This is a genomic window from Proteus sp. G2674, from assembly GCF_009915195.1.
Classification (GTDB): Bacteria; Pseudomonadota; Gammaproteobacteria; order Enterobacterales; family Enterobacteriaceae; genus Proteus; species Proteus mirabilis.
The window spans coordinates 1-57,671 of sequence record NZ_JAABLS010000027.1 but is presented as its reverse complement, the minus strand read 5'-3'; the positions used below and the strand labels follow the sequence as shown (position 1 = coordinate 57,671).

Here is a 57,671-nt window from a genome sequence, read left to right as displayed (position 1 = left end):
TTGGTATCACATTTCCACAAACCGGTGGTTATCTATATCAGAAAGGCATGATCTTCTCACCAGATGGTATTTGTCGTCCTTTTGATGCAGAGGCAAACGGTACTTTTGCTGGTAATGGGTTTGGTATTGTAGTGTTACGTCGTCTTGAAGATGCCTTAGTGGATGGAAACACAATTATTGCTGTATTACGTGGTAGTGCCATTAATAATGATGGTCATCAAAAAGCGGGATTCACAGCGCCCTCCGTAGCAGGCCAAGTTTCAGTTATTAGAGAAGCAATACAACTGGCCGACATTAAAAATGAAGATATTGAACTTATTGAAGCACACGCCACAGCTACACCATTAGGTGATCCAATTGAGTTTAGTGCATTATGTCAGGTTTTCTCTGATCGCTCTCTTACTGCTTCTAAATGCGCTATTGGCTCAGTTAAAGGCAATATCGGACATCTGGATACAGCAGCAGGTATCACTGGCCTAATTAAAACGATATTAGCGGTAAATAAAGCACTTATTCCTCCATCTATGCATTTTAATCACCCAAATCCTCAATTACAAATAGAAAAAAGCCCGTTCTACATTCCTAAAAGCCCTAAAGTTTGGTCTAGCAGAATACGAACTGCTGGTGTTTCTTCATTTGGTATTGGTGGAACAAACTGTCATATCATTGTGCAATCATTGCCTGACTCATTAGTATCAATTAAACCTGAACCAGAGGTAGACAATAATTTTGAATACTCATTATTGCTTAGTGCCGCCACAAAAGAGAGTCTAAAACAACTTGCTGGTGATTATGCACCATTAATAAAAATTACCCCAGCAAACATTCTGGCTCATAATGCATTACAGCAAAGACAACTCAACTTACCATGGCGCTTATCTATCCCCTTAACAAGTGAAAGTGATATTTCACTGTTAGCTTTCTCTCAAGGAAGTGCAGATTCTTTAATACAATATGGTCATACATCAATAAATAAGAAAATAGCGTGGCTATTTTCTGGTATGGGATCACAATATCCTGCTATGGGTAAAGTGATGTACCAACATTCAACAACATTTGCCGAAACTATCGATCGTTGTGAGCAAGCATGCCTGCAACACTTAACATTTTCGTTAAAAGAAGTCATGTTTGGCCTACATAGCGATAAACTCGTTAATGCCAGTTATATTCAAGCGGCTATTGTCGCCTATGAAATTGCAATGGCAGCACATTGGCGAGCAATCGGTATTTTACCTGAAATAATTGTAGGTCATTCTTGCGGAGAATATGCCGCAGCCGTTATCGCTGGTTTCTATACAATCGAACAAATGATGCCACTTGCTGTATATAGTGGACAATTAATGGAAAGTCATGTTAATGGTGAAATGATTGCTGTATTTGCAAAATATCAAGATATTCAAATCATTGCTAAACGATGTCATGTTGAATTAGCTGCAATTAATGGCCATAACAACTTATCATTCGCGGGGCAACCCGATGATATGCAAAAATTTACTCAAATATTGAAAGCAAAGAATATTCGATTTAGAGAAATGAATAACGTGTGTGCTGCTCATACCTCTTATATTGATAATATTCTTGATCAATTGATGGAATTTACTGAGTCATTATCAGCCTCACAAGGAAAAATAGCCTTAGTCTCAGGCTATACAGGGCAATTAATTTCTCAAAAAGAACTTCAACATCCATCATATTGGGCTCAGCAACTACGCAATACAGTTATGTATCAAGATGCAATACAAACGTTAGTCAATCATGGTGTCACCCATGCTATGGAATTAGGACCAACTTCTGTATTAAGTGATCTTGGTGAACGTGAAGGCATTACTGAGATTAGTTGGATACCAACTGCCAGAATGGGAGTTGATGAAATTCAGATGAAACAACAGGCTGCAACAACCCTATTTATTGCAGGCTATGATTTACCATGGCAGTCACTGTTTAAAACTCAAGGAAGTTATATACCATTACCTCTCTATCCCTTTGAAAAACAATATTATTGGTATGAAAAAAAGGATAGTGAAAAATATCAACCACAAAAAAGCGCATTTGATTTACCTATTAGCCAAGGTCGTGAAACGGCATTAAAAGCGCTTACAACACTCGATCTTCCTCGTTTAAACTCATTTAATTCAACACTTACCACTTTACATAATTATTACGTCGATAAAATGATATGCTCGTGTTTAGGCCATGAGTTGAATACCCCCATGTCTGTAATCGATATTATGCGAGCAGGACGCATTTTACCTCGCTATTATCAATTATTAGTACGTTTATTAGAGGCCTGTGTTGAGGATGGATATTATATTTACCAACAGATAAATCAGCACAACTACTATAAAAAAATAAAATCTATTTCTAGTGATAAATTACCATTATTATTCCATCAATTACAATTAGATAGCGAAGGTCTTCAATCTATTCCTGACACCGTCAAGCGAGCAGGAGAGCAACTCTACGATATGATGACAGGCGTGATTGAACCTGTTTCAGTGATCTTTCCTGAAGGTGCATCTCAAGGTGTTGAAGTTCTCTATCAAGATTTTAGTTTTGGTCGTTATTTTAACCAAATTGCTGCCGCGGTACTTAAAGGATTACTTTCTCACTACCAGCCCACTGTGGCTAAGCCTTTGCGAATTATTGAAGTCGGTGGTGGCACGGGAGGAACCACCTCTTGGCTGCTACCTATTTTATCAACCATACAACATGTTGAATACGAATTTACCGATATTTCACCTATCTTCACCCGACGTGCCGCACAAAAATTTAGTCAATATTCATTTGTTAACTATCGAGAGTTCAATTTACAACAATCCCCTGAAATACAAGGTTTTCAATCTGATTATTATGACATTATTATTGCTGCTAATGTTATTCATGCCACTCAACATATTGGAGATACATTAACTGCTCTTCGTACTTTACTGCGTTCCAATGGTCATTTGCTTATGCGCGAAATAACCAAACAAGCTCGCTTATTTGATTTTGTTTTTGGCCCACTGGTGTTACCCCTCCATGATGAAAAGATCCGTAAAGGAAAACTATTTTTATCACCAGAATTATGGCATCAACAGTGTCGCTTAGCAGGATTTCAACATATTCGCTGGTTACCTGATGCATTACCAGAAACCAAAGATATGTGTGAACATATTATTCTCGCCAGTGTTTCGACAGAAAACGATCACTTTGATCAAGAGTTACCTAGTGACACCAAGATACAACAAAGTTCACACTACCAATGGCAATTAACACCTTGTGTGGAACAAGATCTTATCAAGCCAACATTAATATTTAACCATCAACAAACATTGCCTTCTGAAATCACAGCTATTTTATCCGCTATTGGATGTCTTTCTGAACAGGGTGAAAATCAATTAATCGTTGCCAACCTTGCAGATCCTTTAATTATCGCCGAGCAGATCCGCCAAATATTACTGTCATCGTCTGATGGGTTTGTTGTTATCACGCAACAAGCCTGGGCATTAACTGCCATAGAAACGGTTAATCCAGCACAACGTAGTATTCGAAGTTTATTAAAAACTATTCAAAAAGAATATAGCTCAAGGTTAATTGCCATTGTTGATTTAGGTATAAATGCCTCATGGTCTGAATTAGTTCCTGCTTTTATACAAATAGAACAAGGTAATAATGAAATTATTGTTCGTAACCATTGCTGCTACTTACCACAATTAACCCCACAGCCCTCATCTTCTACGATTATAGCGCAGAACATCATGGTATCCCCGCGCTGGCATATTATTACTGGTGGTTTTGGAGGCTTAGGTCGAATTACAGCAAGTTGGTTAGTAAGGCAAGGTGCTAAACGTATCGCTATTTTGGCACCACGAGCTGATAGCAGCGCATTAGATTGGATGAATAACTTACAGAAATCTAACCAGCTAGAAATAAAATGGCTAACATGTGATTGTCGTGATAACGCTCAATGTCATGCAGCACTCACTCAGCTTGAAAATGAAGGTGGCATTGAGGGGCTTATACACAGTGCAGGTATTTTGGATGATGCACTTATGACACAACTCACCCCTAAGCGTATGTCTGACGTATTTTCTGTTAAAGCGATATCTGCCAAGCAATTTTGTGATGCTTTAGAAAAAACAGATGCCAGTTACCTTATTTTATACTCCTCTGCCGCTGCAACTATAGGCTCTGAAGGACAAGCAGCTCATTCCCTCGCTTGTGGATATTTAGATGGATTAGCTGAATATGCACGTCGCAATATCAAGGGATTAACCGTCATTTCTATCGCTTGGGGGGCATGGCAAAGTGTTGGCTTTGTGGCAGAAAAACAACTCCATGATAAATTACAACACAAAGGTATGAGTACGCTTACTACTGAGGAAGGACTGGCACATTTAGATGCTTGTCTGCTAGATAATACCTCTTGTCGCCTTGCAATGCGCTTAGCGACTCCACCTTTAATGACACAAAAAACGCCTTTATTTCATCAGGCTAATCATAATGATCATTATGATAACCATGAAATTAATCACACTCACCAGCTTTGTGAAACCCCAACTCAAACGGCTCAAACAGAGCCGGTAAGCCCTAACAGGGTTGATTATCGCGTTGGTGATAACTTAGAACAGTGGCTAACAGCATGTATCAAACAACTGTTGCGTCTTGGTGATGAACATATTGATACTCACATTGAACTATTCCAATTAGGACTAGATTCTCTCTCTTTCCTCGATCTCAGTGCGGAAATTAAGAAACAGTTTGCGGTCAATATTGACGCTGAACAATCTTATGATGATATGACTATTGCTGGTTTAGCCTCAGTTATTCGAACCGCAGCACCTGAGAAATTTACTGTGACAGAAGCACTCCATAATCAAGACAACATTTCCCACACAATGGAGTCAGAACGATATGCCCCATTTCCATTAACACCAATTCAACACGCCTATTGGATCGGACGTAAAAACCTCTTTAACTACGGAGGCGTTGCTTGCCATGCAATTTTTGAATGGGATTGTCAACGCCAGATATGGGAGCCAGCCTCACTTGAAAAAGCTTGGAATAAAGTTATTCAGCGTCATGATATGTTGAGAATGATCATAGATGATGATGGACAACAACGTATCTTAAAAGAAGTTCCTTATTTTCATTTTATTCAACATGACCTAACAAATTTAACCCAACAAGAGCAACAAGAGAGCCTAACACAGATAAGGGAAGCCCTTTCTTATCGGGTATTACCGACTGAGTCATGGCCATTATTTGAAGTTGAAATTTCTTGGCTAAATAACGATTGTTACAGATTACATATCAATCTAGATTTACTGCAGTTTGATACCATGAGCTTTAAAATTCTGTTTGATGATCTATTTAACGCCTATTCAGGACAAGAATTAATACCACAAACATTTACCTTCCGCGACTACTGCTTAAAAAATCAAACAAATCGTAACAGTGATGAGTGGAAAATGGCATGGTGTTACTGGCAGGATCTATTATCTGATTTACCTTCTGCCCCATATTTACCGATAAAGAATTCATCCATTACTGAACAACCTCGCTTTACGACTTTCCAACATCATGTTTCTATAGCGCAATGGGACAAATTAAAACAGAGGTGGAAAAAGCATGGTATTACACCATCAGCAGGGCTTTTAACACTTTTTGCTTTAGTTTTAGGTCGCTGGACAAAATACCCAGCCTTTACACTAAACTTAACTTTCTTTAATCGTCAACCATGGCACCCAGATGTTACACAACTTATTGGTGATTTTACCTCTGTACTCCCTATAGATATTTATCTAGATAACGACTGTACATTAAATGAGTCAATGGCAAAAATACAGCGCAGACTTTGGCAACATTTAAGTAAGTCCCAAGTAAATGGTGTAGAGATTTTACGTGAATGGGGACGCTATAAAGGGGATAGTAGCCAATCTCTGTTACCTATTGTATTTACTAGCATGTTAGGTATGACACTAGATGGTGACAATATTGATGAAGCATTAAATCAGCTTTTCGGCCAACCCGTATATAGCTTCGCGCAAACACCTCAAGTTTGGTTAGATCACCAAGTAATGGAAGGAAAAGAGGGGCTAACATTAAATTGGTTCTGCATGGATGACATCTTTGCTGACGGTTTATTAACAATGATGTTCTCTGATTATCAAAGCTTGATCACTCAATTATGCCAAGATGAAGATAATAATCAATCAGTTGATAAGATTATTGCGCAACTTCCTTCATATCAACATTTAGCAATAGATAATCACCTCCAATCACGCTATCAACAACTCGAGCAAACATTGGAAAATCATCCGCAAATCAAACGTGCTCATGCTATGGTAATGGTAAAAGACGATACGAAAGTAGAGCCTCCTCTACAATTACTGTTTGAAGCCTCTTCTGATATTCCACTATCCGTTATTAAACAGCCCAATTGGTTACCTAATTTACTTTCGCCATCAGCTTCACTCAGTGACATTATTGAAAAGAGTTGGCAACGATTTGAGGAACGAGCACGGTATGGCATATGTCACACACTGTATCGAAATGCTCTTTTTACCGAGCTAAACACACCAATCACCCTAGCTGAAATAGTGGCTCGTTTAAAAGCAAAGCCTCAGTATGAGAGGCTACTTAGTCAGTGGCTAGATTTATTATGCCTGCATCACTTATTAACCAAAGAGGGTGATCAGTTTTATGCCACAACACAGTTTATTAACTTATGTTTATCTGCCCCAGTATTTCAACAACCTGTTAATGATTGGGAATATGTACTTTGGGATTACCTTGAACAATCACTAACCCAACATGAATTACTCTTTAGTGGTAAGGTTTCTCCTCTTTCACTACTTTTTAATTCAGATGAAATTACCACAGCACTATACGCCAAACACCCTGCACTAAATTATTTAAATCAATGTGCAAAAGATATTGTTAGTGCAATGGTTGGTGCAACATCTTCACTCAATATTTTAGAAATAGGAGCAGGTACAGGAGCTACCACTCAAGGTATAGTCGCAGTACTTGAGAATACGAATTACTCATACACCTTTACTGATATATCACATTACTTCCTTGATAAAGCGCGAAAAAAATTCACTGCTGTAGGAGAAATGCGCTATCAACTCTTTGATATTAATGCACCAATACAATTTTCTCATCATCCAGATAATGGCTATGATCTGATCATTGCATCTAATGTATTACATGATGCATCACATATCGGCCACGCACTAAAACGGATTAGAAGCCTGTTAAAACCTCAAGGCTATTTATTATTTATCGAAGCAACCGAGTGTCAAAGTGCTATGCAAATGGCGACTGTTGGCTTTATTGAGGGATTAAGTGCATATCAAGATAAGCGTATATTGACGAATAAAGCGATGCTTGATAGTGAAAGTTGGCATGATATTTTAATCAATACTGGTTTTGAAACTATTGGTCAATGGCCCCAAACAGATTCCTCATCTTTGCGACAAACACTCTTTTTAGCCTCTCCCACTCGTGGAGGAAAACCTTATTTAGGTAAATTACGTGATTATTTATCTCATTCTCTTGATCAGAATATCGACTCTTTTGAGTTGTTCCAATGTGAAAATATTGAAGCAACCCTTAATGGCATAGCAACATCATCCGCTCAAGAGCTAAATGAACAGATACAACCTGTTGCAATACCTGATGTACCAACCAATATGATTAATGAAATTATTGCATTATGGTCTGAGTTATTAGGTCGTGAGGTCAATAGTACAAATGATTTCTTCCGTTCTGGAGGAGATAGTTTGATTGCAACCAAAATGATCAGCCAATTACATCAACGGGGATATCCAGCAACATTACAACAGATTTTTACCTATCCATGCTTAGCCGATTTTTGTGCTCATTTAGAGCAGGAAAAGCAATCTCAACGAGAGTACTCCTCTTTGATACCTCTAAGCGCTGTATCTGCTCCAAAACCTTACCACTACTTTATGGTACATGCTTCTGATGGTGATCCCGGTGTTTACCTACCTCTTGCTGAGTCGTTAAATAATACAGTGTGGGGATTAACAGTTACAGATGCTTCAAAACTAACTGATTTGGATACATTGTTATCATTACATTTATCTAGCATAAAAACAGCACAGCAGACTGGCCCTTATATTCTTATTGGTTGGTCATATGGTGCTTTTATTGCCAGTTACCTTGCAGAACAACTCTCGCAACAAAATCACTCCGTATTATTAGTATTAATAGATCCCGTCTATCGACATGATTTTATTAAATTTTGTCATGATGACTCAGATAGTTCATCAGATGAAAATAAGCAGCTTGCATGCACTAAAAGACTTATGTCATTCCTACCTGAAAGTGACCTACCATTATCTGATGATATCGCCTGTTTATGGCTAGAAGCCACCAACCACCCAACAGAATGGACATCACCTGAAAAAGAGTGGTACCAACGATTACCGCCACATACCCAACATCACTATTTTTCAGGGGAGCACTGGTCAATACTGCAAGATCGCGCTACCAGCACACATCTGGCCGAAATCATTGATCAGTGGGTGCAACAAAAACTTTCTAATAACGGATATCCATCCGAAGGAGGTAATTAATGAAACCGGCAAAAAAAGTGGTGATTGTAGGCAGTAAATTTGGAGAGGTTTATCTCAATGCATTTATACAACCTCAAGACAAATGGCATCTTATTGGCCTTTTTTCCAAAGGTAGCACTCGTTCTCGAGAATTATCTAAAGCATTCGGTATTCCACTTTTTACTCGATTTGATCAACTACCTGAAAAAATAGATCTAGCTTGTATTGTTGTGCGATCAGCCATTGTTGGTGGCGAAGGTAGCCAACTTGCGCAAGCATTTTTACAACGGGGGATCTCGGTTGTACAGGAACATCCTGTACATCCTGATGAAATTACCAGACTACAATCATTAGCAGAAAAAATGCATTGCCACTATATCGTTAACAGCCTCTATCCACATAATAAAGCAGGACGTTTATGGATAGAAAACACACAGAAGATATATCAGCAAATACAACAACGACCAGTGTGGGGACAAATTATCACAAGCAGGCAATTAATTTATTCCGCCTTAGATATATATTGCCAAGCAATGAAATTACACCCTAATGATATTACAGTCACATTAGAAAAAGATAATACCCCGCTACAATTTCTACGACTATCCAACCCTACTGGTGATTTGCTTTTATGCCTACAAAAACATTTGTCATCTAACGATCCTGATCAGCATAGCCTCGTGATGCATCATATGATATTAGGCTGGCCAGCTGGTTATTTAACTCTCGCTGGAAGTTATGGGCCAGTAGAATGGAATAATGCGCTTTATATTCATCATCACCAAGATAGTAAAAAAGCCATGTATCAATCTCCTGCCACGATGGAGCTTGATGAACCACTGTTTCATTCATTTCATACTCCACCAAATAGTTGGCAGGATGTGATGGAATGTGAAGCACCAGAAGCTATTAATTACTTACTGGCAGAGATAGATAAATGCTGGCAATTACCTAATGATAAAAAACCAATGATTTTACAACCCCATTACCAATTAGCTTTATCTCAATTATGGATAAAAACATTGCAAACAGCAGGTAAAGCCATTGATGGCACAATTGCGCCATTTAAGCGAATGAACTTCACCAAAAGTAGTGGACGGAGAAAATAATGATAAAACAATCTCCCGAATATATTACTCCTTTAAATGAGCAAAATGTAAATAAAGACAATGCGAACCTATTGGTTTGCCCATTTGCTGGTGCCAGTAATAGTGCATTTAACTCGTGGAGATCTACCGATATTTCAGGGTTAAATTGTCAATTAGTTAATTACTCTGGCCATGGTTGCAGATTTAAAGAACCAGCCTTTAATGATATTGGATTATTAGCCAATGAATTAATAACAATAATAAAGAAATTTTATCCACCACGGCATAATTCATTATTACTTTGCGGTCACAGTATGGGGGCCCAAGTTGCCTTTGAAACTGCTATTCAATTAGAAAAAAATGGCTGGGAATTATCTGGACTAATATTATCAGGCTGCCAAGCTCCTCATATTCAAGCAAGGAGATTACTGAGTGATTTAAATGATGATGACTTTATTCAACAATTAATTGCCATTGGTGGATGTGATGCTGAATTAATCAAGCAGCCACAGTTGTTAAAACAGTTTATGCCATTATTACGTGCTGATTTCCTTGCTACCGAGCGTTATTTTTTTCAAAAAAGCACTAAACGGCTTTTTCATACCCCTGTTTTATTAATGTATGGTAGTCATGATAGTGAAGCTGATAAAAACGAAGTTGAAGCATGGCAAGATTGGATAGATAAGCATTGCACTATTAATTGCATCGCTGGAGATCACTTTTATCCAATTACACGCCCAAATACTTTTTGTCGTTTTATTATTGATTTTTATCACCAATTTATCAATGATTAAATTGATTAGGTAATATATATGAATAAAACAATAGATACTTTGCCACTTAACTTTCGTATTTTAATAAAATTAGCCCCACTCCCTCTGATTAGTGGCATTATTATGGCAATAATCTCAACAATGCTAAGTTTAGCACCATTATGGATCATCTATAAAATCAGCCAGATTTGTTTTTCACCATCACCTAATATTCAACAAATAAATAATCTAGTTTATATCACTGTGATTATTTTAATTTTACGTTGGGGATTAATGGCAATAAGTCATATTGCCACACATCGGGGGGCTTTTTATATTCAGCATCAATTACAACTAGCAATAGCTAAAAAAATCAGTAAAGTACCATTATCATTTTTTGCTCAATATGGCAGTGGAAATCTGCGACGTATTATCAATGATGATATAAAAAGCTTAGAAGGTTTTTTCGCACATATGCTACCTGATCTCGTCTCAGCCATAGTGACTCCCTTTATCGCTATTATATTACTTTTTTATGTAAATTGGCCTCTTGCCTTATTATCTCTAACCCCATTACCCATTGCTTTTATGGCTCAACTTCTCATGTTGCGTCGAGCCAATAAACAAACCAATGAGTGGATGAATATTCAGAAAAAAATTGCTAATGAAATAGGAGAATATATTAAAGGAATACGAGAAATAAAAGCGTTTAACTTAACCTCCCATACTTTTGGTAAATTATCTCAATCTATCAATTCCTCTGTTAAATGGATAAAAAATAATGTCAAAGCTAGTACAGGCTCTTGGATGGTATTTAGTGGGATATTAACAGCGAATCTCGTTATTATAGCACCAGTAGGTGGGTGGATGTATTTAAATCAACATATTGATTTATCTACTTATATTTTATTTTTAATGACATCCCCCCTCGTACTTGCGCCGTTATTACGACTAACATTTGTGCTAGGAGAACAAGCTCAACGAAAACAAACCTTAAAACATATCAGTATGATCCTTGAACTTTCAGAGCATAAACAACATGATAAACATTTTACTCTCCCTAAAAATAGCGATATTACTTTTAAAGATGTCTGTTTGGATCATGGTGATAAACCGATATTAGAGAAAATTAGTTTTAATGCCCAAGCGGGTACAACAACTGCAATTGTAGGCCACAGTGGCGCAGGAAAATCCTCATTATTAAAACTAATTCCCCGTTTTTATGATTGTACTTCTGGCCAAATAAAAATAGGTCAATATGATATCAACTACTGGCCAGAAATTGATTTACTTTCTCAAATAAGTGTTGTTTTTCAAGATGTATATCTATTTCATGGAACTATTTTAGAAAATTTACTCATAGCAAATCCTAATGCCTTATTTGAGGATATTATCAAAGCAACTAAAGTAGCCAATATTCATCATGTTATTGAGAAACTCCCAGCAGGGTATAATACATTAATTGGTGAACAAGGAAATAAACTTTCAGGTGGAGAGAAACAGCGATTATCAATTGCAAGAGCACTACTAAAAAACTCTCCAATCCTACTTCTCGATGAAATTACTGCCAATGTTGATGCTGAAAATGAAATTTTGATCTATCGCGCATTAAAGAGTCTATGCCAGAATCGGACTGTTATTATGATCACTCATAACCTACATACTATTATTAACGCAGATAAAATTATTGTGCTTGATAATGGAAAGATTATTGATACAGGTACACACACCCATTTATTAAACCAATGCCCAACCTATCAAAAATTATGGAATGATTATAGTCACACTATTCATTGGCAATTAATCTAGGAGAATAATAATGATTAAAGAATTAATTAAATCAGGTTATTTGCTTTCTAATAAAAAAGATAAAGATTTAATGGTGGGTCTATGCCTTGCCGTAGTTGAAGGTCTTTTGGCTACTATTCCGTATATTCTACTCTATTTTTTATTAATTGATCTTTTTGCCAATAAAATCACACTAACTCAGTTATTTTATTACTTCTTATCAATACTCTTATCTATTGTTCTACGTATTGTCATTGGTACTTATAGTATGCCAATGATTTTTATTGGTGCTTATAAAATGATGGGGCAAGCCCGTCTAAGAATAGCCGATCATTTACGAAAAATCCCGATTGGCTGGTTTTCTTCTCAACGCAGCGGTGATCTTGCATCACGGCTTACTGCTGATTTAGAGATCATTGAAAATATCTGGTCACATTTCTTAGGAATGTTTATCAGTACCTTAGCAATGCCTGTTTTTCTCTCACTATTCTTAGTATGGGTAGATTGGCAACTCACTTTAATTATATTATTTTCTATTCCAATCGCTCTGTTCGCATTATCCATAAGCCATAAAATAATGTTAAAAGCTGCACAACAGGCAGCTGATGCTAATGCCAATGTACAATCCGAATTACTCGATTATATCCAAGGAATTATGGTTATTCGTAGTTTTGGGCGACTTGGTCCTGCATGGAAAAAACTAAAAGTAGCCTTAGAAACACAAAATAAAACCCAAATAGTTCTCGATTCCAAGCCTGCCCCTTGGATTGCACTTTATGGTTTTATTCTTGAATCAGGTTTTATTTTATTAATGATAATAGGAACAAGCCGTTTAATTAGTGGCTCACTTTCTCCTTCTCAATTCGTTTTTTTCCTTGTATTAGCACTCCCCATTTATCGACAATTCTTTGATTTAGGATTATCCAGTATGTTGTTAAATTATGCACAAAAATCATTACAACGCATAGAAGAAGTAATGAAAGTTGTTCCACTTTCTGAGCCTATATATACTCAATTACCAATAAGAACAGATATCTATTTTAACAATGTAAGTTTTGTTTATCCTTATAATAGTCAATTAACATTAGATAATATATCTTGCTGTTTTCCTGAAAAAAGCTTTACGGCTATTGTTGGCCCTAGTGGCTCAGGGAAAAGCACTTTACTACAGCTTATTTCTCGTCTATGGGATGTTAACCAAGGTGAAATATTGCTAGATGATATTAATATTAACCAAATAAATTCCGATAAACTCTGTTCATATGTATCTTCTGTTTATCAAGATGTCGTTTTATTTTCAGGAACAATTAAAGATAATATTTTAATGGGAAAAACAGATGCTCACGATGGTGAAATAATAACTGCAGCTAAATTAGCTAATGCACATGAGTTTATTATGCAAAAACCACAAAATTATGATACTCCTATTGGTTACGGTGGTATGTTACTCTCAGGTGGAGAACGTCAACGTCTTTCTCTTGCTAGAACTTTATTAAAAAATGCGCCAATTTTACTGATCGACGAAGCAACATCGAGTATCGATTGTTCATCAGAAGTATTAATTCAACAAGCTTTATCATTGTTATCAAAAGATAAGACAATCATTATGATTGCTCATCGATTAAATAGCATTAAAAATGCCGATAACATTATTGTAATGGAAAATGGAAAAATAGTAGAACAAGGAAAACATGCTGAGTTACTTGCAAAAAATGGCTTATATGCACATTTATGGACGCAACAAACACAACTCTGCTAGCTCTTCTTTTATGATTAAATATCATGGACAAGAATTTGTTTAAACGTAATGAGGTACATATCTGGATTGGCAATCTAGCAAATATGTTATGCTGGAATAAAGCCAAATCCAGAATGCATATCTTAAATAACGAAGAAATATCATCGTTGTTTAGCTACCACTTGATAAAACAGCGACATCTATTTTTGCTTTCAAGAGTTATGCTACGTGATATTTTATCATTCTATTTAGATATTCCACCAGCAGATATTAAGCTATTGAGAAATCAATATGGGAAACCTTTTATTGAAAATAATGATATAACAAAAAAAATTCAATTTAATTTATCACATTCACATGATTGTGTTGCTATTGCTATTTCAAACACATCACTAATTGGCGTAGATATTGAATATTGTTGCCATAATAGAGAGCTAAATAATATTATCGAGTATTGTTTTTCAGAAAAAGATAAACAATATTTATCTTACTTTAATGAAACCCAAAAAAAATATATTTTTTATAAAATGTGGACATTAAAAGAAGCCTATGTTAAATCCATTGGATGTGGATTATCAAATAACTATATTAAAGAAATTGATTTTTATTTAAGGAGGAACAGAGCTACCTCTATTGAATTCATAGAAAAAAATGCAACAGAAAAATTGTCATTCATGACAAGAAAAATATTTAACATCTATCAAATATCCACTGTAACACAAAACAATCAAGAAGATTTTCAACTCATACATTGGTTATAGAGTTTATTAGTATTCTATACATCATAGACTTCAGAGAACCAAACTAATACTACATCTTCTTTTACCTTGATAAGCAAATTATTTTTCATGAATATTCTTTTTAATTATCATTGAGATAATTATAGATATTATGGTATATACCATATATCGTTCATTTTTAACCGTACAAACATTTTCCAACTGAATTATAAGTATTATTTAACGGCTATATTGCCTGTCGAAAAACATTAAAATAATAGTTAACTTATTTTTTGCTTTCAACTATTAAAATTACACAGAAAAAACTTTTCATTTCGCGGTTGTGCACATAAATGAAGGAGTTGGGTAATCAAATTGAAAACCTCTAAACTTTTCACCTCCCCCCCTCCCTTATAGTCTAAACGACCATACGTACTAACTCACCAATTGGAAATGATTAGTGACAGGCCTTTAATGGTTTGTTATCCATATATATTTATATACAAAAAAATTTTTCTTTGGGATAATGGGATAAATTGATTATTTCTATTCAATATCATCAAGTTAAATTATCCCAAGAGCTACCTTTTTTATCCCTAATTTTTTATTTTTGGGATAACTTTGCTTTTTAATTAACCTTCATAACAATTCATCATCATCACCCTTGGGATAACATGGGATAAATAAAACTGATATAACATAATGATATTATTTCTTTTTTTAGTTTTTATCCCGTTATCCCACTTATCCCAACGTTTTTGATTCATCACGGGGGCTATTCCCGCTGGTTACTCTTCCTCACTATCAATTAAGACAACAAATCGCTGTTGACTGCCGTTGATGCTGATAGTTTTACCATCTACGCGCCCCGATTCGGATCTGACTAAAATACCTGCCTCTTCGAGAGCCTCCGCCCCCAATTTCTTTTGAATGCCTGAGAGTATTTCATCTTCAAATACTGACGGTATAATATGATATTCGTCCTTGCCGTCCTCTCTGCGACCAGAAACCAAATAACCCGCAAGGTTTGTTATCCTTCCTGCATAAACACGGTCTAGATCTCCGTTACGCTTACCATAAGTGTATGGCTGAAAGCGATTTAATCCATAGCGCTGAATAAAATCCCTTGCCCGTTTAACGACTTGGTATTTTTCACGGTTTCCTATGCCGTAGTTCTCCAACCATTCATTAAAGCTGTTACGAACAAATCGGCTACATTCCGCGATATCCCAACATGTAATTGATGTTGCTAGCTCTGCGGTAGCGTCCAACATGGCGAAACGAGTAGCTACTCTCTTGACCTGTGGCGATACTTCTTCGGGTAAACTCGATAACCATTCATGCTCTTTGTTTATAACTATCTGACTAGCTTCGTCTTGATGGTTTGCAAGGTATTCAATCCATGCCCTACCAATAGCACCACAATGTTGTGTTGATGCCCGTTTAATGGCACGTGAATGCAAATCACCATCATCAAGGCTATGAAACTCAACAGTATCAGTAAAGGGCACACTAACCAGACGCACTAATTGCCCTGCTTTTGGGGTAACACTATTTCGAATGAGATAGGTTTCAAAATCTTCCTCACCCGTTGATAACGCCACAATTGTCCAACGTAAAATAGCTTTATTTCCACCGTCTTTATTACCTTGAATACGTCCTGTACCATTAAATAGGCTATAAGCACTCCCTGCGACATGCCGCACATCATTACCCTGTCCAATTTCATCAATCGGCATAAAACCATCATTTCGTGAAGCGGCTTCAATCGTTAACCCGTACTTTGTCGCATCCCATGTTAATTTCAGTTCATCGGGTACACCGTAGATACTTGAGGCAGCCTCTACAGTAGTAGTTTTCCCTGCTGATGACTGAGCGAATAAGTGAATGCCAAATGAACTACCACCTGATAAAGAGTTCAGCGGAGCAGCTAACGCAACTAACCCACCTAAAATCATGGATTGATTACCTTTCATTAAATCACCTACATTCTTCCGCCAGCTTTCAGTCGTTCCTCTAACAACATAACCAGCAACGGCGGAGGTTCCACCACAAAAGGCAACAGGGCGACTAGGTGTACCAATAATATGACCATCTGGCATCACATATGCCCCATCATGCCAACCAGCAGTATGTGTGATCGTCCATTCGTCGCGCTTACCCTGTCGTTGCAGATAGTTAGCCAATAGATCCAACTGACCACGTTTGGTTGTAATATTTACCCCCCGGGATCGCAATCTTCCCCACCCTTGAGGCGAACCTAATTCACGCCGTGGAATAGCCTCATAGATAATTTGGTTACTCCCTTCTTGCTTCATCTGAATAACCAAATAACTGTCTTTACCATCAGAACCAATGCCCACCGTAGACATTTCATCCGAAAACCATGTTTCTTTTTCGTCAATCTCGCCCGTCGTGTTATTTTGCTTGCGTTCGATGTAATACAAACCACCGTGACGCTTATCAAAAAAGGGAGCTAAATCATCGTGGAAATTGATTTTCTCCACCGCTATTTCCGTTTTCTTAGGTCCCTTTATCGGCCACAACCTATTAATGCGCTTAATATCGGTAAGAACAGAAGTTAACTCTTCCTGTGATATATGCGATAAAACTAATGCTTGACGTTTTTCTTCTGCTTTTTTCTGATTTTTAGCTGAATGATATCCCTGCTCAATAAACCAATCTGGTGTCACGGTACCTTCCATTACCAATGAACGCATACAGATAGCGAGAGAGTTCAATCGGTGTTCTACTGGATAGCGTAATATCGAGGCATCAGCAGCTCCCTTTTGAGGTGGCGTGCCCTGCTTAATCCACTGGTAAACACTGGTAAATAATGAATCTGACCATTCTGGCAACTTTCCCTTAGCTTTTACCCTATTAGTCATTGCCTACCTCCGTATAAGGAAATCCCTCACGTTGATAGATTTTAAATTTCGCTTCATGCTCATTAAAACGCATCGCATCAATCAAACAAGGTAAATACATCAATGAATCACCGACACGTCGTAAATCATTTTTAGCTTGGTTTTCATGGTAATATTCATTTGTACAAACCCAAAAAGCACATTCTCCCATTGCACGTAATACCGATAGCAGCCCATCACACATTTCAGAATAAATCCTTCTGCAGTTTCGTAATTCTTCTGAGCTCATTGAGTCTAAATCGGCTTTTACAAGGTAGTCATAAATATCAGGCATGACATTCACCTCCAGGTACATTAACTAAAGCATCGTGTAATGACTGCCTAATCTCACTATTTAAATCACATGCAATGGAAATAAGATCTAAAAGTTCTTTAGAGCATTCTGTAGACGCCTGCGCCAATATCGCCGTAAACAGTGAACTAGTTTGTTGTGCCTTATATACAGCAGCATCTAATGGAATAAGTTTATTCATGCTGTCCCCCAAAGCGAATACGTATTGAGAATAAACAATGGGAATCAAGAAACATAGTACGAGCATCTTGTTTATTGTTAGCTTCAACAGTAAAGAATTTAGATTGCTGGCATGAGAAAAAACGCCATAAGAATTTAATATTTAGGGTAAAACTATCCTGTTAGGGTTGGTGCACTATGGGGCATAGTTCCTATAGGTACACACATGTCAACTATCATTAAACAGGATAAGCAACCCAAAGGAACAGGAAAAGCACCACCGTTCCATATGCGCATCACTCCAGACTTAAAAGAGTAATTTGAAATGTAACGAAACAATCAAATATGAGCTTGGCTAATTGGCTTAAAACTCTCGAACGCAAAGAGTTAGAACGTTTAGGTATTGAACCTAAAGGTTGAACTAAGTAACCATCATTCACTAGGTTGTGATGCTGAACTGCGTATGTAATACGTATGAACATCATACCAGTATAAGATTGGCAGTATTGAACTAACTCGATATAATCGGGGTAGTTAGTAACTTGCTCTACTGAATGAAGTTAAAAAAATGTTCATTAGTTAACCCCTAATACGTCCTGTCGGACTTATTAAGCTTATAAATTACTCAATGCGTCTACTAACTTCATGTAACGCTTAAGATACTGATACCTCTGAGTTGATAGCATCTCAAAATGCTGTCTGTTCAATCTTTTGCATACAAATTAGCAAACCTAATTGTTGTTCATCCACACAGGAGCGTTCGCCAGTGAGTAAACCTGTTAGTCGGTTCTCTGTACGTGCTAAATAGATATAATGATGTTTCTCTGCGCCTAAATCTCTTAATGCATCCCTTGATTCATGGTAATGAGGTAAATATTCTCTACGAATGGATTCAGCCGCTCATTTCTTACTAAATGCTTTAGTTACATCCAGTTTGAATTGCACCATTTGCTCATGAGCTCGCCCACGAACAATAATGCGACACATAAAGTCAAATTGGTTTTCATTGAGTAAAACGTATTTATTAATAATTGTGCCTGTTGAGTGTGGGCACATCTCCGTTTGAAACGGAAGAATGCCGAATTAACGTAAACTCTTAGCATTCTTTTTTACTAACTTAAAAAAATTTTTATGTTTAATAGAAATGCATTTAGCAAACAGGCGACTATCTATTCTTGGTTCGACTCTATGATAAATTAAAATAGACTCTTGGCTAATTTCAAAGTGTGCGAATCCATCAGCAATTAAGCTGTTTTTTTCAAATCTCATATATTTCTTCTCTTTTATTTAATTAATAAGAGCTATAGCGACAACACCTTTAGCTTGAATTATTTTGTATGCAAACGAACGTAATTTCGTATTTATTAATTGCGTGTAATTAACAATTACTTGTACTAGTTCGATTTATTACTATATGGATTATTAATATTTTCCACAGCTGGAATGTTATGAATTCATAACAATAAATCACTTAATAACCATGCTGAGGAATTACGCCTCAATACTTTGCGAGCAGGGAAACGTTCTTCGTTTTCTAGTGTGTAATTGTTGTGCGTGAAATAGATGTAATGCGCTGACGTTCTTTCTCACAAATGAGATGATCATACTGTCGCAATACTCAGCAAGGATTAAACGGCGTAATTCTTGTGTTGGTGAGATAAACTGAGTCATTAAGCCACCTCACTAGAACGTGATTCAGCAATCTTATTAGCAATCCACTCATCTACTTCAGATTCAACGAAAGCAATAGAACGAGTGCCAATTTTTACTTGCCGTGGAAAGTTATTCTCTTTAATTAATCTATAAATCCATGCTTTGCTGTAACCTGTGCGTCGCAAAACCTCTGAAAGCCTAATCAGATTATTCATAGTATTTTCCTTAATATGGTATGAAAAGATATGCGAAAAGACCCTATACATAAATGAATAAGGTTAATAACGCATTATTCTGGTTTATATTTTGGGTGTTTTTTATGGGGAAAATAATATTGTTTAAAACAAAATATTCTCAACAATAAATTGACTTTTGGCACACGGTGCATGTGCTAATATGATTATAAAAGATAAGAACTACAACTATACCCCACAAGGGGGGGCTTAATTTTAAAAATATAATAAAAAATATTTAATCTATATTACGAAGAGAAATCATCAACATACTAATGAATATATCATTAGCTCCTTTTTATATAGTTTAAGGGAATCGATGTTGCTCTGAGAATTTACTCTGAACGCTCCGTATTTATTACAAATCTGTTCTACCACTAATCACGCTAAAAGTAACATATGAAGCACTTCAAGAGCACCACCGTGGCAGATTTCACCCAGAGAAGTTGCCCTGGTATATCTGCGTTTATAAAAAAGCATTGGCCGCTTTATCAGCGACGCCATTCTGATAGCTAATACATAATTCGCTACCATCGTTGTTAAAGAGCCAAGTCCACAATGATCTACTGCGGTACTATTAGATATAGTATACTGTAATAATAAACAGTCAAGCTTAAGAAACGAACAAAATTACTTGCTACATCTTTACATGATCTATTATCGTCTACTAAGGTGTACTTTTGAGTATATATTAAGATTTCTCTTATCTTGATACAAATTCAGCCATATCATACATTTAAAAATCAAATAATAATTAATGGTCATTTTAGATACAAAAAACCAGACCTTTTATTCCCAGATTCTGTGTATTGTTGCTGGTAGTTTAAACATGCTTAAAGTTATCGTGAACGACTTTATCCCCGTTCTCTAATGCCCCCATATAATCAGCATACCATTGAAGCATTTCTCTACGGTTATCAATATACTGAGCGTGGTTATAGGTTCCACGAATAGAGTTTTTATCAACGTGCGCTAGCTGTGTCTCAATCCATGCTGTGTTATAGCCTTGCTCATGTAGGATAGTACTCATTGTGTGCCTGAATCCATGACCTGTAGCTCTACCACCATAGCCCATACGTCTAATCATCGTATTCAGTGCCATATCTGATATATGCTTTCTATAATCAGTGCGACTAGGGAATATATATTGATAACTGCCACTGATTGGGTGTATCTGTTTCAGCAAATCAATAACCTGCTCTGATAGTGGCACAATATGGGGTCGACGCATCTTCATTTTTTCAGCCGATATTTCCCATATTCCAGTATCAAAGTTAATTTCTGACCATTCCGCCTTTCTCAATTCGCCTGGTCGAACTCCAGTTAATATAAGTACCCTTAATGCCACTCTAACAATCTGGCTTCCCATATACTTATCAATAGAAGAAAGAAACTCTGGTAATTCACTTACCGAAAGGTGGGCGTAGTGTTCACGCTTATGTGGAACAAAGGCACTAGCTAAATCTGGTGCAGGGTTATATTCTGCCCTACCAGTAATAATTGCGTACTTCCACACCTCACCGCAACGTTGGCGCACTTTCTTTAGCTTCTCGGTTGCCCCACGCTTTTCCATAATAGAAAGCACTTCAAGTAATTCTATTGGTTTGATTTCAACAATCGGGCGATTACCTATATGGGGAAAGACGTCTTTCTCAAATGCGTCCATCATGTCATCACGATAACCAACAGACCAGCGATCCTTTCTGCCCTCATACCATTCAAGAGCGATATTTTTAAAGGTGTTTACACTGTCAATCTTTGAAGCTTGCTTTTGTTCTTTGCGTTGTTGGTTTGGGTCAATTCCATCCGCCAGTAATCTCTTTGCATCATCACGCTTTCTTCTGGCATCAGCTAATGTAACCGTTGGATAAACTCCAATAGCTAAAAGTTTCTCTTTACCATCAATTCGGTATTTTAACCGCCAATACTTTCCGCCATTAGTTTTAACCAATAGATACAGGCCACCACCATCAGACAGTTTATAGTCTTTTTCTTTAGGCTTACTAGAATCGATTTGTTTAACGGTTAACTTCATTTTGGGGGTACTCAAATCATAGGATATAAATATACCCCCATATGTACCACCTAAAGGGGGTAGTTTTCAATAGATGTTAGTAGACATTGGGATTATGGAATTTTGTTATAATGCTTGATTTAATCAGGAGTGTAAGACTTTAGTAGACTTAATTGGAAGTAAATATGGCGGAGGAGGAGAGATTCGAACTCTCGGATGGTTTCCCATCGGCGGTTTTCAAGACCGCTGCCTTCAGCCGCTCGGCCACCCCTCCGCAATGGGGAGCAATATAAACATCCACGCTTATATTGTAAAGCCCTTATTGTCTTGTTTGGCGTAATTTTAAACGCCCTTTGATTTAACAGCTTAATTTATCAACGATTTACGCATTAGACTTGGGTATTGCGGTTATTTTTGCTAAATTAAATGATTATTTTTGATTGGTTAGAAACACATGTTTGTATTTAACGGACAACAAATCGAGACAGATAGCCACGGTTATTTAAAAAACAGCAATGAATGGACCGAAGAGATGGTGCCAATATTAGCTGAACTTGAAGAAATTGAACTCACAGAGCAACATTGGGAAATTATCCGTTTTGTGCGCCAGTTTTATTTAGAGTTTAATACCTCACCGGCGATCCGAATGTTAGTGAAAGCATTAGCACAAAAATATGGCGATGAAAAAGGCAATAGCCGTTATCTATATCGCTTATTCCCTAAAGGTCCTGCTAAACAGGCAACGAAGCTCGCGGGCTTACCTAAACCTGTCAAATGTATTTAATACTAAGATGCATAATGGCGGATTGAAAAGTCTGCCATTTCTTCATATTGGCATGGCGTTGCCGACCAGAATACAATCTTACTCCCTATTGGTCCTCCAGCAGCCAACCAATCTTCTATTTTTCTCAGTACCTGCTCTTCAGCAAAAGCTCTGATCCCCACACTGCCATCATCACGATTCCACACATAACCCGTAATAGGCTGCTTTTTCATCCATTGATAAGTATGAAAGCGGAAACCGACACCTTGTACACGACCTTGAATAATATATTCTCTACCAACCTTCATTTACCTACCCTCCAAACTTACATGTAACGCAAAAATTCCGATAAGATTGTTGTCTTTTCTTTATACAATAGATAATCTGATTTTGTGAGGTTTGCATTTACACTGGATAACGACGTGTTTAATTTTGTTACACCTTGAAATTTCACTTTATGCCCTCATATACAGAAATTAATAAAGCAAGGTTTTACGGAGGTGATAAATGATGATCGCCAGCAAATTTGGAATAGGCCAGCAGGTTAGACATAAACTACTCGGTTATTTAGGTGTAGTTGTTGATGTGGATGCTGAATATTCCCTTGATCAACCTAACGAGGATGATATTGCATCTAATATGACCTTGCGATCAGCGCCTTGGTATCATGTTGTCATGGAAGATGATGAAGGACAACCGGTTCATACTTATTTAGCTGAAGCTCAAATAACTTATGAACTCTCAGATGAGCATTTAGATAATGACTCAATGGATGAGTTGTCACAATCAATCCGCAACCAATTACAGGCTCCGCGATTAAGAAACTAATTTTCTTTCATTCTTAACTTAATGATAATCGCCGAATACATTTCGGCGATTTTACTCTGCCTATTACCAAGGCAATCCGTGGGCTTCTATCTCTTTTTTAGGACAGCGATCCATAACCACGCGCAACCCCGATTGTTCAGCTAATGCTTTTGCTTCTTCATTGATCACACCTATCTGTAACCATAAAACTTTAGCATTAATTTTAATCGCTTCTTTGGCAATCTCGAGCGCTGCTGCTGATTGACGAAATACATCTACCATATCAATCGCCACAGGAATATCTTGCAAATGACCATAACATTGCTGGCCTAGTATTGTTTCCCCTGCCATACCCGGATTAACGGGGATCACCTCATAGCCTTGCTCTAATAAGAATTTCATGACTTTATAACTAGGGCGATCTTCTTTATGACTTGCACCAACCAGTGCAATTGTTTTGACACTTCTTAGAATGTCATAAATCTCTGAATCAACCATTTATATGCTCCGTTATCAGCAGGAAGATTGAAAATCTTATGATACATCATAGTATCTTGTTCCGCTCATAGCTTGTAAGATAAAAAAAAGGTATGTTGACAACTGGAATAATAACTGTATTTATTTTTAAAGGTAGCAAATGGAACAAATTGACCGCACACTCGCCACAGAAAAAAATATTGCGTTAGTTGCACATGATCACTGTAAAAGCTCATTGCTTGAATGGGTTAAAAACAACAGTGAACAGCTTTCTCACCATAAGTTATTTGCCACAGGAACAACAGGAAATCTGGTTAATCACCATACAGGATTAGAGGTCACTCAGATGCTAAGTGGCCCCATGGGAGGTGATCAACAAATTGGTGCTATGATCGCAGAAAAGAAAATTGATATTCTTATTTTCTTTTGGGATCCACTCAATGCCGTTCCTCATGATCCAGATGTGAAAGCGCTGTTACGCCTAGCAACAGTTTGGAATATTCCCGTAGCAACCAATCGTGCGACGGCTAATTTTCTTATTTCGTCCCCTCTTTTTTCACAAGAGTCAAAAATTAAAATTCCCGACTATGAAGGTTATTTAAAAGAACGTTTAAAATAATGCCTTATGGTTTTTTTTGCGTAGGGACACCTTGAGATTTTAACTCTGACACAAAACAAGATGGTTGTTGTTTATTAAATAATAACCATACTTGTTTTTTTGCTCTTGTTAATGCCACATACATTAATCGGCGCTCTTCAGCATCAGGATAGTCTTCAACAGGGGGTAATAAAGCGGTTTCTATAATCGACTCTCTTGCCGGAGCTGGAAATCCGTCTTTACCCGATTGTAAACCTAATATAATCACATAATCAGCTTGTTGACCTTTTGAAGCATGAAAAGTCATAAACTGTAATTTTAATTTGGGCCAGCGCGTTTTCGCCTTTTTCAATAAATCAGGTTGTAAGTAATGATAACGCGCTAATAAAAGGATCGTTTCATCGTCACTGACATAACCACTCATTTTATTTAATAAACTTTCTAATTGATCATCCGGCAATAATACAACGGCTTTTTTATTACCTTTTGTTAAGCTATTTAAAGGCTTAGCTAATTGATTAGGATTTTGTTGAATAAATGTATTGGCAACGTCACCTATAGTCGAATTAAAACGATAAGTGGTATCTAATGCACACTCAGCACCATCACCAAAAGATTGATGAAACGCTGTTGTTAGTAATAATTCAGCCCCACTAAAGCGATAAATAGCTTGCCAGTCATCACCAACTGCAAATAATGAAGTTTGTGTATTTTGTTGTTTTAACGCATTTAATAGTGCTGCTCTTAGTGGTGAAATATCTTGGAATTCATCCACCAGAATATGTTTCCAAGGACTGACGAAACGCCCTTTTTCTATCAGATTAATGGCTTGATGTAATAGCCCTGAAAAATCAATGGCATTCTCTTCTTTTAATGCGGTTTTCCATGCCTTTAACAGTGGTGCTAATAGTTTTAAACACTTTTTAAATGCATCCGTATATTCTGCAGGCACAGAATCAATCATTGTTTTTTGGCTACCACCTTGCATTCTTAATAAACTGATCCACCGCTCTAACCTTACGGCAACTTGATTTTCTAATTTTTTATCATGCCAAAACTCCCCATCAGGGATTTCCCATGCTAGCTCTTCAGATAACCACTCACGCCAGCCTTTCGCTTGTGCTTTTTTCTGCTGACACTGCTCACGCCACTGCGTTAACAATAGTGTTCTTCTCTTTTCACTATTGATTTCTAATTCGCTGATCTTGGGTTGTTTTTTAGTTGACTGTTGGATAATAAATAATGCCAATGCATGAAAGGTTTTCGCCGTAATATCAGCATTTAAGCGCTCAGATAAACGTTGGTTCATCTCTTCAGCGGCTTTACGTCCAAAAGCCAATAGTAGAATTTGTTCAGAGGTTGCTAGTTTACGACGTAACAACCACCCTGCTCTTGCCACTAGTACCGACGTTTTACCACTACCAGCACCCGCTAATACCAATATATTATCTTCACCGTTGATAACGGCTTTACATTGCGATTCATTTAAAGGCGATGTTTCAATGGTAGTAAAAAACTCCGCATGCTCTGTCAACATACGGGTGATCCATTGCTCATTTTCTTGCGCAATTAATGCCTTACCTTGCTGTAACCACTGTAAACAGCGTTGATAATGCACCTTACAGTTATCAAATTGAGCAAGTCGTTCCAGAGGAAGAGGAATAGCAGAAAAACTTTCTTGGATAGCCTGTTGAATACCGGCTAACTGGTTTTGTTTTATCCATTTATCGCTTTGAATTATATCTTGGATAGAAGAGAGTTGCTTTTCAAGTACTTGCGCCGTTATCTCACTCATCTCTTGGCTCCATATTTGCCAAGTTTGATAAAGATAGCGGTAAAATTGTTGCGTTTCTTCCCAGTCCGTTCCATGCAAACGAACCACTTTATTGTCGGGCAGTAAAAACTCTAACTCTCCCCACACAATGCCTTTTTTACAAAAAATGTCGATCAATTCATTAAAAGGAATTAAATATTGATGCTTTTCACCACTGACCTCAATACCCGCATTTAACAATTTTACCCTGTTATAAGGATGCTGAGCTAAACGTTGTCCCATTGGGGTTGATTTCAGTTCCATTCTGTAATTCCTACAATAAATAACAAATAGTCTGTCGTTAAACTCTTTTTTATCTGTAATAAACCCTATATTCTAAGAGGTAATTATCTCCATCTTGTTTATTTAAGGGCTTTTTGTGTTCAATTTGTTTAATGGCGCCCGCCGATTTATCTATAATAGCCACTTTTTATATTATATTCGCATAATAATCGCACTTACGGGAACGACTTTATTTCCATGGGCTTTAGGACAAGAACCAAAATATACTATACCTCTTACATTAGGTGTTGTCGCAGCCGCATTAACTGACTTAGATGATAGGCTTGTGGGCCGCTTAAGAAACCTTGTGATCACCTTATGTTGTTTCTTATTAGCATCAACATCTATCGGATTACTCTACCCTTACCCTATTTTATTCTTTTGTGGTCTTGCTATCTCCACTTGGGGGTTTATTTTATTAGGCGCCTTGGGTCAGCGTTATGCTACCATCGCCTTTGGTGCGCTATTAATCGCTATTTATACCATGTTAGGTATGCCGATTTTCCCAGAATGGCATGAACAACCTATTTGGCTCCTTTTAGGCGCAATTTGGTATAATTTGCTTACCTTAATTGGTCACCTACTTTTCCCTATTCGTCCCGTTCAAGATAGCCTTACGCGTTATTATCAGCAGCTTTCCGCTTATCTAGAAGCCAAGGCCGCATTATTTGATCCCGATATTGAAGGTGATCAACAGCAATTACTGTATAACTTGGCATTGGCTAATAATCAGTTAATTGAGGCAATGAGCCAAACTAAATTAACATTACTAAGCCGTTTAAAAGGTGATAGAGGCCAGCGTAGCAGTCGTTTCACATTGCATTATTACTTTGTGGCTCAAGATATTCATGAACGGGCCAGCTCTTCTCATATTCAATATCAATTACTGAGTGATAGATTACGCCACAGTGATGTCCTTTTCCGCTTTCAGCGCTTACTGTCAATGCAAGCAAGAGCCTGCGAACAAGTCGCTCAATCTATTCTTTGGCATAAAAAGTACCAACATAATCCTCATTTTGAACGTGCAATCACTCATTTAGAAAATGCACTTAATAATGTAAAAAACAGTACTTCTGATCCACAAATTATTGCGCCACTCTATAATTTATTACAAAACTTACAGGGCATAGATGCTTTATTAAAAAGTATTAGTACAGAGCAATATCAAATCTCTCATGACCAAAAAGAAGAAACTCAGTTATCTGATGAAGGGCTTACTGGGTGGCGAGATATCGTGCTAAGAATAAAAGGTCACTTAACACCTAAATCAGCTCTATTTAGACATGCGGTACGAATGTCACTTGTCTTATGTATAGGTTATGTGATCATCCAGTTTTTTGATTTGCATCGAGGGTACTGGATTTTATTAACTAGTTTGTTTGTCTGTCAGCCTAACTATAATGCGACACGTAGACGATTAACATTACGGGTCAGTGGCACTATTATTGGTATTTTGATTGGTTTCCCTATTCTCTATTTTGTGCCTTCCATCGAAGGTCAATTAGTGCTTATTGTTGTGACAGGTACGCTCTTTTTTGCTTTCCGAACCGTACAATACGCTCATGCCACTTTGTTTATCACCCTACTCGTTTTATTAAGTTTTAATTTATTAGGTGAAGGCTATGATGTCGCACTACCGCGGATCATTGATACGTTAATTGGATGTGCCATTGCCTGGTTTGCAGTCAGTTTTATTTGGCCGGATTGGAAGTTCCGTCAATTGCCATTGCTCATCCAAAAAACCATGACCAATAACTGCTACTATCTTGATGCGATCCTCATTCAGTATTATCAAGGAAGAGATAATAGCGTTAATTATCGTATTGCACGTCGTAATGCACATAGCAGTGATGGTGAGTTAGCATCTTTAATTTCTAATATGTCATCAGAGCCTAAAAGCTTTCAAACCTCTCAAGAGGAAGCATTTAAGTTGCTGTGTTTAAATCATACTCTATTGAGCTATATTTCAGCGTTAGGTGTTCATCGTTGCAAAATTGAAGATGAAGCGGTACTCACCCTGCTTAATGATACTGTCTGTTATATTGATTCAGCGTTAAGACGTAAAAAACCACAAGATAATGATTTTATACAATCTCACGATCAACTTATCGCACGTGTTAATGCACAACCAAGTTCAGATAACGCCCGTATTCAATTAGTGTTAACGCAAATACGCTTGTTACTGGATTTACTGCCACAAATTGTCAATTGCATTGAGCTAATTGAGCAAACAGAATGGCAAAGCGATAAAGATAAATTAGCTACAGCTTAATGGATAAAAAGTTATTTTCTCTAATGTTCTAATAGAAATTAGAGAAAATAACAGACTCTATTGGCTTAAGTTTGCTCTTATTCCGTTATTCCGTTATTCCGTTATTCCGTTATTCCGGTTCATTCTAATGTACTAAAGTCCGAGTACTGTAGTTTAATAGGATTTAACGGATAACTCTTTATACCAATTTAACAATTCCATTTTTAATTGACTAGGTAACACAGACCGATGACAGCCAACAATAGCACCCGCTAACGCAAGTAATAAGTCGCTATTTCCTTGCTTAGGTTGCGCAATCAGTTTTAAATAACATGCCTTCGCACCGATCGTACGTAATTCCTCGATACGGTTAATCCCAACTTGATTCAGCTTTTTCTCTAATGCTATGCCCAAATTGGGTAAATCTTTGATACGACGAGGCTGCTTTTGCTGCCCTAAAAACTCCTGAGTACTATAGTGATATGCAAAATCGATATATTGATTGAGCTTAGCGCTATTACGCCATATTGCTTGCGTAATACGATAATAGCGCAATGTAATGGGGATACTTTTTTTAGATAGACGTATGCATCCATGTTGTTTGCTTTATAGAGTGTTTCAGCAAAACCACTCCCTTTTAAATAAAATTCATTATCAGCAGTAATCGCAAAGATAACCTCATCAACCATTAAGCTATAACCGCCGAATTGAGACTTCTTACTTAACTTTCCATATTCCGCTACGCGCGATAATAAATGAGCCTTCCTTTGCTCAGGTAAAATTGACATCAGATCTCCAAACCACAAAAAATATTTTTTATCTTAAAATTCAAATATATGAATGTATTCTTGATGGTTAAGACAATAAATAAATGTCCTTTTTTTGCCAATAGTTACCCGCTCAAAAATATGAATTTACATAAATTTTGAGAGCAACTTTCAAAAAATTGATCTTGATTTAAGTGAAACTCAGGTATACTGTATATGCATACAGTACATATTGAACGAGGTAAATATGAAACTCTCAACATCATCTTTGGCAAGACAAAATGGCCTTTTCCAAGAGATCTCTACTGAGGTATTACCTCTCTCTATGGCCTCCGATACAATTACAACAACAATGCCCGATAATAGACAAGGCATGGTAAGTGAACTGCTTTACCAAAATCCCTTGATGATTAACCACATTTTACTACCTCTGTTAAAACAGTATAGCCATGAATCACGTTGGTTACTGTGGTTAAGTCCACAACAAAAATTAAATCGTAGTTGGTTAAAAGAAACCGGTTTACCCCTGAATAAAATCATTCAACTCAATCATGTTGATTCAATTAATACTGTGGAATTAATGGAGAAAGCGCTACTAAGTGGAAACTACAGTGTAGTATTGGGTTGGTTACCAGAAATATCGTCAGAAGAGATGAAAAGATTAGAATATGCTGCCAGCATCGGTAAAGCGTTAGGTTTTATCATGCGACAACAAAACAGTAATCATATCCAAATAGAAAACAATAATTCCTCTAAACGACATTTAAACTCGATAAAAATTCATTCAAATCACTACCATTAGTGAAATTTAAGAGTTTTCCTAATACTCATAACGCAACATTATCATTTAAGATAAGTCATAATCAATTGTAACTTAAATCATATGGTTACAAGAAATTTAACAAAAATATAGAATAATTCTTATTGTGAATAAGGGCCGATCTTTTTAAAATTTTAAGTCGAATTTTAAAGGGATACTTGTAACTTTTTAAGTTCATTGTAGACTTTATATCGTTAAGGTTATGCTTTAAATCCCGTTTTTGGGGATCATCATTTGATGAAAGCATCGAATTCCTAACAATAATTTAACCAAGGGCAAATAATAAGGCTTAAAGCCAAATGCCTAACTTGGATGATAACGAGGCGTAAAATGAAAAAGACAGCTATCGCATTAGCAGTGGCAGTGGCAGCTTTCGCAACTGCAGCGCAAGCAGCTCCAAAAGACAATACTTGGTATACCGGTGGTAAATTAGGTTGGTCTCAGTATCAAAGTACTGGTAACAATTGGGACGGTGTGAATATCGGTAACGGTAGCACACACAAAGACCAAATTGGTGCTGGTGCATTTGCTGGTTATCAGTACAACCAATACTTAGGTTTTGAACTGGGTTATGACTGGTTAGGTCGTATGGCTTATAAAGGTTCATACAACAACGGTGCATTCAAAGCTCAAGGTATCCAATTAACCACTAAATTAAGCTATCCAGTAATGGATGACTTAGACGTTTATACACGTTTAGGTGGTATGGTATGGCGTGCAGATTCAACTGCAACTATTAATGCAACTTCAGCAGGAACTCAAAAACGTTTCTCTGAAAATGATACTGGCGTTTCTCCAGTATTCGCATTAGGTACTGAATACGCGATCACTCCTAACATTGCTACTCGTCTTGAGTATCAGTGGATCAACAACATCGGTGATAAAGGTACTCTGAACGCTCGTCCAGACAATGGTATGCTGAGTGTTGGTGTTGCTTACCGTTTCAACCAAGAAACTCCAGCTCCAGTTGTTGAGCCAGCTCCAGTAGTTGCTCCAGCTCCAGTTGTTGAGAACAAAACCTTTACTCTGCGTTCAGACGTTCTGTTCAACTACAACAAATCTTCTCTGAAAGCTGAAGGTCAAGAAGCACTGAATGGTCTGTACAACGAATTAGCTAACATCGACCCAACTCAAGGTCGTGTAGTAGTTATCGGTTACACTGACCGTATCGGTTCTCAAAACTACAACCTGCCTCTGTCAGAAAAACGTGCTCAATCTGTAGTTGATTACCTGGTATCTAAAGGTATTCCTGCAAACAGCATCTCTGCAGAAGGTCGTGGTAAAGAAAACCCAGTAACTGGCAACACTTGTGACAACATCAAAGCTCGTGCAGCTCTGATCGATTGCTTAGCGCCAGACCGTCGTGTAGAAATCGAAATCCAAGGTACAACTGAAGTTGTTGTTCAACCTGGTCAATAATTCAAATAGTAGAGACATCTACTGTAATGAATTCTAAAAAAACCCTGCTTCGGCAGGGTTTTTCTTTTGATGATGACTTTAAATAATTAGCAGAGATATTCTCTATACCTCTTAAGTTAACGCTATACTGATGATCTCTCGATAATAAACAACGCTATTGTCATCTACTCTTTTTTCTGTTTGTCTCGTTCTAGTAACTCAATTAGGCCATCTTTTAGGTTATGTACTTTTAGTGCATATTGCTCTTTTCGCTCCGCATCTTCGATAAGCTGGACAATCGTTTCTGATAATGTCAAACCTCGGCGCTGAGATAGTGCTGATAGGCGTTGCCAAACCTTAAAAGTTAAATCGATAGATTTTTTACGCGTATGCTGATGTTCAGCATTAAAATAACGCTTTCTTCGAGCACGAATAGTTTGCTTCATTCTATTCGATAACTCAGGGTTCATATGTAAATTGATCCATTCAAGGACTTTTAATGGTTGAGATTCAAGACGTAATAGTTGCTCAACCACTTCATCGGCGGCGCTCTTTTCAACATAACGGGTGATTAATTCACCTTCGCGATGTTTTTTTACCAAATAAGCCCACTTCCAGCCACATTCTAGATTTTCTAACTGTTGATATTTCATACAAATCACCGTGACAACGTAACTATATACTAGCATATCAACAATTTTGCCAAAAAACTGCCTTAAACCGAATATTTTTGCTTAAATTATCACCAAAAAAGATAAGTAGCTTTTGCTACCTCCCACCGACAAATGTCAGAAGGGATAGTTTTCTAACCACGTTGTGATAGAATCGTGCGTCGCTATAATAAAACAATACATTCAATTTAATAGGTTATAGCAAAAGTAATGGCAACGTATATTCCCGGCCAAAAGTATAGACATAATATAACTGTCAATAGCTGTCTTATTGCAGGATAGATACCAGCTATTAACGCTTTATGTTAACTTCCATGTTCACTACTCAATAATAAAAACGGTAACCTTGAAAAACAACGAATTAGAATGGCAGGCGTTACGCCCAGATTACGCCTCCTACCAGACTTTCTTTCAAACAGCATCGCAATTGCCTGCATCTTCACTTCGTGAGGTTCAACCTCGCTTATATGAAAGCTTACAGTGGCTAAATAATGCAGAAGCAGGCCAATTTATGCTGTTAAAAGCAGAAGATTCTACTGCTTATTTCGAAACACTCGCTGATACATTACAACAAGCAGAGATAAAAACTTATCCTGTTGTAGGTGCCTATCAAGCTGAATCTAATCAAATTTATTGGCAAGAAAATGTAGAAGGCTCATTTTCATCATCAGAATCTATTGCTTGTTGCCAATGGATAGAGCCAGAACAACTTTTTGGTTCATTTTATTATCATAAAGATAAGCTCCTCGTTAACCCAGGACTGTTGCATAAAGTCAATGGTGGTATTTTAGTCTTATCCATTAAAACGCTCTTAGCACAACCCTTAATGTGGTTCCGACTGAAAAAGATGGTTGAAGAGCAACGCTTTGAATGGTTAGTGTGGAATGACCATCAAGCCCTTCCTTTGCCTATTGAAGCCATGCCCCTTCACTTGCGTGTTATTTTAGTGGGCGATCGCCTAAGCTTAGAAGAGCTTGAGTTTATGGAGCCTAATATTAGCAGTACGGCACTATATGGCGAATATGAGTACGATATGTATTTAGAAGATGAAACCGCCCTGAGCCAATGGTGTGGTTTTGTTAATGGGCTTTGCCAAAAATATCGTCTGCCTTCATTATCTGCTGATGCTTGGCAAGTATTACTGACTCAGGGCGCAAGAGAGCATGAAGATCAGCTTATCTTATCTCTCGATCTTGAATTCATATTACGCCAATTGCGTTATGCTATACGTTTTAATCATGATGCTTATCTTGGTGCCGAGGCGCTTAAAAAAGCGCAAGAAAATCGTTTATGGCGACATAGCTACTTATTAGAACGAAGCCGTGATGAAATATTACAAGGCCAAGTCACTATTCACACGGAAGGTGAAATGGTAGGCCAAATAAACGGTCTTTCTGTCTTAGATTATCCCGGTTATCCCGATCTAATTGGCGAGCCAACTCGTATTACCTGTGTGGCTCATATTGGTGATGGCGAACTGGTCGATATTGAACGAAAAGCAGAATTAGGTGGCAATATCCATGCAAAAGGCATGATGATTATGCAAGCCTACTTAAATTCTGAATTACGATTAGATCAGCCACAACCTTTTAGTGCTTCCGTCGTTTTTGAACAATCTTACGGTGAAGTAGATGGTGATAGTGCCTCACTAGCAGAATTATGTGCGCTAATCAGTACATTGTCACAACACCCAATTGATCAACAAATCGCCGTAACCGGTGCCGTAGATCAATTTGGTCAGGTACAACCTATTGGTGGTGTTAACCAAAAAATTGAAGGCTTTTTTGATATCTGTCAGCAAAGAGGATTAACAGGATCACAAGGGGTTATTATACCGCTGGCGAACGTGCGACATCTGGTTTTAAACGAGAGCGTGATACAAGCCGTCAAAGAAAATAAATTCCATATTTGGCCGGTTGTCCATGTTGCAGAAGCTATTACTTTGCTAACACACCAGCCTTATTACGAAGAGCAATGTGAAAATCCACAATCAAATGAACACTTGTTAGCTGTTATTCATGATCGAATAACACAAGCTAATAATCAGGATAGACCTAAGTTACCTTGGTTCCTACGCTTATTCAGATAATTCTGTTTCAAGTGATCGGAGTTGTTCAGCGTACAAGTGTAAGCTATTCTGTTATCTTACACTTGATAAAGGCTATATAAACAATGGTTGATAAACGCGAATCTTATTCTAAAGAAGACCTCATTGCTTCAGGCCGTGGTGAATTATTTGGCCAAGATGGCCCACCACTGCCTTCAGGTAATATGCTAATGATGGATCGCATCATTAAAATGACTGAAGATGGCGGCTCCCATAATAAAGGCTTTATCGAAGCAGAATTCGATATCAAGCCAGACTTATGGTTTTTTGATTGCCACTTTGTCAATGATCCTGTTATGCCGGGTTGTTTAGGGCTTGATGCAATGTGGCAACTGGTAGGTTTCTACCTAGGTTGGTTAGGCGGTGAAGGTAAAGGCCGAGCTTTGGGTGTGGGTGAAGTGAAATTCACTGGGCAAATTCTACCAACAGCCAAAAAAGTCACCTATAAAATTGATTTCAAACGTGTTATCAATCGCAAGCTTATTATGGGTATTGCTGACGGTGAAGTTTATGTTGATGGTAAACTGATTTATGAAGCCAAAGATTTAAAAGTCGGCTTATTTAAAGATACCTCAGCATTTTAAGTCAATATTACACATAGATAGATAAGAGCCTATTCTCTTCGATTGAGATTAGGCTTTTTCTTTTATGGTGGTATCTCAGATAAGAGTACTTGGCAAGTTTTCGCCCTACCGTACTTTACAACATAAAAAGGCCTACCGCGGTAGACCTTTTTATTTCCAATTCACAGTTGTTATTTATATTCAAATTGTCCTATGTTCAAATTATTCATAGGAATATGCATAAATAACCCTCTTTTGATTATCAATTAAATCTTAGTGATAATATTTGCGATAACACATGTGTCCGCAGTATCACGTCGACGGGTTATTTATTTTGCAAGACCGGGACGATCTTCCATGGCCTGTCGCCAACCTCCTAGCCAATGTGAACGTGCATCAATGGCAAAATAGGGACACTGCTCTTTTGAACGACCTTGCATACCGGCTTGGTAACCTTTCGATAATGCTCTAGCTAAACGATCTCGTTTCTGTCTTTTCATATTTAGACAACCCTCACGTTCTAAGTTTAAGCGGAAAGATAATGATTGTTTTTCATACAACCACTATAAATTGATACGCTTTATTGAGGATTTAAGCAAGTAAAGAAATTAATATAATTGTCATATTTGTGATACTAAGCTGGATCCTATTTAAATCACCTTAGATTACAATTAATTATATTTAATATAATTAAATAATTTATATCTATTTGTATTTATTAATAAAAGACATAAAGCAAATCATAACAAGCTGATTTTTATTTATTTTTATAAAAAAATAATATTAAAGATCCGATTTCTGACCTAAATAATAAAAACAATAGCTTGAAAATAAATAATCGATTTTTTTCAATTTATGTCAATATAACAATCCTATTAGAATTGCCTATTTTCTACTATTCACAGTAGTAAAAATAAAATTTATGCCAAATAACCATAGCAACATTAATGATATAACTTAAGTTATCGACAAATATGAAGCCTGTTAACTAAAAAACCTCTATTAACTCAAATTCTTCAAATATTAATTCCATATCTGGAGAGTAGGTGCCTTCTCGCATAAAGAATTCTTTATGTCCTTGTTGCCAATATGACAAGCTTAGATCACCCTCACCTTCTTTACTCGCTAACTGTTCTGTGACTTCAGAAAAACGTACCAATGTTAAAGAGCGTGTTCTGATAACACAAATAGGAACCCCATGACTATTTAAAATAATATTGTAACCACCAATTGTTGGCGTGACTGGATCACTAAAAAAACCACTCAATGAGCTACATGTTGCTGTTTTTTTTCTTTCAACGACAAGTTGTGCAAGTTCATCAGCAAGCTGCGGATTATCCCCGAAAGACCAACAAATCGCTGTAGGGTATTTCTTTTTTATCAATTCCAGCATGAGATTTTTCTCTCGTTATCTCGAATAAAAAACCAACACCTGATTTTAGTCAGGCATTGGTTATTCCTATATTACTGTATAAAACAATTAATATTGTGATTTAATTGTTTTTGCGATCTCAGCGACGACATTCTGCCATCCTTCTCCTAGCGTACGTACCAGAGCCGGATAGCCATCTTCCGTTTGTGTTAACGCGACAGAAAAAGGCTGACTAATCACTTTATTGCCTTGAGTGTAGATCCAATCACCAGCAATAATCACTTTGCCATCATATCGACCTTGAAAATAATTAACATTGACAGTCAATTTAGCAAGTTTATCTTCAATAGGTTGTGTCGAGACCACTCGATTAGGGAATTCTTTTGCTAATCCCACAACCAGATTTTGCTGTAGCTGTTGATCAAGCGGGTTTATCCACAAATGTTGGTTAGCAACGGTATAATTGATATCACTGGTTTGATAGACAATGCCCGTGTTAACTAACATATCAGATAAACGGATAGGCTGAACCCAAATCTGATCTTGCTTTGCGCTCTCAGTGGTTGTAACAACCTTATTATTTGCACCTTGATAAACATCAGGTAATTGATAATAAGCTTTATCAGGCACACTTGAACAAGCCGTCAGCATCAATACCGCGATCCCAATAATATATTTCATTATTTTTCAGCCCTCTTTGGTTCAGGATCTTTACCTTGTTGTGCTTCAAAAATTAATGCGTTGCTCTTATTGTTTAAGGTCTTCAATAGCGGTTGCATCTCTCTTAGCACTTGATCTAAGCGTTGCATATTATCAACCATTTTACTGTATGCCGGTGAGCCAGGTTGGAAACCTTGCATACTGCGATTGATCTCTTTTAATGACTGTTGAATATCATTAGGCAGTTTTTGGAAGTCATCACTACCAATCATAGCATTTAATGATTTCAGGGTTTCCTTCGCTTCAGCAACCGCTTTTTGACTTTCGGTTAATGTCGCGGTCATCTCTTTCAACATTGGCTCAACAGGAAGATTGTTGATCTTATCCAATGAAGTCATCACTTTTTGCTGAATTTGCGTTAAACCAGAACTGACTGTGGGTATTTGTGGTAATCCTGCAACAGTTTGTGGCCCTTTCCAAGGTTCAACATCTTGATAAAAGTCCAGATCAATATACAGGGCACCTGTTAATAGATTGCCTGATTTTAACGATGCTCTTAATCCATTTTTAGCAGCAGAAGAAAGCTCTTTTACGAAATCAAAACTTTCACCGACATCATTCGCAAAACGTTCCGGCTCAACATGGATAAGCACAGGAATACGGAAATCTTTATCTAACGATTGTTGCATTTCTTGGGTGTAATAGGGTACTTGAACAACCGTACCCATTCTAATACCACGGAACTCAACTGGCGCTCCGGCTTGTAATCCTCTTATAGAATCAGAGAAAAACATAATATAGCTACGGTAATCGGTATATAACGAATTTTGAATACTCTTTTCGTTATCATAAAGTTTAAATTCTGTTTTAGGGGCTATAGCTTCACCAGGTAACCACCCCGTAGGCACATCAAAACTCACCCCACCGCTAAACAGCGTGGAAAGCGAAGCCATTTCAACACGAACCCCTGATGATGACATATCAAATGCAATGCCTGAATCTTTCCAGAAACGAACATTCGACGTGACCATTTTGTCATAAGGTGCTTTGATAAAAAGCTGGTAATGCATATCTCGGCTTTCAATATTAAATTCACTCGTCTCAACCGAGCCGACTTGATAACCCCTAAATAATACCGGATCACCTGCATTAAGCTGGCCTGCTCTTTCACTGACTAAATTAATGCGTATCCCCTTTGCATCCGGAGAGGCCAGTGGCGGAGAGTCCAATAAATTAAATTCATCCTGCTCTTTGCCTGTTAAACCGGGTTGTAGCTCAATATAAGCACCTGAGAGTAGAGTACCTAAACCAGTGACACCTTCTTTTCCCACTTGTGGTTTAACCACCCAAAAAGCGGTATCAGCACGCAGTAGCTCTTTCATTTCATTATCGAGACGAGCTTTGATGATCACTCGACTAAAATTACTATCTAATGTCACACTTTCGACTAAGCCAATATCAACACTGCGGCTCTTTATTTTAGTTTTACCTGCTTCAATACCATCAGCATTATAGGTTATTAATGTGACTTCAGGACCTTGATGACTGAAATGATAATAAAGTATCCAAGCTCCTATCAATAACGTAACAAGAGGTATTATCCAAACTGGAGACCAGCTTTTCAGTTTATTAATTTTTGCTTGTGTTAAAGCAGTATCGTTCTTTTCAGTCACCCTTAGGCTCCTTAATCATGGGTTTATCATCATCGGCAGTACATTTATCCCATGTTAACCGAGGATCAAACATCATTGCAGAGAACATCGTTAATACGACAACCAATGCAAATAGCACTACACCAAAATCGGGATAGATACTCATCAGACGTCCCATTCTGACTAATGAAGCTAAAACAGCGATAACAAAAACGTCAATCATTGACCAACGCCCTACATATTCAACCACTTCATAGAGAAAGTGCATTCTCGCCGGATCACGTTTTCCTTTGGCTTTATGTGCATCCCAACATAGCCAACCGATAGCCACCATTTTTAAACTAGGTACCATAATACTGGCAATGAAAATAACCATTGCCACAGGATATGAGCCATCTTCCCAAAGTAAGATAACCCCTGCCATTATGGTTGAGTAAAGATTATTACCCAGCGATTCCGTCACCATAATCGGCAATAGGTTAGCCGGAATATAAAGAATTAAAGAAGTAATTAAGAAAGAGAGCGTCCATTGCAAACTATGAGGTTTTCTCGCATACCCTTTTACTTCACAACGACTACATTCATATTGATCAGCCGGTAAAATAGCAGTACAAGAACGACATAATCTTACCCCTTGCTTTAAACCTGTTTTACCTGATTCAATTTTAGGATAAGCGGGTCGCGATTCTAGTTTTTCCCATAATGTATGGCGATCTAAACATTGAAATGCACGAATTTGTAATAAGCAGTAAAGTACATAAGGTAGAAAGCTTAACCCTAAACCGATATCACCATACGCCATTAGCTTAACAAAACTGACTAAAATACCGGCTAAAAAAATCTCTGCCATACACCACGATTTTAATTGGAAAAGAATTCGTGATAGCCAAATTTGTAATTTTCTTGGCAGCTTAATGGGTGTACAAAGCAGTAAAATCGCTATCATGCAGAAAGCAGGAACCACTTGTACAAAGAGTAAAAAGAAAGCGCCTAGCTCAACATAATTTTCGCTAAACATCACATTTGGGATCTGCATTAAAGTAATGTTATTGGTAATTCCTGCCACTTCCATACTGACAAAAGTAAATTGGCAAGCCATTAATAACATAAATAATGCACTAATCGCCAAGGCTACTGGCTGATAAAAAGGTTGTCGCCAACGTGCTGTTAGCAAAGTGTGACAACGTGGACAGGTCGCCTTGGTTCCTTGGGCTAATTCAGGAACACTCACTACCAGATCGCACTGAGGGCACAATATTTGCTCATGTTGTTCTTCATGACAAGAATGTTGACCCGAACACACAACGGCACCTCTCATTTATTTGATAATCAATAAACAACAATAAGTATAGAGACTAAAACGGGGCATTATGCCCCGTTATGAGTTGGCATACGTTATTCACCGTTTTGCATCATCTCCAACTCTTGCCATCTATCAAAAGCTGTTTCAAGTTCATTTTCCTTATCAGCTAATGCTTTTAGCACTTTTTCTGTCTCTTCATGAGGACGTGTAAAGAAATCAGCTGCAGCCACTTCTTCTTGTAAACAACCTAATTCCTCTTCTAAACGTTCCAGTTTAGCGGGCAGTTGTTCAAGCTCGCGGATCAAATGATAGCTTAACTTATTGTTACTTCGTGTAGCCTTTTTGGCGTTCTGTTTTGGTTTAGTCTCTTTTTCAGTTTTTTCTGGTGCATTACGTGACTTATTCGCTTCATTTTTAAGAGAAACAGACTGTGCCCGCTGCTGCTGCGCATCATAATAGCCGCCAACATAGCTATTGATTACGCCATCACCTTCAAAGATCCAACACTCCGTAACACTATTATCAACAAATTCACGATCATGGCTAACCAACAACACAGTGCCTTGATAAGCATCCACCAGCTCTTCTAATAGTTCTAATGTTTCAACATCAAGATCATTAGTTGGTTCATCAAGAATAAGTAAATTGCTTGGTTTTAAGAACAAACGAGCAAGCAATAGACGATTTCTTTCGCCCCCCGAAAGTGCTCTAACAGGTGTCATGGCACGTTTTGGTGGAAATAAGAAATCTTGCAAATAACCTAAAACATGACGAGGACGACCATTTACCATCACCTCTTGCTTACCTTCTGCAAGGTTATCCATCACTGTTTTATCAGGATCAAGTGTGGCACGGTGTTGATCAAAATAAGCAACTTCTAATTTAGTGCCGCAATGAATACGACCACTATCTGCTTTTAAATCCCCTAACATCAATTTGAGTAGTGTGGTTTTACCACAACCATTAGGGCCAACTAAGGCAATTTTATCTCCTCGTTGCACTTTTGCAGAGAAGTCCCGAACGAGCCTACGCGTACCGATGCTATAATTAACATCTTCTAATTCAAACACAATTTTACCTGAGCGCGTTGCTTCTTCGACCTGCATACGAGCACTACCTAATACTTCGCGACGTTCACTTCGTTCAACTCGCAATGCTTTTAATGCCCGTACACGACCTTCATTACGAGTCCGGCGAGCTTTGATCCCTTGACGTATCCATGCTTCTTCTTGCGCTAATTTCCGGTCAAACTCAGCATTTTGTTGCTCTTCAACACGCAATGCTTCTTCTTTACTTTCCAGATATTTATCGTAATTTCCCGGCCATGAGGATAGTTTTCCGCGATCTAAATCAATAATGCGGGTTGCCATATTACGAATAAATGATCGGTCATGGGAAATAAAGACAATGCTACCTTGGAAATCCTTTAAGAATTTCTCTAACCATAAGATAGTTTCTATATCTAGATGGTTGGTGGGCTCATCCAAAAAGAGCACTTTCGGTGCGCTCACTAATGCGCGCCCTAATGCGGCTTTTCTTAACCATCCTCCAGAAAGTGAGGAAAGCTCTGCTTCGCCATTTAACCCTAATTTTTCCAGTACTTCAGCAATACGGCTATCTAATAACCAGAGATTACGGTTATCGAGCACTTCTTGTAACTGAGCTAATCGATTAAGATTTTTTTCAGAAGGGTCCGTTTCTATTACCTTTGAAACACGATGATATTCGGTAATATATTGCGCATCTTCTGCAACGCCTTGCGCGACAAAATCAAAAATAGTGCCTTCGATATCTCTGGGGGGATCTTGTTGTAAACGTGCAGTCACCAGATCTTGTTCATACACCACTTGCCCATCATCTAAGGGCTGCTCTTTGGCTAACACTCTTAATAGGGTCGATTTTCCGGCACCATTGCGACCGACTAAACAAACGCGTTCATTTTCATCAATAAACAAGTCTGTATTATCTAATAAAGGGGCATCACTAAACGCTAAATAAGCCCCAGTCAAACTAATTAACGGCATTGTAAATTATTCCTCACCAGCATGATTTAATAGCCAGCAATTGTGGATTTGGCGGTTACGTGCAAAATCTTGCGATAACGTTTTTTGTGTTATCTCTTTTGCTGTTAACCCAATATTCGCTAATGCTTCATGATCCATTTTGAAACCACGTTTATTATTTGAGAACATAATTGTTCCGCCTTTTCTTAACAAACGCTTTAGATGTTTCATTAATTCAATATGATCACGTTGTACATCAAAGGTATTTTCCATGCGTTTTGAATTAGAGAACGTCGGAGGATCGATAAAAATCACATCAAACTGTTCATTACTTTGGCTTAGCCACTGTAAGCAATCCGCCTGCATTAAACGATGTTGTCTACCTGATAATCCATTTGCTTGAAAGTTTTTCTCAGCCCATTCAAGATAAGTTCGTGACATATCTACTGTTGTGGTACTTTTAGCTCCCCCCAACCCAGCATGGACTGACGCGCTACCGGTATAAGCAAAGAGATTTAAAAAGTCTTTTCCTTTGCTCATTTCACCTAACATTTTGCGTGCAATGCGGTGATCTAAAAACAGTCCAGTATCGAGATAGTCGGTTAAATTCACCCAGAATTTGGCACCAAACTCATCAACTAAAAAGAAATCACCCTTCTCTGCCATTTTTTCATATTGTTGTTTACCTTTTTGGCGTTGACGAGTTTTTAAAATTAGTTGATCAGAGCGTAATGCTAAAACCTCCATGGTGGCACTAATCACATCAAATAAACGCTGGCGTGCTTTATGTTCATTAATAGTTTTTGGAGGTGCATACTCTTGGATCACCACTTTTTCGCCATAGCGATCTACCGCAACATTATATTCTGGTAAATCAGCATCATATAAGCGATAACACTCAATTTGCTGTTGTTTTGCCCATTTTGCGAGTTTTTTCTCATTTTTACGTAAACGGTTAGCAAAATCTTCCGCCAGTCGTGTATTAATCGTCGAAGGTGTTTCTGATAATAAATAGTTTTTTTGTACACAATCTAACGGACCATTTTTAGCTTTAAATTCACGCTCAGCACGTAACTGAATACAGCTTAACAATTCAGGAGAAGCACTAAAAAGTGATAATCGCCATCCTGGGAAATGGGCTTTTACCGCTCGACCTAACTGGCTATGCAAAGCAATGAGTGCGGGTTCACTTTCTAAACGTTCACCATAAGGCGGGTTACTAATAATCGTCCCTTTAACACCCGTGGATACTGGATTAGTCAGTTTTGCTGCATCACCTTGGGTAAAAGTAATTAAATCGGCCACATCCGCACGGCGTGCGTTAGCTCTTGCCATATCTAATACGCGTTTATCCACATCGAAACCATAAAAACGCGCTTGAGTATTCTTTTTACCTTCACGGAAGCGGGCAAATGCTTCATGAGTGACTTCTTTCCATAGCGCTTCATTATGTCCTAACCAATGACGAAAACCCCAATGGACTCGATTTAAAGCGGGGGCACAATCCGTCGCCATCATTGCCGCTTCAATAAGTAAAGTACCTGAGCCACACATAGGATCAATTAATGGTGTATCGGTTTTCCAACCTGAACGCATAATAATCGCTGCGGCTAGATTCTCTTTTAGCGGTGCTTGCCCTGTTAAGTCACGATAACCACGTTGATGTAATCCATCGCCACTGAGATCTAAAGATAATGACGCTTTTTCTTTATGTAGATGTATAGTTAAACGAATATCCGGTGATTGCTTAGCAACATCCGGTCGTTGTCCTATTTTACGTTGGAATGAATCGACGATAGCATCTTTCGCTTTTAATGCACCATATTGGCTATTACGGATCACATCATTAGTGCCATTAAAGTGAATAGCAAAAGTATGATTAACTGTAAATACTTCGCTCCAATCAATTGCTTGCACACCAAGGTATAAATCTAGATCACTGTAGACATTAAATTCATTTAGCGGAAGCATGATGCGAGAAGCTAAACGGCTCCAGAGCAAAGACTGATACATGGTTTTATCATCAGCACGGAAATAGACACCACCTTGCGTAATCTGGCAAGACTGGGCACCAAGGTGTTCAAGTTCAGTTTTTAATAATTCTTCCAGACCTCGGCCTGTGCTGGCAAACAGAGAGCGCATAATATTGTTACCACCTAAAATAAAATTGTTGGGCATTATAGCTAATTGTATTACGTTGTCATAAAGTTACTGACGATAAAAAAATAATAAAACCTTTTTGGGAGCACTGATGATCAACGTATCACGCCTTTATATACACCCTGTAAAATCAATGAAAGGGACTCGTCTTTCTCAAGCCTTTGCCCGTGAAAGCGGCTTCACGTTTGATCGTGATTTTATGATAACGACCCCTGAGGGGACATTTATCACCGCACGTAAATACCCTTTGTTGCTGTGTTTTATTCCCACTGTAATGACAAATGGTATTTATATTCAAGCACCCGATGGTGAAGGAATTGCCATTACTTATCAGGATTTTCAATCTTCATTACAACCAACTGAAGTGTGGGGAAATCATTTTACCGCTTATGTTGCCCCAGATGAAATAAATCAATGGTTCAGCCGCTATTTAGGCATGGATGTACAACTTCGCTGGACGGGTGAAAAATCAACACGTCGAGTAAAAAAATCTCCTGAAACCGCGGTTTCTTTCGCTGACGGTTACCCTTATCTATTGATTAATGAAGCCTCATTTCAGTCTCTGCAACAGCGTTGCCCAGCTTCAATCAATATTGAGCAATTTCGCGGTAATATCATCATCACAGGTGCAAAACCTTTTGCAGAAGATAGCTGGCAAACAATCCGTATTGGCTCTGTCGTCATGGACTTAGTCAAGCCTTGCAGCCGCTGCATTATGACCACTATCAGTATCGATAAAGGCATTAAGCATCCTACCACAGAACCGTTAGCAACACTGCAAACATTCCGTACAGATGAAAAAGGCGATGTGGATTTTGGTCAAAATATTATCATTCGCCAATCAGGTATTATTCGTGTTGGGGATAAAGTTGAAATATTAGCTTATAAAGAAGCGAAATCTTATTTACAAACAACAGAGCAAATAACCGAACCGGCAACTGACAATGCGGTTACAGCAGCCTCCGCTCAAGAGACAAAACAAGCTGTCACTATTGAATTTAATGGCATCAGCTTTGCTGGGAATAATCAAGAGGTGTTGTTAGAGCAACTGGAAAATCACGGTTATGCTATTCCCTATAGTTGTCGTGCGGGGATTTGTGGCTCTTGTGTTATTCAATTAGATGAAGGTGATGTCAATGCATTAAAAGCAGGTGCCATAAAACGTTCTGGCAGAATACTCGCATGTAGTTGTGTTCCTAAAGGCAATGTAAAACTTTCACTTAATAAAAAATAACGCTTATCTTTATCACAAATAAAAAGAAGGTAAACTGTCCTTATCTTCTTTTTATTTTGCATGATCTGCTCTGCTGATTAAGAATTATCTCATCAATAACTCAATTTTAAATTAACTATAAACTCACTTTATTTACTTTTATAAATTTGTTACAAAAAGATAATAATGCAGATTTGATTTTAGGAAGTGTTGTTTAAGGCCAATTGTTTTTAGCATATTATAAACAATAAGTGAAAATAAAAGAGTAAGTCCTTTTTACTCTTTTATTAGATGACTTTTTCGTACAAAAACGATCTTGGCTCAGACTGTTTATGATATTCACTTAACCGATCATTCATGATTTTTAGTGGATCACAAAACGTTAGTGTTCTATCAAATAATGCTAACTGAGGCTGGGCTAATAAGCATAAACAGGCTTGCTCTCCCACTTCCGCCACTAAAAAAAGCACTTTTTCATTGCTATCTTTCAATGCGGCTTCCACCACTTGAGCTAAATAAGGGCGGGTTGATGAATGACTCACTTCAAAATACCAGCTCTTAGGCATTAATGGCTTTAAAAAACGATGGGCTATTAATGCGTTTAACGCTAATTCTGCTCGCGACTCAGAAGGCATATCAATCTGGCGGATTTGCTCATCATATCCATAATAAAGAGCAGCATCATCAACAGTAAAAGGTGATGATTGATGAGCAGTTGCACTTAGCATTTTACTTGAAAAACGACTACGAAAAATCATTCCATTAGCTAAATCGAGCATCAACTTTTGTTGCTCGTCATCAAAATACCAACGCCAGCGATCATCGGGTTTTATTATCACTAATTATTCCCCCTTCGATTTATTACCTGCTTTTTTCTCTGATACTCAATATTAAATAACCTAAATAAAATATTTAATACCACCTAACAAAAACAGGGTTCATTTTTTTATTAATTAAGCACAATCACTGCCATTTAATAAAAAATAATCAACTAGAGGCAATATAAACGAGTTAAGGGCAGAAGAAAAGCCCTTAACTGATTATTGAATGTAATTAAATATGATTAATTATAGATTTTATAAGTGCAGGACCATGATAAATGAATCCTGAATAGACTTGTATTAAAGAAGCACCTGCATCCATTTTTTCGCGTGCGGCAGTCAATGAATCAATCCCCCCTACCCCAATAATAGGTAAAGCGCCTTTTAACTCTTCATTTAGTTGTCGAATGATTTGTGTACTTTTTGATTGAACCGGACGACCGCTTAATCCACCGGCTTCATTACAGTGATCTAATCCACTCACTAATGATTTGTCTAATGTTGTATTGGTCGCAATTACGCCATCAATATGGTGACGCACTAAGCTATCTGCAACTTGGATTAATTCTTCATGAGTAAGATCAGGGGCGATTTTAACGGCCACAGGCACATATTTTTGATATTTCCCTTGTAACTCAAGTTGTTTATTTTTAATCGCAGATAATAAATCGTCTAATGCTTCACCATATTGGAGTGTCCGTAAGCCGGGGGTGTTAGGTGAAGAGATGTTAATCGCAATATAACCTGCATAAGGGTAAACTTTTTCCATACAGATTAAGTAATCATCTTTTCCTTGCTCTACGGGGGTATCTTTATTTTTACCGATATTAATACCCAGCACACCACCATATTGAGATTGTTTTACATTCTCTATTAGGTTATCAACCCCTAAATTATTAAACCCCATTCGATTAATTAAGCCTTCAGCTTCTACTAAGCGAAAGAGACGCGGTTTGTCATTACCTACTTGTGCTCGTGGTGTAACAGTACCCACTTCAATAAAGCCAAAACCCATTGCCCCTAGTGCATCAATGCAATCACCATTTTTATCAAGGCCGGCGGCAAGACCGAGAGGATTTTTAAATGAAAGTCCCATACAAGAAACGGGTTTGGCAGGAAGTGATTGTTGAATAAGAAATTGAAATGGGGAATGAGATAAGCGTTTTAACTGACGAAAGGTAAAATCATGGGCACGTTCAGGATCTAGCCGAAACAATGCCTTCCTTACTAAGGAATAATACATACGATCTCCATTGAGAATATCGGGTATTAGGAATGATATGTCTACGACGATTTAAGCGTCGAGCATCATATAGATAAAAGCACGAAAAGTAAACGTTTCAATTGTACAATTCACCATAAAAAATCCCCAGAATATGCTGGGGATCTAATTATCATGCTAACTTAATACCTTCTTATCACTTACTTAGTGATAGCGATATAGTGTTAATCTGCTAATGCTTTAGTGATTTTCTCATATAAATCACCTGATAAGTTATCAAGGGCTTTTAGCTTTAATAACTCGGCACGCATTTTCTCTTGGCGATTAGCATCATAGCGTTTCAAACGAATAAACGGCTCAATAAGACGAGATGCAACCTGTGGATTTCGGCTATTTAAGTCAGTCAGAATTTCTGTCAATAATAAATAACCTGAGCCATCTTCTGCATGGAAAGCCACAGGGTTATTATTCACAAACGCACCGATTAAAGCACGAGTACGATTTGGGTTAGCTAAAGTAAAAGAGCGATGTGATAGCAAACTGCGTACTGTTTGTAATACATCAGTTGCCGGACTCATTGCTTGTAAGCTAAACCACTTATCCATTACCAAGCCATCTTGATGCCATTTATCATCAAACTCTTGTAATAGTGCCTCTTTACAAGGTAATTGTGCCATTACTGCGGCATTTAAGGCCGCGAGTGCATCGGTCATATTGTCGCTATTGTGATATTGCGCTTCAACCAATTGATTACCCGTTTGCTGGTTTTCAACGGCTAAATAACCCAAGCAGACATTGCGTAAATCACGTTTAGCAATATCACCATGATCGACACGGTAAGCACCGATATGCATTGAGTGATAAACCGCAGAGAACTCATCAGCCATTTCAGTGGCTAAAGTTTTACGAATAAAACCTAAGGCCTGATGAATAGCAATAGGATCGATAATAGCAAAAGCTTCACCCGCTTCAACATCGGTAGGTAATGTCAGAATAAGTGCCGCCAAGGCAGGATCGATATCTTTATCAAGCAATACAGCACGGAAAGCATCAATCACCATTTCAGGTAAAATTAATGGCTGCCCTTTTTGAACACGTGAAACGTTTTCTTTAATATAACGACCTAATAAAGATTGCGCCGCATCCCAACGAGAAAAAGCATTACGTGCATGTTTCATTAAGAATGAGAGTTGCTCATCCGTAAAAGGATAATCAAGTTTTACTGGCGCAGAAAATTCTCGCAATAATGAAGGAATTGGCTGTTGAGCGACATCATCAAAAATAAACTGCTGCTCTTCTCTCACCACATTTAATACATTAGAAACCGGCTGACCTTGTGAGCGTAAAGGGATAACCTCCCCTTGTTGATTATATAATTCAATATCTAACGGAATATGTAGAACTTGTTTTTCCGCCTGATCTGCCGTTGGTGGCGTCATTTGACTGACGGTTAATGTATATTGCTGTTTTTGTGCGTCATAGCTATCACGTACAGTCAATACCGGTGTACCTGATTGGCTATACCAACGACGGAATAAAGTCAGGTCAACATTCGAGGCATCTTCCATCGCTTGTACAAAATCATCACAGGTCGCTGCACTACCATCGTGACGATGAATATACATCTGCATACCCGCTTGGAATTTCTCTTCACCGAGTAGCGTGTGGATCATACGGATCACTTCCGCCCCTTTTTCATATACCGTTAAGGTATAGAAGTTATTCATTTCAATTACACTATCTGGACGAATTGGATGAGCCATTGGGCTTGCATCTTCGGCAAACTGTGCTGTACGCATAACACGCACGTTATTAATACGATTAACTGAGCGAGAGCCTAAATCAGAGCTAAATTCTTGATCACGGAAAACCGTTAATCCCTCTTTTAAACTTAATTGGAACCAGTCACGGCAAGTAATACGGTTACCTGTCCAGTTATGGAAATATTCATGGCCAATAACAGATTCAATCCCTAAATAATCTTTGTCTGTTGCTGTTTCGCTTTTAGCAAGAACATATTTAGAGTTAAAGACATTAAGCCCTTTATTCTCCATTGCCCCCATATTAAAGAAATCAACAGCGACTATCATATAGATATCGAGATCGTATTCTAAATTAAAGCGTGACTCATCCCATTTCATGGCATTTTTTAGTGATGTCATCGCCCAATCAGCACGATCAAGATTACCTTTATCGACAAATAGCTCTAAAGCAACTTCACGACCACTTTTAGTGTTAAATGTATCGCGTAATACATCAAAGTCTCCCGCCACTAATGCAAAGAGATAACTTGGTTTAGGATGCGGATCTTCCCAAGTCACCCAATGACGACCATCTTCAAGATCACCTTGTGCAACACGGTTACCATTAGATAATAGATAAGGATACTGTTTTTTATCTGCAGTGATCGTGGTGGTATAGCGCGCTAAAACATCCGGTCTATCTAAATAATAAGTAATATGACGGAAGCCTTCCGCTTCACACTGTGTACATAGCGCATCGCCAGAAACATATAACCCTTCTAAAGCAGTATTAGCTGATGGGTTAATCTCATTAACAATTTTTAACGTAAATTGTTCTGGCAATTGGTCAATGATGAGTTTGCCGTTTTCTTCTTTATAGTGTGTCCAAGCAACATCATTAACAAAAATAGATTTTAATGTTAAATCTTCCCCATCTAACACCAACGGCGTTACCGTTGTCGCTAAGCGCTTGCATTGGCTAATAGCAGTAACCTGTGTTTTTTCTTTATCTAAGATAAAATCAAGATGCAAATCAGTGATGGTGTAATCTGGGGCGCGGTAATCTTTACGATATTTAGCAATTCTTTGTTGTGTCATAGAAAAAAGCCTTTTAGTTAACACGACTATTTTACGGTTATATAACCAAAGCTTACTCGTCAAAAAACGGTTTAGCTAGTCGAATATTCAATTGAGCACATTAAAAGTCAATAGAATGTTAATGGGATATTAATATGTGTAACTAATTTATTTGCTAATTGATGCTAACATACTCCCAAATTATGTTTAACGTGGTAAACTCAATAGAGATTTACAGCTTGTTTTTATGTCGCAGAGAAATATTAACGAATAGTGACGCATTATCATCATATTCGGGTATACTCTCCAACCTTAACGATTTAGCTGACATAAAAACGCTCCGTGAGGATGCTTGACGCGCTATGATTTTAGACGCTACACCGATTATTACATCACTGTTGGATACCGATGCATACAAGCTCCACATGCAACAGGCGGTTTACCATCATTATAGTGATATTCCTGTCGTTGCTGAATTCCGCTGCCGGAGTGATGAACGTCTAGGTGAATATGCAACAACCTTACGCCATCAAGTGGATATGATGGCAGACTTGTCATTAACTAATGAAGAGTTTGGCTATCTTCAAAGCCTGCCTTTCTTTAAAAATGACTATCTGCAATGGTTTAAACATTTTCGCTTTAAACCCGAGCAAGTGCATATCGCGACCACTGCTGACAATCAATTGACAATTAAGATAACTGGCCCTTGGCGTGAAGTTATTTTATGGGAAGTTCCTTTGTTAGCATTGGTGAGTGAAATTGTCCACCGCGCTCGTTCGCCACAAATCACCGCTGATGACGCTGTTATTCAATTACGCAAACTTATCGATATTTTCTATCGTGATGCGGCTGAACAACAGATTGATTTAGCGGATTTCAAATTGATGGATTTTGGTACTCGTCGTCGCTTTTCTTATGATGTGCAACGTGCCATTGTCGATGAATTAAAAAATCATTTCCCTTATCTTATCGGCACCAGTAACTATCATTTTGCTGAACGTATGCAACTGGCACCCGTAGGCACACAAGCCCATGAATGGTTCCAAGCACATCAGCAAATTAGTCCTGAGCTTGCCAATAGTCAACGGGCTGCATTGCAATCATGGTTAGATGAATACCCAGATCAACTCGGTATTGCACTCACTGATTGTATCACTATGGATGCATTCTTACGTGACTTTGATATGCCATTCGCCAGCCGTTATCAAGGGTTACGTCATGACTCAGGTGATCCGATTGAATGGGGTGAAAAAGCCATTGCTCATTATGAAAAGCTCAGTATCGATCCGATGAGTAAAGTATTGGTATTCTCTGATAGCCTCGACTTTCAGAAAGCCTTAGTACTTTATAAGCATTTCCATAAGCGTATCCGCTTAATTTTTGGTATCGGCACCAGATTGACTTGTAATATCCCGAATATCACACCTCTTAATATTGTGATTAAGCTGGTGGAGTGTAATGGTAAACCTGTTGCTAAATTATCAGATAGTCCAGGTAAAACCATTTGTGAAGATGATGAGTTTGTCGACAAGCTACGTAAAGCCTTTGATGTTCCTCTTGTTAGGCAAGCTTGTTAATAAAGATTAAATCGCTATCTATTCTATCTATAAAGAAAGGGCCAATATTGCCCTTTCTTTTTGCTATCACCCCCACTATTCGACTGATTTTACCTATTTTTAGCAAAATATTTTCTATAAAGGCTTTTCTCTTGCTGATTCCCTCTTTAAACTGAAATTTCCTACTTGTTTCCTGCGCTATTGCAAGTAACATAGAAAAACTGTCCGACAGGGGCAGAATGAATTTACTAAACAATTATTTTAATTAAACGAAGAGAGATTTATTTATGATCGTTGCGCCTGTAGTCGACGTACTGCAAGGCCGTATCGCGGTTGGCGAAGACGTCACCGTTCGCGGTTGGGTACGTACAAGAAGAGATTCAAAAGCTGGTATCTCATTCCTTACCGTCTATGACGGTTCCTGCTTTAATCCAGTACAGGCCATCATTAATAATAATTTACCGAATTATCAAGATGAAGTGCTGCACTTAACCACAGGTTGCTCTGTGGAAGTCACCGGTAAAATTGTTGAATCTCCGGGTCAAGGTCAGAAATTTGAAATTCATGCGACCAAAGTTGTGGTAGTAGGAATGGTTGATGATCCGGAAACTTATCCGATGGCCGCTAAACGTCACAGCGTTGAGTATCTGCGTGAAGTTGCTCATCTTCGTCCACGCACAAACTTAATTGGTGCTGTTGCACGTGTTCGCCATACCTTGGCACAAGCACTACATCGTTTCTTCGATGAGCAAGGCTTTTTCTGGGTTTCTACGCCATTAATTACGGCGGCGGATACCGAAGGTGCGGGTGAAATGTTCCGTGTCTCTACCTTAGATATGAACAACCTGCCACGTACTGATAAAGGTGAAGTTGATTTTAGCGAAGACTTTTTTGGTCGTGAAGCTTTCTTAACCGTATCAGGACAATTAAACGGCGAAACTTATGCCTCTGCATTAAGTAAAGTCTATACTTTCGGCCCAACTTTCCGCGCTGAGAATTCAAATACTAGTCGTCACTTGGCTGAATTCTGGATGGTTGAACCTGAAGTGGCTTTTGCTGATCTGAATGATATCGCCGGATTAGCAGAAAAAATGCTGAAATATGCCTTTGCTGCGGTGTTAGCTGAGCGCAGAGATGATATGGAGTTTTTTGCTCAACGCGTTGATAAAGAAGCCATTACACGTTTAGAGCACTTTATCGCTTCTGATTTCGCACAAATTGACTACACAGATGCGATTACTGTGTTAGAAAATTGCGGCCAGAAATTTGAAAACCCAGTTTATTGGGGTGTTGACCTCTCCTCCGAGCATGAGCGCTATCTTGCTGAGAAACACTTTAAAGCCCCTGTGGTTGTGAAGAACTACCCGAAAGATATCAAAGCATTCTATATGCGTATGAATGAAGACGGTAAAACAGTTGCGGCAATGGATGTGTTAGCACCAGGTATCGGTGAAATCATTGGTGGTTCTCAACGTGAAGAACGTTTAGAGATGTTTGATAAACGTTTAGCTGAGATGGGTATGAATAAAGAAGACTACTGGTGGTATCGTGATTTACGCCGTTATGGCACAGTACCACACTCTGGTTTTGGTCTCGGCTTTGAACGCTTAGTTGCTTATGTGACTGGCGTCACAAATATTCGTGAAGTGATCCCATTCCCACGTACACCAAGAAATGTCGATTTCTAATAGTTTGATTAATTAGTAGCCAACAAAAAACATTTGTGTTGCTGATTAATTGTACTAACTTTAGTTATACCAGAAGCCAACCTCAGGGTTGGCTTTTTTTATGCATGGCTACAATTTGATGGAAAAGTTCCCCCAAATACACACTTTGAAATACATTGTTACAATTTGTTACACTTTTTTCGATTTTGTAGCAAATTCGGGGTAGATAAAATTTTTTACCAATGGAACACTGTCACCCGACACAGACGACACTTAACTCTCATAAATAGTTCCATAAAAATTAAGAAACTATTTCTGGCAGTGGCAAAGGTGTCTGAATAACACCAATGAGGGTAATAATAATGATGAAGCGCAATATTCTTGCAGTGGTAATCCCAGCTTTAATGTTTGCTGGTGCAGCAAACGCAGCTGAAATGTACAACAAAGACGGCAACAAAGTAGATATCTACGGTAAAGTTGACGTTCGTCATTACTTCGCTGATGCTGATACTAAAGGCGATCATGAAAGCGGTGACGCTTCTCGTGCACGTATCGGTTTCAAAGGCGAAACTCAAATCAATAAAGATTTAACTGGTTTCGGTCGTTTTGAATACGAAGTTAAAACAAACACTACTGAAGGCGAGAACAAAGCTAAAACTCGTTTAGCATATGCTGGTCTGAAATTTGCTGACTTCGGTTCTTTAGACTACGGTCGTAACTACGGTGTAATTTATGACACCAACGCATGGACTGACGTTCTGCCTTTATGGGGTGGTGACTCCATGGCGCAAACTGACGTTTATATGACTAGCCGTACTACTGGCGTATTAACTTACCGTAACACTGATATGTTCGGTTATGTTGATGGTTTAAGTTTTGCTCTGCAATATCAAGGCAAAAATAACGAAAACACCAACAATAAACGTAAAGACAACGCTGAAGCAAATGGCGACGGTTTTGGTTTCTCTACCGCTTATAACTTAGGCTGGGGCGTAACACTGGGTGGTGGTTACTCAAGTTCTGCTCGTACTAACTGGCAAGAACATAAGAGTGCTGCAACTGGTAAACGTGCTGAAGCATGGAACGTTGGTGGTAAATTCGAAGCTAACAATGTTTACTTAGCAGCAATGTACGGTGAAACCCGTAACATGAACTACTATGGTGACGGTGCAATTGCAAACAAAACTCAAAATATCGAGTTAACTGCACAGTATGACTTTGCTGATTTAGGTATCAAACCATCTTTAGGTTATGTTCAATCTAAAGGTAAAGATCTGAATAATGGTGTTGGCGGTCTGAAAGACAACAACCATGATTTAGTTAAATATATCTCTGTAGGTTCTTTCTACAAATTTAACAAAAACATGACTGCAGTTGTTGATTACAAAATCAACCTGTTAGATGAAGACGACTTCACTAAAGCTAACGGCGTTGCAACTGACAACGTAGTTGGTTTAGGTCTGACTTATCAGTTCTAATTACCCTTTAAGGTAATTAAACAGTCAAGTTAATTGATTTGAAAAGCAACACTTCGGTGTTGCTTTTTTATTTGCCTATCCTATTTATATTGCTCGCTTTTCTGTTCTTCCTTTTTTAATACTAAGATAAACAGTTTATTATACTAAACTGTTGTTTATTTTTAGTGGTTATATTTACATGTTAATGTAATCACGAAAGATTTACTTATTTACATCTTATTTTGCTATTTATTCTCACTTAGTTCACAACTTCTTGCTAATTTCTCTACAAACTGTTGGCAAACCGATTCTATAGCGTTACTCTTGTTACTCATAATTCGGCTTCGTTTTGAGCTTAGGGAATAATTACACTATGTTTGAGAAAATCATTGCTGCACCAGCCGATCCTATTCTGGGTTTAGCTGATAGTTTCCGTTCTGATACTCGTGAAAACAAAATTAACTTAGGGATTGGTGTTTATAAGGATGAAACAGGTAAAACACCTGTACTCACCACCGTTAAAAAAGCAGAAAAATATTTATTAGAAAACGAATCCACTAAAAATTATCTTCCTATTAGCGGTATTCCTGAGTTTGGTGCGGTCACTCAAGCACTGTTGTTTGGTGAACAACACCCTATCATCACAGAAAAACGTGCACGTACAGCACAAGCTCCGGGTGGTACTGGGGCATTACGTGTTGCAGCGGACTTTATTGCTCAGCAAACTAATGCTAAACGTGTATGGATAAGTAACCCGACTTGGCCAAACCATAATAATATTTTCCAGACTGCTGGCTTAGAGATTTGCCAATATGATTATTATGATGCAGAAAGCCACGGTTTAGATTTTGAAGGTATGCTAGCCAGCCTACAAAATGCACAAGCAGGTGATGTTGTGCTGTTCCACGGATGTTGCCATAACCCAAGTGGTATTGACCCAACGCTAGAGCAATGGCGTCAACTGGCTGCCTTATCCGCTGAAAAAGGTTGGTTACCAGTATTTGACTTTGCTTACCAAGGTTTTGCTAATGGTCTTGAAGAAGACGCGCAAGGCTTACGCCTATTTGCTGAAAGCAATCCTGAGCTGATTGTTGCAAGCTCATATTCAAAAAACTTTGGCCTTTATAATGAGCGTGTAGGTGCTTGCACTATTGTCGCAAAAGAGAGCGATACTGCTGAGAAAGCATTTAGCCAAGCCAAGGCGATTATTCGCGCAAACTACTCTAATCCACCGGCACATGGTGCATCTGTGGTGACCACTATTTTATCTAACCCAGAGTTAAAAGAAGAGTGGATTGAAGAGCTCACCACAATGCGTGAACGCATTCAGCGTATGCGCCAATTGCTGGTGACAACCTTACAAGAAAAAGGCGCAAAACAAGATTTCAGCTTTATTATTGACCAAAATGGTATGTTCTCATTTAGTGGTCTTAATAAAGAGCAAGTTGAACGTCTACGTGCTGAATATGGTATTTATATTGTCGGCTCTGGTCGTATTAATGTCGCAGGCTTAACACTGGAAAATATGGTTCCATTGTGTGAAGCCATTGTCGCTGTACTTTAATGGCTTTTTCATCGTTTTAAAGCATACAGTTAGATAACACGTTTTATAACCCAACAGCGTTTAATTAGATACGTTGTTGGGTTTTTTATTGTTTTATTCGTGCTGTGGGAAAAAACCATACTGAATTTGTTTTGAAAGCCGTTCGACGTTCAGCCGAAGAAACACTGAAAGATCTGCGAGTCATAAATGTTAATCCCGAAGTTTATCAGGAATTTATCAACCCGCTTGATGCAACACTTGTAAGCAACGAGACATTACGAAAAACAGTGATGTCTAAATCCCCTTAAGAGGAATGACATTGAAACTGACAGCACCTGAACCACTCAAAATAGGCCATATGCTGGAGGTTTTTCCTCCGGTGAAAAGGCTTTAGAACTCTGGAGGGGTAAGTTCCAATAAGGCCTTGATGTTCACAATAATCCTATTATTTATAAGGTCTCACTATCTTATGCCAAGCGGTTCCATCATACAGATCAACATTATAATCATCAGCTACAACTAAAATCCCATCGCGGACATCCATATGACCTGAGGCGATAACATTTTTATCACCATCCTTGGGACGGACCATTTCTTTACCATTCCAACACTGTAAACGGTAGTCATCACATGCCCATACTTTATCTTCAAACCAGCGTAACTGATTCAGTAAAATAGTCGAACTGCCGTGATAAAGTTTTTCCCATTGATATTCACGCCCACACCATAAACTGCCCCCTTCACCGCCAATATACACATAACCATCAGGGGCGCATAAAACTGCACTTAATTGCTCATTAGAGGGAAAACCACAGGGGATCCAGATTTCGCCATTATAATGCCAAACATCTCCTTCACCGCCAACGGCATACATATCCTGCTCAGAAAAACCATCTAGATCAGTGAACCCCATATCTGTATTGGTTTCTCCTCCTGGTATCCCATGTTGAATTCTCTGCCATTTCCCAATATCCAC

Annotated in this window: 42 protein-coding genes, 1 tRNA gene and 2 pseudogenes (1 of these 45 running past the window's edge); 20 read left to right on the top strand and 25 right to left on the bottom strand. The window is 38.0% G+C overall.

Annotated elements, in window-relative coordinates; all coding sequences use genetic code 11:
* The 6 genes in view from GWI58_RS12430 to GWI58_RS12405 are tightly spaced (at most 23 nt apart) and all read left to right on the top strand, a layout consistent with a single transcriptional unit that may run on beyond the window.
* Window positions 1-8,588: the 3' portion of a type I polyketide synthase gene (locus GWI58_RS12430; protein ID WP_161769220.1), read on the top strand. Its footprint begins 628 nt before the window's first position; the window shows 8,588 of its 9,216 coding nt (coding positions 629-9,216); the start codon falls outside the window, past its left edge; it ends in the stop codon at window positions 8,586-8,588.
* A complete protein-coding gene (locus tag GWI58_RS12425; RefSeq protein WP_000801189.1) occupies window positions 8,588-9,676 on the top strand; it encodes a Gfo/Idh/MocA family oxidoreductase in 1,089 nt (362 codons plus the stop codon). Before GWI58_RS12430 ends, GWI58_RS12425 begins: the two co-directional genes overlap by 1 nt.
* On the top strand, window positions 9,676-10,449 hold the full coding sequence (locus GWI58_RS12420; RefSeq protein ID WP_004252339.1) for a thioesterase II family protein: 774 nt from the start codon (window positions 9,676-9,678) through the stop codon (window positions 10,447-10,449). The genes GWI58_RS12425 and GWI58_RS12420 overlap by 1 nt, the downstream gene beginning before the upstream one ends.
* An 18-nt stretch (window positions 10,450-10,467) precedes the next feature.
* The gene (locus GWI58_RS12415; RefSeq protein WP_161748262.1) at window positions 10,468-12,216 is read left to right on the top strand and encodes an ABC transporter ATP-binding protein; all 1,749 of its coding nucleotides are present in this window, start codon (window positions 10,468-10,470) and stop codon (window positions 12,214-12,216) included.
* 10 nt (window positions 12,217-12,226) lie between these two features.
* Window positions 12,227-13,954, top strand: a complete 1,728-nt coding sequence (locus GWI58_RS12410; RefSeq protein ID WP_161748263.1) for an ABC transporter ATP-binding protein — start codon at window positions 12,227-12,229, stop codon at window positions 13,952-13,954.
* A gap of 23 nt (window positions 13,955-13,977) precedes the next feature.
* Complete coding sequence (locus GWI58_RS12405; RefSeq protein ID WP_202608555.1) at window positions 13,978-14,694, top strand: 4'-phosphopantetheinyl transferase family protein; 717 nt, start codon at window positions 13,978-13,980, stop codon at window positions 14,692-14,694.
* Between the two features lie 746 nt (window positions 14,695-15,440).
* On the opposite strand, the gene GWI58_RS12400 is transcribed toward GWI58_RS12405, so the two are convergent.
* The 8 genes from GWI58_RS12400 to GWI58_RS12360 all read right to left on the bottom strand — a co-directional run bounded on the left by GWI58_RS12400 (window position 15,441) and on the right by GWI58_RS12360 (window position 22,204).
* Window positions 15,441-17,540, bottom strand: a complete 2,100-nt coding sequence (locus GWI58_RS12400) for a DUF927 domain-containing protein (RefSeq protein ID WP_161769219.1) — start codon at window positions 17,538-17,540, stop codon at window positions 15,441-15,443.
* Entirely contained in the window at window positions 17,533-17,853 is a 321-nt protein-coding gene (locus GWI58_RS12395) for a hypothetical protein (RefSeq protein WP_161769218.1), read from the bottom strand. The genes GWI58_RS12400 and GWI58_RS12395 overlap by 8 nt, the downstream gene beginning before the upstream one ends.
* Window positions 17,846-18,052, bottom strand: a complete 207-nt coding sequence (locus GWI58_RS12390; protein ID WP_161769217.1) for a hypothetical protein — start codon at window positions 18,050-18,052, stop codon at window positions 17,846-17,848. Before GWI58_RS12390 ends, GWI58_RS12395 begins: the two co-directional genes overlap by 8 nt.
* A gap of 1,061 nt (window positions 18,053-19,113) precedes the next feature.
* Entirely contained in the window at window positions 19,114-19,299 is a 186-nt protein-coding gene (locus tag GWI58_RS17895) for a hypothetical protein (protein ID WP_237611699.1), read from the bottom strand.
* A 222-nt stretch (window positions 19,300-19,521) separates the two neighbouring features.
* The gene (locus GWI58_RS12375) at window positions 19,522-19,701 is read right to left on the bottom strand and encodes a hypothetical protein (RefSeq protein WP_373273822.1); all 180 of its coding nucleotides are present in this window, start codon (window positions 19,699-19,701) and stop codon (window positions 19,522-19,524) included.
* Window positions 19,701-19,898, bottom strand: a complete 198-nt coding sequence (locus GWI58_RS12370; protein ID WP_161769216.1) for a helix-turn-helix transcriptional regulator — start codon at window positions 19,896-19,898, stop codon at window positions 19,701-19,703. Before GWI58_RS12370 ends, GWI58_RS12375 begins: the two co-directional genes overlap by 1 nt.
* An 841-nt stretch (window positions 19,899-20,739) precedes the next feature.
* Window positions 20,740-21,951 (bottom strand): tyrosine-type recombinase/integrase, encoded by a 1,212-nt coding sequence (locus GWI58_RS12365; RefSeq protein WP_161769215.1) that lies wholly within the window; start codon window positions 21,949-21,951, stop codon window positions 20,740-20,742.
* Between the two features lie 165 nt (window positions 21,952-22,116).
* Window positions 22,117-22,204, bottom strand: a tRNA-Ser gene (locus tag GWI58_RS12360).
* A 180-nt stretch (window positions 22,205-22,384) separates the two neighbouring features.
* Between GWI58_RS12360 and tusE the strand changes: the two genes are divergently transcribed.
* Window positions 22,385-22,714 (top strand): sulfurtransferase TusE, encoded by a 330-nt coding sequence (gene tusE / locus GWI58_RS12355; protein ID WP_004244693.1) that lies wholly within the window; start codon window positions 22,385-22,387, stop codon window positions 22,712-22,714.
* Between the two features lie 2 nt (window positions 22,715-22,716).
* Here the strand turns inward: tusE and GWI58_RS12350 are convergent, their stop codons facing one another.
* Window positions 22,717-23,001, bottom strand: coding sequence for an acylphosphatase (locus GWI58_RS12350; RefSeq protein WP_004244692.1), 285 nt, complete (start codon window positions 22,999-23,001; stop codon window positions 22,717-22,719).
* 199 nt (window positions 23,002-23,200) lie between these two features.
* Between GWI58_RS12350 and hspQ the strand changes: the two genes are divergently transcribed.
* Window positions 23,201-23,521, top strand: coding sequence for a heat shock protein HspQ (hspQ, locus tag GWI58_RS12345; RefSeq protein WP_004244691.1), 321 nt, complete (start codon window positions 23,201-23,203; stop codon window positions 23,519-23,521).
* A 63-nt stretch (window positions 23,522-23,584) separates the two neighbouring features.
* Here the strand turns inward: hspQ and GWI58_RS12340 are convergent, their stop codons facing one another.
* Window positions 23,585-23,998, bottom strand: a complete 414-nt coding sequence (locus GWI58_RS12340; protein WP_004247691.1) for a CoA-binding protein — start codon at window positions 23,996-23,998, stop codon at window positions 23,585-23,587.
* Between the two features lie 139 nt (window positions 23,999-24,137).
* On the opposite strand from GWI58_RS12340, the gene GWI58_RS12335 reads away from it, so the two are divergent.
* Window positions 24,138-24,596, top strand: a complete 459-nt coding sequence (locus GWI58_RS12335) for a methylglyoxal synthase (RefSeq protein WP_004244689.1) — start codon at window positions 24,138-24,140, stop codon at window positions 24,594-24,596.
* A 4-nt stretch (window positions 24,597-24,600) separates the two neighbouring features.
* Here the strand turns inward: GWI58_RS12335 and helD are convergent, their stop codons facing one another.
* Window positions 24,601-26,652 carry a DNA helicase IV gene (gene helD / locus GWI58_RS12330; RefSeq protein WP_071233947.1) on the bottom strand — a complete coding sequence of 684 codons (2,052 nt, stop codon included), beginning with the start codon at window positions 26,650-26,652 and terminating at the stop codon, window positions 24,601-24,603.
* Between the two features lie 115 nt (window positions 26,653-26,767).
* On the opposite strand from helD, the gene yccS reads away from it, so the two are divergent.
* A complete protein-coding gene (gene yccS / locus GWI58_RS12325; RefSeq protein WP_017628410.1) occupies window positions 26,768-28,942 on the top strand; it encodes a YccS family putative transporter in 2,175 nt (724 codons plus the stop codon).
* A 153-nt stretch (window positions 28,943-29,095) separates the two neighbouring features.
* On the opposite strand, the pseudogene GWI58_RS17970 reads toward yccS, so the two are convergent.
* Window positions 29,096-29,709 (bottom strand): annotated as a pseudogene (locus GWI58_RS17970) (TfoX/Sxy family DNA transformation protein).
* 226 nt (window positions 29,710-29,935) lie between these two features.
* Between GWI58_RS17970 and sulA the strand changes: the two are divergent.
* Both sulA and ompA read left to right on the top strand, forming a co-directional pair.
* On the top strand, window positions 29,936-30,490 hold the full coding sequence (gene sulA / locus GWI58_RS12315) for an SOS-induced cell division inhibitor SulA (protein ID WP_064505926.1): 555 nt from the start codon (window positions 29,936-29,938) through the stop codon (window positions 30,488-30,490).
* A 348-nt stretch (window positions 30,491-30,838) separates the two neighbouring features.
* Complete coding sequence (gene ompA, locus GWI58_RS12310) at window positions 30,839-31,927, top strand: porin OmpA (protein ID WP_004247686.1); 1,089 nt, start codon at window positions 30,839-30,841, stop codon at window positions 31,925-31,927.
* Between the two features lie 164 nt (window positions 31,928-32,091).
* Here ompA and matP read toward each other — a convergent pair whose 3' ends face one another.
* Complete coding sequence (gene matP, locus GWI58_RS12305; RefSeq protein ID WP_004244682.1) at window positions 32,092-32,559, bottom strand: macrodomain Ter protein MatP; 468 nt, start codon at window positions 32,557-32,559, stop codon at window positions 32,092-32,094.
* A 364-nt stretch (window positions 32,560-32,923) separates the two neighbouring features.
* Between matP and GWI58_RS12300 the strand changes: the two genes are divergently transcribed.
* Window positions 32,924-34,666, top strand: a complete 1,743-nt coding sequence (locus GWI58_RS12300) for an AAA family ATPase (protein ID WP_094960027.1) — start codon at window positions 32,924-32,926, stop codon at window positions 34,664-34,666.
* A gap of 83 nt (window positions 34,667-34,749) precedes the next feature.
* Complete coding sequence (fabA, locus tag GWI58_RS12295; protein ID WP_004244680.1) at window positions 34,750-35,268, top strand: bifunctional 3-hydroxydecanoyl-ACP dehydratase/trans-2-decenoyl-ACP isomerase; 519 nt, start codon at window positions 34,750-34,752, stop codon at window positions 35,266-35,268.
* A gap of 308 nt (window positions 35,269-35,576) precedes the next feature.
* Here fabA and rmf read toward each other — a convergent pair whose 3' ends face one another.
* From rmf to rlmKL, 7 genes are all read right to left on the bottom strand, one after another.
* On the bottom strand, window positions 35,577-35,747 hold the full coding sequence (rmf, locus tag GWI58_RS12290; protein ID WP_004244679.1) for a ribosome modulation factor: 171 nt from the start codon (window positions 35,745-35,747) through the stop codon (window positions 35,577-35,579).
* A gap of 488 nt (window positions 35,748-36,235) precedes the next feature.
* Window positions 36,236-36,640 carry an ASCH domain-containing protein gene (locus GWI58_RS12285; RefSeq protein ID WP_094960026.1) on the bottom strand — a complete coding sequence of 135 codons (405 nt, stop codon included), beginning with the start codon at window positions 36,638-36,640 and terminating at the stop codon, window positions 36,236-36,238.
* 87 nt (window positions 36,641-36,727) lie between these two features.
* Window positions 36,728-37,300, bottom strand: coding sequence for a membrane integrity-associated transporter subunit PqiC (gene pqiC / locus GWI58_RS12280; RefSeq protein WP_004244677.1), 573 nt, complete (start codon window positions 37,298-37,300; stop codon window positions 36,728-36,730).
* On the bottom strand, window positions 37,300-38,952 hold the full coding sequence (gene pqiB / locus GWI58_RS12275) for an intermembrane transport protein PqiB (RefSeq protein ID WP_004244676.1): 1,653 nt from the start codon (window positions 38,950-38,952) through the stop codon (window positions 37,300-37,302). The genes pqiC and pqiB overlap by 1 nt, the downstream gene beginning before the upstream one ends.
* Window positions 38,945-40,234, bottom strand: coding sequence for a membrane integrity-associated transporter subunit PqiA (gene pqiA, locus GWI58_RS12270; RefSeq protein WP_004247682.1), 1,290 nt, complete (start codon window positions 40,232-40,234; stop codon window positions 38,945-38,947). Before pqiA ends, pqiB begins: the two co-directional genes overlap by 8 nt.
* 92 nt (window positions 40,235-40,326) lie before the next feature.
* On the bottom strand, window positions 40,327-42,258 hold the full coding sequence (locus tag GWI58_RS12265) for an ABC transporter ATP-binding protein (protein ID WP_004244674.1): 1,932 nt from the start codon (window positions 42,256-42,258) through the stop codon (window positions 40,327-40,329).
* Window positions 42,259-42,264: 6 nt separating this feature from the next.
* Window positions 42,265-44,379, bottom strand: a complete 2,115-nt coding sequence (gene rlmKL, locus GWI58_RS12260) for a bifunctional 23S rRNA (guanine(2069)-N(7))-methyltransferase RlmK/23S rRNA (guanine(2445)-N(2))-methyltransferase RlmL (protein WP_004247681.1) — start codon at window positions 44,377-44,379, stop codon at window positions 42,265-42,267.
* Window positions 44,380-44,488: 109 nt separating this feature from the next.
* Between rlmKL and GWI58_RS12255 the strand changes: the two genes are divergently transcribed.
* The gene (locus tag GWI58_RS12255; protein ID WP_161769214.1) at window positions 44,489-45,631 is read left to right on the top strand and encodes a YcbX family protein; all 1,143 of its coding nucleotides are present in this window, start codon (window positions 44,489-44,491) and stop codon (window positions 45,629-45,631) included.
* A gap of 266 nt (window positions 45,632-45,897) precedes the next feature.
* On the opposite strand, the gene GWI58_RS12250 is transcribed toward GWI58_RS12255, so the two are convergent.
* From GWI58_RS12250 to pepN, 3 genes are all read right to left on the bottom strand, one after another.
* On the bottom strand, window positions 45,898-46,449 hold the full coding sequence (locus GWI58_RS12250; RefSeq protein WP_161769213.1) for a cell division protein ZapC domain-containing protein: 552 nt from the start codon (window positions 46,447-46,449) through the stop codon (window positions 45,898-45,900).
* Window positions 46,450-46,663: 214 nt separating this feature from the next.
* On the bottom strand, window positions 46,664-47,674 hold the full coding sequence (pyrD, locus tag GWI58_RS12245) for a quinone-dependent dihydroorotate dehydrogenase (RefSeq protein ID WP_004251935.1): 1,011 nt from the start codon (window positions 47,672-47,674) through the stop codon (window positions 46,664-46,666).
* Window positions 47,675-47,877: 203 nt separating this feature from the next.
* On the bottom strand, window positions 47,878-50,493 hold the full coding sequence (gene pepN, locus GWI58_RS12240; protein ID WP_094960024.1) for an aminopeptidase N: 2,616 nt from the start codon (window positions 50,491-50,493) through the stop codon (window positions 47,878-47,880).
* A gap of 341 nt (window positions 50,494-50,834) precedes the next feature.
* Here pepN and pncB point away from each other — a divergent pair, with 341 nt between their 5' ends.
* Window positions 50,835-52,049 (top strand): nicotinate phosphoribosyltransferase, encoded by a 1,215-nt coding sequence (gene pncB / locus GWI58_RS12235; protein WP_094960023.1) that lies wholly within the window; start codon window positions 50,835-50,837, stop codon window positions 52,047-52,049.
* Here the strand turns inward: pncB and GWI58_RS12230 are convergent.
* On the bottom strand, window positions 52,033-52,242 hold the full coding sequence (locus GWI58_RS12230) for a hypothetical protein (RefSeq protein WP_049197286.1): 210 nt from the start codon (window positions 52,240-52,242) through the stop codon (window positions 52,033-52,035). The genes pncB and GWI58_RS12230 overlap by 17 nt on opposite strands.
* A gap of 73 nt (window positions 52,243-52,315) precedes the next feature.
* On the opposite strand from GWI58_RS12230, the gene asnS reads away from it, so the two are divergent.
* The 4 genes from asnS (at window position 52,316) to GWI58_RS12210 (ending at window position 57,003) form a co-directional block, all read left to right on the top strand.
* Window positions 52,316-53,716, top strand: coding sequence for an asparagine--tRNA ligase (gene asnS / locus GWI58_RS12225; protein WP_161769212.1), 1,401 nt, complete (start codon window positions 52,316-52,318; stop codon window positions 53,714-53,716).
* A gap of 341 nt (window positions 53,717-54,057) precedes the next feature.
* Window positions 54,058-55,173: a porin gene (locus tag GWI58_RS12220; RefSeq protein ID WP_272927285.1), complete on the top strand. Its 1,116-nt coding sequence runs from the start codon at window positions 54,058-54,060 to the stop codon at window positions 55,171-55,173.
* A gap of 352 nt (window positions 55,174-55,525) precedes the next feature.
* Window positions 55,526-56,716: an amino acid aminotransferase gene (locus GWI58_RS12215; protein WP_161769211.1), complete on the top strand. Its 1,191-nt coding sequence runs from the start codon at window positions 55,526-55,528 to the stop codon at window positions 56,714-56,716.
* A 104-nt stretch (window positions 56,717-56,820) separates the two neighbouring features.
* Entirely contained in the window at window positions 56,821-57,003 is a 183-nt protein-coding gene (locus GWI58_RS12210; RefSeq protein ID WP_004244661.1) for a type II toxin-antitoxin system TacA family antitoxin, read from the top strand.
* A gap of 137 nt (window positions 57,004-57,140) precedes the next feature.
* Here GWI58_RS12210 and GWI58_RS12205 read toward each other — a convergent pair.
* A pseudogene (locus GWI58_RS12205) lies at window positions 57,141-57,671 on the bottom strand (hypothetical protein); the annotation flags it as partial.

What these genes read in the sequence shown, in the direction of transcription:
- GWI58_RS12395 (WP_161769218.1), bottom strand. Translation starts at nt 17,853, where the DNA reads ATGCCTGATATTTATGACTACCTTGTAAAAGCCGATTTAGACTCAATG.
- ompA (WP_004247686.1), top strand. Translation starts at nt 30,839, where the DNA reads ATGAAAAAGACAGCTATCGCATTAGCAGTGGCAGTGGCAGCTTTCGCA.
- pncB (WP_094960023.1), top strand. Translation starts at nt 50,835, where the DNA reads ATGATTTTAGACGCTACACCGATTATTACATCACTGTTGGATACCGAT.
- sulA (WP_064505926.1), top strand. Translation starts at nt 29,936, where the DNA reads ATGAAACTCTCAACATCATCTTTGGCAAGACAAAATGGCCTTTTCCAA.
- GWI58_RS12230 (WP_049197286.1), bottom strand. Translation starts at nt 52,242, where the DNA reads ATGTTACTTGCAATAGCGCAGGAAACAAGTAGGAAATTTCAGTTTAAA.
- asnS (WP_161769212.1), top strand. Translation starts at nt 52,316, where the DNA reads ATGATCGTTGCGCCTGTAGTCGACGTACTGCAAGGCCGTATCGCGGTT.
- hspQ (WP_004244691.1), top strand. Translation starts at nt 23,201, where the DNA reads ATGATGATCGCCAGCAAATTTGGAATAGGCCAGCAGGTTAGACATAAA.
- GWI58_RS12410 (WP_161748263.1), top strand. Translation starts at nt 12,227, where the DNA reads ATGATTAAAGAATTAATTAAATCAGGTTATTTGCTTTCTAATAAAAAA.
- rlmKL (WP_004247681.1), bottom strand. Translation starts at nt 44,379, where the DNA reads ATGCGCTCTCTGTTTGCCAGCACAGGCCGAGGTCTGGAAGAATTATTA.
- GWI58_RS12420 (WP_004252339.1), top strand. Translation starts at nt 9,676, where the DNA reads ATGATAAAACAATCTCCCGAATATATTACTCCTTTAAATGAGCAAAAT.
- GWI58_RS12340 (WP_004247691.1), bottom strand. Translation starts at nt 23,998, where the DNA reads ATGGTTGATTCAGAGATTTATGACATTCTAAGAAGTGTCAAAACAATT.
- pqiC (WP_004244677.1), bottom strand. Translation starts at nt 37,300, where the DNA reads ATGAAATATATTATTGGGATCGCGGTATTGATGCTGACGGCTTGTTCA.
- GWI58_RS12390 (WP_161769217.1), bottom strand. Translation starts at nt 18,052, where the DNA reads ATGAATAAACTTATTCCATTAGATGCTGCTGTATATAAGGCACAACAA.
- GWI58_RS12335 (WP_004244689.1), top strand. Translation starts at nt 24,138, where the DNA reads ATGGAACAAATTGACCGCACACTCGCCACAGAAAAAAATATTGCGTTA.
- GWI58_RS12255 (WP_161769214.1), top strand. Translation starts at nt 44,489, where the DNA reads ATGATCAACGTATCACGCCTTTATATACACCCTGTAAAATCAATGAAA.
- GWI58_RS12425 (WP_000801189.1), top strand. Translation starts at nt 8,588, where the DNA reads ATGAAACCGGCAAAAAAAGTGGTGATTGTAGGCAGTAAATTTGGAGAG.
- matP (WP_004244682.1), bottom strand. Translation starts at nt 32,559, where the DNA reads ATGAAATATCAACAGTTAGAAAATCTAGAATGTGGCTGGAAGTGGGCT.
- helD (WP_071233947.1), bottom strand. Translation starts at nt 26,652, where the DNA reads ATGGAACTGAAATCAACCCCAATGGGACAACGTTTAGCTCAGCATCCT.
- GWI58_RS12400 (WP_161769219.1), bottom strand. Translation starts at nt 17,540, where the DNA reads ATGACTAATAGGGTAAAAGCTAAGGGAAAGTTGCCAGAATGGTCAGAT.
- GWI58_RS12375 (WP_373273822.1), bottom strand. Translation starts at nt 19,701, where the DNA reads ATGACTCAGTTTATCTCACCAACACAAGAATTACGCCGTTTAATCCTT.
- GWI58_RS12220 (WP_272927285.1), top strand. Translation starts at nt 54,058, where the DNA reads ATGATGAAGCGCAATATTCTTGCAGTGGTAATCCCAGCTTTAATGTTT.
- GWI58_RS12365 (WP_161769215.1), bottom strand. Translation starts at nt 21,951, where the DNA reads ATGAAGTTAACCGTTAAACAAATCGATTCTAGTAAGCCTAAAGAAAAA.
- GWI58_RS12370 (WP_161769216.1), bottom strand. Translation starts at nt 19,898, where the DNA reads ATGAATAATCTGATTAGGCTTTCAGAGGTTTTGCGACGCACAGGTTAC.
- tusE (WP_004244693.1), top strand. Translation starts at nt 22,385, where the DNA reads ATGTTTGTATTTAACGGACAACAAATCGAGACAGATAGCCACGGTTAT.
- GWI58_RS12215 (WP_161769211.1), top strand. Translation starts at nt 55,526, where the DNA reads ATGTTTGAGAAAATCATTGCTGCACCAGCCGATCCTATTCTGGGTTTA.
- GWI58_RS12285 (WP_094960026.1), bottom strand. Translation starts at nt 36,640, where the DNA reads ATGCTGGAATTGATAAAAAAGAAATACCCTACAGCGATTTGTTGGTCT.
- GWI58_RS17895 (WP_237611699.1), bottom strand. Translation starts at nt 19,299, where the DNA reads ATGAGATTTGAAAAAAACAGCTTAATTGCTGATGGATTCGCACACTTT.
- GWI58_RS12350 (WP_004244692.1), bottom strand. Translation starts at nt 23,001, where the DNA reads ATGAAGGTTGGTAGAGAATATATTATTCAAGGTCGTGTACAAGGTGTC.
- fabA (WP_004244680.1), top strand. Translation starts at nt 34,750, where the DNA reads ATGGTTGATAAACGCGAATCTTATTCTAAAGAAGACCTCATTGCTTCA.
- pepN (WP_094960024.1), bottom strand. Translation starts at nt 50,493, where the DNA reads ATGACACAACAAAGAATTGCTAAATATCGTAAAGATTACCGCGCCCCA.
- GWI58_RS12415 (WP_161748262.1), top strand. Translation starts at nt 10,468, where the DNA reads ATGAATAAAACAATAGATACTTTGCCACTTAACTTTCGTATTTTAATA.
- rmf (WP_004244679.1), bottom strand. Translation starts at nt 35,747, where the DNA reads ATGAAAAGACAGAAACGAGATCGTTTAGCTAGAGCATTATCGAAAGGT.
- pyrD (WP_004251935.1), bottom strand. Translation starts at nt 47,674, where the DNA reads ATGTATTATTCCTTAGTAAGGAAGGCATTGTTTCGGCTAGATCCTGAA.
- GWI58_RS12265 (WP_004244674.1), bottom strand. Translation starts at nt 42,258, where the DNA reads ATGCCGTTAATTAGTTTGACTGGGGCTTATTTAGCGTTTAGTGATGCC.
- GWI58_RS12405 (WP_202608555.1), top strand. Translation starts at nt 13,978, where the DNA reads ATGGACAAGAATTTGTTTAAACGTAATGAGGTACATATCTGGATTGGC.